Annotated in this window: 46 protein-coding genes, 3 pseudogenes and 2 riboswitches (1 of these 51 running past the window's edge); of the genes and pseudogenes, 14 read left to right on the forward strand and 35 right to left on the reverse strand. The window is 38.5% G+C overall.

The genetic code is table 11. The features are described from left to right. Positions 1-422: 422 nt before the first annotated feature. Both J7J00_RS14175 and J7J00_RS14180 read right to left on the reverse strand, forming a co-directional pair. A pseudogene (locus J7J00_RS14175) lies at positions 423-683 on the reverse strand (IS4 family transposase); the annotation flags it as partial. 102 nt (positions 684-785) lie between these two features. Beyond that, entirely contained in the window at positions 786-2,711 is a 1,926-nt protein-coding gene (locus J7J00_RS14180) for a sigma 54-interacting transcriptional regulator (protein ID WP_214791494.1), read from the reverse strand. Positions 2,712-2,970: 259 nt separating this feature from the next. Between J7J00_RS14180 and J7J00_RS14185 the strand changes: the two genes are divergently transcribed. Genes J7J00_RS14185 through J7J00_RS14200 form a run of 4 tightly spaced genes read left to right on the forward strand, consistent with a single transcriptional unit; the run spans position 2,971 to position 8,049 of the window. Further along, positions 2,971-4,161, forward strand: coding sequence for an iron-containing alcohol dehydrogenase (locus J7J00_RS14185; RefSeq protein WP_214791496.1), 1,191 nt, complete (start codon positions 2,971-2,973; stop codon positions 4,159-4,161). Between the two features lie 48 nt (positions 4,162-4,209). Next, positions 4,210-5,565 (forward strand): GntP family permease, encoded by a 1,356-nt coding sequence (locus tag J7J00_RS14190; protein WP_214791498.1) that lies wholly within the window; start codon positions 4,210-4,212, stop codon positions 5,563-5,565. Positions 5,566-5,591: 26 nt separating this feature from the next. Then, positions 5,592-6,494, forward strand: coding sequence for an NAD(P)-dependent oxidoreductase (locus J7J00_RS14195; RefSeq protein ID WP_214791500.1), 903 nt, complete (start codon positions 5,592-5,594; stop codon positions 6,492-6,494). Positions 6,495-6,525: 31 nt separating this feature from the next. Continuing rightward, the gene (locus J7J00_RS14200) at positions 6,526-8,049 is read left to right on the forward strand and encodes a CoA-acylating methylmalonate-semialdehyde dehydrogenase (RefSeq protein ID WP_214791715.1); all 1,524 of its coding nucleotides are present in this window, start codon (positions 6,526-6,528) and stop codon (positions 8,047-8,049) included. A gap of 486 nt (positions 8,050-8,535) precedes the next feature. On the opposite strand, the gene J7J00_RS14205 is transcribed toward J7J00_RS14200, so the two are convergent. The 4 genes from J7J00_RS14205 to J7J00_RS14220 form a co-directional block, all read right to left on the reverse strand. Beyond that, positions 8,536-8,778: a hypothetical protein gene (locus J7J00_RS14205; protein WP_214791502.1), complete on the reverse strand. Its 243-nt coding sequence runs from the start codon at positions 8,776-8,778 to the stop codon at positions 8,536-8,538. Between the two features lie 286 nt (positions 8,779-9,064). Next, positions 9,065-9,331: a hypothetical protein gene (locus tag J7J00_RS14210; protein ID WP_214791504.1), complete on the reverse strand. Its 267-nt coding sequence runs from the start codon at positions 9,329-9,331 to the stop codon at positions 9,065-9,067. A 946-nt stretch (positions 9,332-10,277) separates the two neighbouring features. Then, positions 10,278-11,690, reverse strand: a complete 1,413-nt coding sequence (locus tag J7J00_RS14215; RefSeq protein WP_214791506.1) for a DHA2 family efflux MFS transporter permease subunit — start codon at positions 11,688-11,690, stop codon at positions 10,278-10,280. Between the two features lie 940 nt (positions 11,691-12,630). Then, positions 12,631-13,395 carry a hypothetical protein gene (locus J7J00_RS14220; protein ID WP_214791508.1) on the reverse strand — a complete coding sequence of 255 codons (765 nt, stop codon included), beginning with the start codon at positions 13,393-13,395 and terminating at the stop codon, positions 12,631-12,633. A gap of 622 nt (positions 13,396-14,017) precedes the next feature. On the opposite strand from J7J00_RS14220, the gene J7J00_RS14225 reads away from it, so the two are divergent. After that, positions 14,018-14,704: an ArsR/SmtB family transcription factor gene (locus J7J00_RS14225; protein WP_214791509.1), complete on the forward strand. Its 687-nt coding sequence runs from the start codon at positions 14,018-14,020 to the stop codon at positions 14,702-14,704. A 92-nt stretch (positions 14,705-14,796) separates the two neighbouring features. Here the strand turns inward: J7J00_RS14225 and J7J00_RS14230 are convergent, their stop codons facing one another. The 11 genes from J7J00_RS14230 to J7J00_RS14275 form a co-directional block, all read right to left on the reverse strand. After that, positions 14,797-15,681 carry a DMT family transporter gene (locus J7J00_RS14230; RefSeq protein ID WP_214791511.1) on the reverse strand — a complete coding sequence of 295 codons (885 nt, stop codon included), beginning with the start codon at positions 15,679-15,681 and terminating at the stop codon, positions 14,797-14,799. A 217-nt stretch (positions 15,682-15,898) separates the two neighbouring features. Next, on the reverse strand, positions 15,899-16,075 hold the full coding sequence (locus J7J00_RS28070; RefSeq protein WP_309487172.1) for an aminotransferase class IV: 177 nt from the start codon (positions 16,073-16,075) through the stop codon (positions 15,899-15,901). A gap of 80 nt (positions 16,076-16,155) precedes the next feature. Then, positions 16,156-16,584 (reverse strand): aminotransferase class IV, encoded by a 429-nt coding sequence (locus tag J7J00_RS28075; RefSeq protein ID WP_286201357.1) that lies wholly within the window; start codon positions 16,582-16,584, stop codon positions 16,156-16,158. After that, a complete protein-coding gene (locus tag J7J00_RS14240; RefSeq protein WP_214791514.1) occupies positions 16,581-17,663 on the reverse strand; it encodes a DmpA family aminopeptidase in 1,083 nt (360 codons plus the stop codon). Before J7J00_RS14240 ends, J7J00_RS28075 begins: the two co-directional genes overlap by 4 nt. 28 nt (positions 17,664-17,691) lie before the next feature. Further along, positions 17,692-19,440 (reverse strand): sigma 54-interacting transcriptional regulator, encoded by a 1,749-nt coding sequence (locus tag J7J00_RS14245; protein ID WP_214791515.1) that lies wholly within the window; start codon positions 19,438-19,440, stop codon positions 17,692-17,694. A gap of 45 nt (positions 19,441-19,485) precedes the next feature. Beyond that, positions 19,486-20,454, reverse strand: a complete 969-nt coding sequence (locus tag J7J00_RS14250; RefSeq protein WP_214791517.1) for an ABC transporter ATP-binding protein — start codon at positions 20,452-20,454, stop codon at positions 19,486-19,488. 6 nt (positions 20,455-20,460) lie between these two features. After that, a complete protein-coding gene (locus J7J00_RS14255) occupies positions 20,461-21,453 on the reverse strand; it encodes an ABC transporter ATP-binding protein (protein ID WP_214791519.1) in 993 nt (330 codons plus the stop codon). Between the two features lie 18 nt (positions 21,454-21,471). Further along, positions 21,472-22,377 carry an ABC transporter permease subunit gene (locus tag J7J00_RS14260; protein ID WP_214791521.1) on the reverse strand — a complete coding sequence of 302 codons (906 nt, stop codon included), beginning with the start codon at positions 22,375-22,377 and terminating at the stop codon, positions 21,472-21,474. Positions 22,378-22,395: 18 nt separating this feature from the next. Then, entirely contained in the window at positions 22,396-23,316 is a 921-nt protein-coding gene (gsiC, locus tag J7J00_RS14265; RefSeq protein WP_214791523.1) for a glutathione ABC transporter permease GsiC, read from the reverse strand. Positions 23,317-23,388: 72 nt separating this feature from the next. Next, a complete protein-coding gene (gene gsiB, locus J7J00_RS14270) occupies positions 23,389-25,008 on the reverse strand; it encodes a glutathione ABC transporter substrate-binding protein GsiB (RefSeq protein ID WP_214791525.1) in 1,620 nt (539 codons plus the stop codon). A gap of 40 nt (positions 25,009-25,048) precedes the next feature. Then, on the reverse strand, positions 25,049-26,059 hold the full coding sequence (locus tag J7J00_RS14275; protein WP_214791527.1) for an asparaginase: 1,011 nt from the start codon (positions 26,057-26,059) through the stop codon (positions 25,049-25,051). Between the two features lie 151 nt (positions 26,060-26,210). Here J7J00_RS14275 and J7J00_RS14280 point away from each other — a divergent pair, with 151 nt between their 5' ends. Continuing rightward, a complete protein-coding gene (locus tag J7J00_RS14280; RefSeq protein WP_214791529.1) occupies positions 26,211-27,029 on the forward strand; it encodes a M55 family metallopeptidase in 819 nt (272 codons plus the stop codon). 320 nt (positions 27,030-27,349) lie between these two features. On the opposite strand, the gene J7J00_RS14285 is transcribed toward J7J00_RS14280, so the two are convergent. Then, positions 27,350-28,093 (reverse strand): SDR family NAD(P)-dependent oxidoreductase, encoded by a 744-nt coding sequence (locus J7J00_RS14285; RefSeq protein WP_214791531.1) that lies wholly within the window; start codon positions 28,091-28,093, stop codon positions 27,350-27,352. 47 nt (positions 28,094-28,140) lie between these two features. Further along, positions 28,141-28,895 (reverse strand): annotated as a pseudogene (locus J7J00_RS14290) (SDR family NAD(P)-dependent oxidoreductase). A gap of 261 nt (positions 28,896-29,156) precedes the next feature. On the opposite strand from J7J00_RS14290, the gene J7J00_RS14295 reads away from it, so the two are divergent. After that, positions 29,157-30,296, forward strand: a complete 1,140-nt coding sequence (locus J7J00_RS14295) for a LuxR C-terminal-related transcriptional regulator (RefSeq protein WP_214791533.1) — start codon at positions 29,157-29,159, stop codon at positions 30,294-30,296. Between the two features lie 156 nt (positions 30,297-30,452). Here J7J00_RS14295 and J7J00_RS14300 read toward each other — a convergent pair whose 3' ends face one another. The 4 genes from J7J00_RS14300 to J7J00_RS14315 form a co-directional block, all read right to left on the reverse strand. Next, the gene (locus J7J00_RS14300; RefSeq protein ID WP_309487173.1) at positions 30,453-31,592 is read right to left on the reverse strand and encodes a Ger(x)C family spore germination protein; all 1,140 of its coding nucleotides are present in this window, start codon (positions 31,590-31,592) and stop codon (positions 30,453-30,455) included. Then, positions 31,592-33,103: a spore germination protein gene (locus J7J00_RS14305; protein WP_214791536.1), complete on the reverse strand. Its 1,512-nt coding sequence runs from the start codon at positions 33,101-33,103 to the stop codon at positions 31,592-31,594. The genes J7J00_RS14300 and J7J00_RS14305 overlap by 1 nt, the downstream gene beginning before the upstream one ends. Continuing rightward, positions 33,075-34,178 carry an endospore germination permease gene (locus tag J7J00_RS14310; RefSeq protein WP_214791538.1) on the reverse strand — a complete coding sequence of 368 codons (1,104 nt, stop codon included), beginning with the start codon at positions 34,176-34,178 and terminating at the stop codon, positions 33,075-33,077. The genes J7J00_RS14305 and J7J00_RS14310 overlap by 29 nt, the downstream gene beginning before the upstream one ends. A 718-nt stretch (positions 34,179-34,896) precedes the next feature. After that, positions 34,897-35,646, reverse strand: coding sequence for a TerC family protein (locus J7J00_RS14315; RefSeq protein ID WP_214791540.1), 750 nt, complete (start codon positions 35,644-35,646; stop codon positions 34,897-34,899). A 448-nt stretch (positions 35,647-36,094) separates the two neighbouring features. Here J7J00_RS14315 and J7J00_RS14320 point away from each other — a divergent pair, with 448 nt between their 5' ends. Then, positions 36,095-36,274, forward strand: coding sequence for an H-type small acid-soluble spore protein (locus J7J00_RS14320; protein ID WP_214791542.1), 180 nt, complete (start codon positions 36,095-36,097; stop codon positions 36,272-36,274). A gap of 48 nt (positions 36,275-36,322) precedes the next feature. Here J7J00_RS14320 and J7J00_RS14325 read toward each other — a convergent pair whose 3' ends face one another. Continuing rightward, positions 36,323-37,093 (reverse strand): GH25 family lysozyme, encoded by a 771-nt coding sequence (locus J7J00_RS14325; RefSeq protein ID WP_214791544.1) that lies wholly within the window; start codon positions 37,091-37,093, stop codon positions 36,323-36,325. Positions 37,094-37,543: 450 nt separating this feature from the next. Here J7J00_RS14325 and abc-f point away from each other — a divergent pair, with 450 nt between their 5' ends. Both abc-f and J7J00_RS14335 read left to right on the forward strand, forming a co-directional pair. Next, entirely contained in the window at positions 37,544-39,181 is a 1,638-nt protein-coding gene (gene abc-f / locus J7J00_RS14330; RefSeq protein WP_214791546.1) for a ribosomal protection-like ABC-F family protein, read from the forward strand. A gap of 428 nt (positions 39,182-39,609) precedes the next feature. Next, positions 39,610-40,443 (forward strand): DUF2935 domain-containing protein, encoded by an 834-nt coding sequence (locus J7J00_RS14335; RefSeq protein ID WP_286201358.1) that lies wholly within the window; start codon positions 39,610-39,612, stop codon positions 40,441-40,443. Positions 40,444-40,559: 116 nt separating this feature from the next. On the opposite strand, the gene J7J00_RS14340 is transcribed toward J7J00_RS14335, so the two are convergent. After that, positions 40,560-40,910: a hypothetical protein gene (locus J7J00_RS14340; protein ID WP_214791548.1), complete on the reverse strand. Its 351-nt coding sequence runs from the start codon at positions 40,908-40,910 to the stop codon at positions 40,560-40,562. A gap of 331 nt (positions 40,911-41,241) precedes the next feature. Between J7J00_RS14340 and J7J00_RS14345 the strand changes: the two genes are divergently transcribed. Continuing rightward, positions 41,242-41,709 carry a DUF2306 domain-containing protein gene (locus J7J00_RS14345; protein ID WP_214791550.1) on the forward strand — a complete coding sequence of 156 codons (468 nt, stop codon included), beginning with the start codon at positions 41,242-41,244 and terminating at the stop codon, positions 41,707-41,709. Between the two features lie 496 nt (positions 41,710-42,205). Then, positions 42,206-42,604 (forward strand): large conductance mechanosensitive channel protein MscL, encoded by a 399-nt coding sequence (mscL, locus tag J7J00_RS14350; protein WP_214791552.1) that lies wholly within the window; start codon positions 42,206-42,208, stop codon positions 42,602-42,604. Positions 42,605-43,025: 421 nt separating this feature from the next. Here the strand turns inward: mscL and J7J00_RS14355 are convergent, their stop codons facing one another. The 7 genes and pseudogenes from J7J00_RS14355 to J7J00_RS14385 form a co-directional block, all read right to left on the reverse strand. Continuing rightward, complete coding sequence (locus J7J00_RS14355; protein ID WP_214791554.1) at positions 43,026-43,976, reverse strand: sugar phosphate isomerase/epimerase family protein; 951 nt, start codon at positions 43,974-43,976, stop codon at positions 43,026-43,028. Positions 43,977-43,994: 18 nt separating this feature from the next. After that, on the reverse strand, positions 43,995-45,293 hold the full coding sequence (locus J7J00_RS14360; protein WP_214791556.1) for an MFS transporter: 1,299 nt from the start codon (positions 45,291-45,293) through the stop codon (positions 43,995-43,997). Between the two features lie 310 nt (positions 45,294-45,603). After that, positions 45,604-45,697: riboswitch (glycine riboswitch) on the reverse strand. Beyond that, positions 45,698-45,799: riboswitch (glycine riboswitch) on the reverse strand. It abuts the riboswitch before it with no gap. Positions 45,800-45,959: 160 nt separating this feature from the next. Further along, positions 45,960-46,961, reverse strand: coding sequence for an agmatinase (gene speB / locus J7J00_RS14365; RefSeq protein WP_214791558.1), 1,002 nt, complete (start codon positions 46,959-46,961; stop codon positions 45,960-45,962). A 411-nt stretch (positions 46,962-47,372) separates the two neighbouring features. Further along, complete coding sequence (locus tag J7J00_RS14370) at positions 47,373-48,845, reverse strand: aldehyde dehydrogenase family protein (RefSeq protein WP_214791560.1); 1,473 nt, start codon at positions 48,843-48,845, stop codon at positions 47,373-47,375. A 270-nt stretch (positions 48,846-49,115) separates the two neighbouring features. Continuing rightward, a complete protein-coding gene (locus J7J00_RS14375) occupies positions 49,116-50,294 on the reverse strand; it encodes an iron-containing alcohol dehydrogenase (protein ID WP_214791562.1) in 1,179 nt (392 codons plus the stop codon). A gap of 89 nt (positions 50,295-50,383) precedes the next feature. After that, a pseudogene (locus tag J7J00_RS14380) lies at positions 50,384-51,856 on the reverse strand (aldehyde dehydrogenase family protein). A 142-nt stretch (positions 51,857-51,998) separates the two neighbouring features. After that, entirely contained in the window at positions 51,999-53,354 is a 1,356-nt protein-coding gene (locus J7J00_RS14385; protein ID WP_214791564.1) for an APC family permease, read from the reverse strand. 151 nt (positions 53,355-53,505) lie between these two features. Between J7J00_RS14385 and J7J00_RS14390 the strand changes: the two genes are divergently transcribed. Next, positions 53,506-54,309 (forward strand): MerR family transcriptional regulator, encoded by an 804-nt coding sequence (locus tag J7J00_RS14390; protein ID WP_214791566.1) that lies wholly within the window; start codon positions 53,506-53,508, stop codon positions 54,307-54,309. A 271-nt stretch (positions 54,310-54,580) separates the two neighbouring features. On the opposite strand, the gene J7J00_RS28870 is transcribed toward J7J00_RS14390, so the two are convergent. The 3 genes from J7J00_RS28870 to J7J00_RS14405 all read right to left on the reverse strand — a co-directional run bounded on the left by J7J00_RS28870 (position 54,581) and on the right by J7J00_RS14405 (position 56,228). Then, positions 54,581-54,688 (reverse strand): DUF554 family protein, encoded by a 108-nt coding sequence (locus J7J00_RS28870; RefSeq protein WP_214791568.1) that lies wholly within the window; start codon positions 54,686-54,688, stop codon positions 54,581-54,583. A gap of 91 nt (positions 54,689-54,779) precedes the next feature. Then, entirely contained in the window at positions 54,780-55,055 is a 276-nt protein-coding gene (locus J7J00_RS14400) for a DUF554 family protein (protein WP_214791570.1), read from the reverse strand. A gap of 363 nt (positions 55,056-55,418) precedes the next feature. Further along, positions 55,419-56,228 carry a nitrilase-related carbon-nitrogen hydrolase gene (locus J7J00_RS14405; protein WP_309487174.1) on the reverse strand — a complete coding sequence of 270 codons (810 nt, stop codon included), beginning with the start codon at positions 56,226-56,228 and terminating at the stop codon, positions 55,419-55,421. A gap of 219 nt (positions 56,229-56,447) precedes the next feature. Here J7J00_RS14405 and J7J00_RS14410 point away from each other — a divergent pair, with 219 nt between their 5' ends. Further along, a protein-coding gene (locus tag J7J00_RS14410; RefSeq protein WP_144528659.1) for an amino acid permease crosses the window boundary here: on the forward strand, positions 56,448-57,671 show its 5' portion. It continues 180 nt past the right edge of the window; the window shows 1,224 of its 1,404 coding nt (coding positions 1-1,224); its start codon is at positions 56,448-56,450; the stop codon falls past the right edge of the window.

Raw genomic sequence — 57,671 nt, forward strand, 5'->3', positions numbered from 1 at the left:
TCAGTTTTCAAAGAGCAATTGTTGTTGGTTTGTTTCAACTCATTCAACTTAACATAACATTGAATAGTTGTCAACTTCTGCGAAGAATTTCTTTTGTTAAAATCGCTCGTTAATTAGGCGACTTCATTATCATACTTCTATCTTTCTTTAGTGTCAACATTTAATTCGTAAAATAAGAATCTCTAATAACACTTTCCTCTTGAAACCATATTGTTAATGAATATAAAAAACCACCGTACGTGTTTCATCTATAATTAATCAACTGGGATGCACTGCGGCTGCTTTGTTCACACCAGGTATACCATCCAATAATTCTACTTCCTTATGATATGGGGACAGGAGTTGATCAATTTGTGTCCTTAAATATAAAGGTGAAAAAAAGACTCTCGGTGGAATGCGACAGCTGCAGGATTAAAGCGCTAATTGGGTCCCTTTTTGCTCATTAGTACACCCGTCGAAGCCTCTAAACGACTACTTAGTTGCGTAAGTGATGTACGAGCGACTTCTTGGCTGAGCAAAACGCAAAGAGCGATGAGTTCATCTGCTTGATACTTATTAGACCGCTGTACAAAACCAACTTGTTTGGCGATTTCTTGTAGGACTATTGGAGATAAAAAGCGTTGTAATTCTTCTGCGAAAAGTGTTAGTTCACTAGAGATGATTGGATTATAAAAAAACACCATCCTTTCTCGTAAACTTCTTACGATAAGCATAGCGTTTTTTCATTTTTGAAGGTATCCGTTTTAACTTTGCTTTATGGGCATGTGACGCTCCCCCTATCAAGTTTATCTTAGGTGATGTTTGACCATTTTTTTATATAAAGTAGTTCGGTGGATGCCGAGGATTTTAGCTGCCTTCGATTTGTTTCCGTCTACTTTCTGTAAGATGTTTAAAATAAGTTCACGTTCACGTTCTTCGTTCGCCACTTTTTCATTAACCAGCAAATTAGAGGTTGTTGAACTATTTCCTTGGTGAGGAGAACCTAATTGCTGATCTAATTCTAGCTCAGTAGTTATAAGAGGATTAATAGTATGAGTTGAGATCTGGCCTGTTTTTTCACTAGGATATTTACTATATTCATTTTTAGTCCTTATAAGATAGTCTTTAAGATGTGGTGGCAGATCTTCTAGTTGAATTCGTGCTTGATCTGAAAGAACAACTAAGCTTTCTAAAAGGTTTGCCATTTCCCGAACATTTCCAGGCCAATCATATTGAATGAAGCTTTCCAAGACTTCTCGACTTAATTTAACGGGGGGGATTTGGTATTTTTTGTAACATTCTTCTAATAATTTCGATACTAAAATAGGAATATCTGTTTTTCTATTTTTAAGGGGAGGGATGTGCAAACGAATGATATTTAGACGATAGAATAAATCTTTTCGAAAGGTCCCCTTTTCAACCAACTGTTCTAATGGCTGGTTCGTTGCGGCAATAATACGTACGTTCACATGAATTTCATTAATTCCCCCAATCCTTTCAAATTTTTGTTCCTGCAAGATGCGAAGCAGTTTAGCTTGTAGGTGAAGGGACATGTCTCCAACTTCATCCAAAAAAAGCGTTCCGTTATGAGCCAATTCTAATTTCCCTGGTTTTCCTCCCTTGCTTGCTCCTGTAAAAGCCCCATGGTTGTACCCAAAAAGCTCAGATTCAAGCAACTCATCAGGAATAGCCGCACAGTTAATGGATATTAATGGACCATTTTTTACTGGACTTAAATTATGAATAGCTTTGGTAAACAACTCTTTTCCAACACCGCTTTCACCGATAATTAAAATTGTAGCCAATGTCTTTGCTGCTCGACGAGCTATTTTTTTAACTTCACCTATAGAGCTACTTTCACCGATGATTTTATCAAATGTAATCGTTGCTTCATCTTTCTTGGGATATTCAAGTGTAATCTGTTTATGACTCGATTTATCCTTAAGGGTCTGCATCCTATCAAAGACTTTAGAGAGCTCTGAAACTCCTTCGAAAACAAGCATTCCTATTGCACCAATCACTTTATCATTTCTCCATATCGGAATTACGCTAGCAATCATTTCTTGCCCCTGCAAAATAACCGCATTATTGCGTTCAGGAATTCCCGTTTCAAGAACAACTGGCAACCGGGTATTGTCAATTACTTCAGTACAGTGCTTACCTATAACTTCTTCCTTTCTCATTTGTACGAAACGGCTGTAGGAATTATTAAAAAGTTGGATTACGCCGTTTTGATCTACTACAGTTATACCTTCATAGGCTGTATCAAAACAAAGATCGTACATTTTTACTATTTGATCTAATGATTGTACTTTTTCGCTCAATACAAAGAATTGGTTTAGCAAACTTCTCGTTGAAGGGAAACGACCAATAAGACGTCCATTTCTATCTAATACTGGAATACGAGTTCCAAACTGAAAGGAAAGTTCGTTTATAGGATCGTCAGCATAGCAAGCATCGAACTTCTTAATCATGATATTTTGAATTTCTTGTTCTAAAGGTAGGCCATTCAAAAATGCTCTCATTATTATTGAGAAAGTGACAATCCCCTTTACTATACAATCTTCGTTAACCACTGCAAGGTTATCTATTTCGTATTTCGACATGATATTAGCAGCTTTATAAATAGAGTCGTGAATTTGTAATAAATAAGACTCTTCTTCCATCCAATCTTCAACGATTCCGTCATTAAAAATATTATAGGAGACGCTTTTATTATTTAAAACATTCATCAGAATCACCTATCTTATTTTAAATTGATGCGAATTTTGAATAGTATCAATATTCAAAATAACAATAAAGGAAATTGTTGTCATTTGTCAACGAAGTTGTTCTTGTTTATCTACATAATTATCGATCGAGTGTTGCTTTTCGAAAACAGATATTTTAAAAATGGATGGGTACTTACAGGAAATTTGGCTTAATAACGAATTGGCACAACTCTTGCATTAGTTTATAACTGAAAGTCAATTTTTTATCAGGGGGTGCAGTGTGAATTTTATCGGAGAATTACGTACGCCTAATATTGTATATTATGGAAATCAAAGCCTTTCTAAACTAGGCAAAGTGGCAAATGATTTAGGTTCCAAAGCATTGTTAATCAGTGACAAGCCTATGAAGGATTTAGGTTATGTGGATAGGGTTATTAGATATCTTCAAGATGGGGGTGTTCACTCGATTACATATTTGGGAGTGGATTCAGAAACAAAAGATACTCATGTTGAAGAGGCTTTAACTCTTTTTAAAGAAAAGGAATGTGATTTAATTGTTGGTCTAGGCGGAGGAAGTTGCATTGATGCTGCTAAGGCGGTAGCTCTATTAGCTAGAAATGAAGGCGCTTTAATTGAATATATGGGTGTGGAAAATGAGATTATAAATGATCCCGTTTCAGTAATAGCTATTCCAACAACAGCTGGAACAGGATCTGAGGTGACTGATGCGTTAGTTGTGACTGATACAATTAAAGATTTAAAAATGATGATTAAACAACCTAAAATAATGCCACAGGTAGCTATTGTTGACCCAAGTCTAACGCTTTCATCACCAAAAATGTTAACAGTTGCCACAGGGATTGATGCATTATGTCATGCTTTAGAAGCTTATATCTCACGTAAGTCTCATCCTTTAACTAATACACTAGCTTTATCATCTATCAAATTAATTATAGATAACATTCAACGTGTTTATGAAGATGGAAATGATTTAGAAGCAAGAACACAGATGGCTTTAGCTTCAATTCAAGCAGGCATTGCTTTTTCTAATTCATCCGTATGCCTTGTTCGTGGGATGTCTCGGCCAATTGGTGCCTTGTATAAAGTACCACATGGGATTTCGAATGCAATGCTTTTATCAGCTGTGTTGGAATTTAGTGAAGGCAGCTGCGTTGAAAAACTAGCTCAAGTAGGTCGGACAATTATGGAAGGCATGGAGCAGCAAAGTGATGTGGTCGTGGCAAAAGAAACCGTATTATTTATTAAAAAACTATGTGTTGATTTAAATATTCCTAATCTTAAAGCGTGGGGAATTAATGAAGAAGATTTTGAACAATCTTTAGAGAAAATGGCAACTGACGCATTAGCAAGCGGAAGTCCAGGGAATCACCCCCGAGTGCCTAGCAAAGAGGAAATTATTGATCTATATCGGGTCTCCTTTACTAATGACTATTCAACTATTCAACTATGAAACTACTCAAAAAGTAATATTGTATTTGGAAAGGGGGGATTGGTTAATATGGCAATTAGTTTTTTAGGTTTAATAGTAGGTCTTGGACTACTCATGTATATGACCATTAAAGGGATAAACATCATTATTGCAGCTGTGTTGTGTTCTGTTGTTGTAAGTATCACAGGCAAGCTTAATCTAATGGAAGCGTTAACAACTGACTACATGGGAGGCTTCACTGGTTTCTTTGCTTCCTGGTTTTTAACATTTTTACTAGGGGCCATTTTTGGAAAAGTCATGGAAGATACAAAATCTGCAAATTCAATTGCAGATTGGGTTCAGCGTAGATTCGGAGCTAAGCGTGCAGTATTTGCTGTTGTAACCGCGTGTGCGCTTATGACGTATGGTGGTGTAAGCGTATTCATCGTTGCCTTTTCCGTTTATCCTATTGCAGTTTCTTTGTTTAAAAGTGCTAATTTACCTCATCGTTTTATACCTGGTGCACTTGTCTTTGGATCCATCTCTTTCACTATGACATCGCCAGGGTCACCAGAAATACAAAATTTAATTCCTACTGAACATTTTGCTACGACTCCAACTGCTGGAGGTTGGGTGGGTGTGGTTATTGCTCTATTAATTATGGTTGGAGGTGGAATTCTCTTAGGAAGGATGGTTCAAAAAGCTGTAGATAGAGGAGAAACTTTTTCTATGGACCACATTGCTGAAAGTGCATCGAATGAGGTTGCTGCAACTCGGCTGGAAACAGAGGATGACCCAAATCAAGGAGTATCTGAAAAGGGCTTGCCCAATATAATTATTTCGATCATTCCTTTGATCTCTGTAGTAGCAGTCTTAAATATTGTTGCCAAGTATATCCCGACGGACCAAGCGGTATTGGTTGCTTTATTTGCGGGAATTGTTGTGGGATGGACGCTTATGTATAAAAATGCTATTGGCACTCATTGGAAAGCCCTTACTATAGGGGCTGAAAATGCACTTAATGCCATTGCTAATACATGTGCTGTGGTAGGATTTGGTGCAGTTGCAGCAAAAGTACCAGCATTTACTGCTATTGTGGATACGCTTACTAATATGCCTGGGCTAGAATATGCGGGTCTTGCTATGGCTGTTACGACTATAGCCGCTATTACGGGTTCAGCCTCTGGCGGTTTAGGAATCGCCTTACCTATACTTGCACCTATTTATCAAGCACAAGGTTTAGATCCAGGAGCTATGCATCGAATTTCATCCATTGCTTCAGGTGGACTAGATTCTTTACCACATAACGGATACGTCGTTACTACTATCAGAGCGGTATGTAAAGAGACACATCAACGAGCATATAAGCCAGTATTTGTTCTCAGTGTGGTCGTACCTACAGCAGCTTTAGCTTTAGCAGTTATCTTATATATGATTTTTTACTAGATGATACCTGAAGGAGAGAAAGAGAGATGAGTTTAAAACATAGGATAGGATTTATCGGATTAGGAAATATGGGTTTACCTATGGCAGAGAATTTGATTAGTCACGAATATATAGTATACGGTTTTGACATTAATCCAACAGCCATTGTCAAATTTCAAGAAAATGGTGGACATGTATGTCAAAGTATTAAAGAAGTACTTCAACATGCAGATGTGATATTTATTAGTTTGCCTTCACCAGCTATTGTTGAGATGACATTTTTCGAAGAAGGTATTATTAAGTATGGTGCTGATAATTTAATGATTATTGATACAAGTACAGTAACACCAGAATTAAACCGTAAAGTTTTTACTGCTTGCCAGAAAAATAACTTAAGATACTTAGGTTCTCCAGTAAGTGGCGGTGTTATTGGTGCCGTTAATGCAACCCTAACATTTATGGTTGGAGGACCTAAAGTATACTTTGATGAAGTGCAGCCACTGCTAAATATTCTAGGAAAAAATCTGTTTCATGTTGGAGAAAATCCAGATAGTGGCACTGTGATTAAGTTAATCAATAATTTGATGATCGGCTTCTATACCCAAGCAGTTGGGGAAGCGCTAACTCTTGGTGAAAATATGGGCTTAGATCACGAGCGTATGTTTGAAATCCTAAGTGTAAGTTATGGCCAAAGCAGAATATATGAAAGAAATTATAAGGAGTATATCGCCAAAAATAACTTTGAACCTGGCTTTACAACAAATCTGTTGTTAAAAGATTTAAAAATAGCTAAGCAAATGGCTGAGGAATGTGAAATTAAGCTGCCAATTGGAGACCACTTGGTAGATTGGTATATGCAGGCGGCGAATGAAGGTTATGGAGAGAATGATATGTCTGCTGTTTACTTAATGACTAAGAAGCTAGCTGAAAAAGCAATACAAAAAAAATAATAATAAATTTGGAGGAATAAATAATATGACTATGATTAAAAGTGAATTTAATACGAAAACATTAACTCATTTTATTGGTGGAGAAATGAAACCTGGCAGAAGTGAACGCTTTGGAAAGGTATATAGTCCTTCAACGGGTGAAGTAACGGCTTTTTGTCCATATGCTTCTGTAGAGGAAGTAAATGAAACAATTGAAGTGGCACATTCGGCTTTTGCAGTTTGGAAAAATACGTCTGTGGCAAAAAGAGTAGAAGTTATTCATCGCTTTAGAAGCCTTCTAATAGAGGAAACAGAACGACTGGCAAATATAATAGGTCTTGAAAGCGGCAAAACAATTTCTGATGCAAAAGGTGAAATTAGTAGAGGAATTGAATCGGTTGATTTAGCGATAAATGCTCCACATATGTTAAAAGGTGAATACTCTGTCAATGTTGGTGGAAATATCAACTCTTTTTCAATGAAACAACCTCTAGGTGTAGTTGCAGCGATTTCTCCATTCAATTTTCCAGTAATGGTACCGCTCGCAATGACTTCTATGGCAGTTGCTTGTGGAAATGCAGTAATTTTAAAACCCTCTGAACGTGTTCCGAACTCAGCTTTATTTATCTCGGATCTATGGAAAAAAGCGGGCCTACCAGATGGAATTTGGAGTATCATTAACGGTGACAAAGAGGCAGTTGATGCATTACTTAAAAATCCAAAAGTATGTGCTATATCTTTTGTAGGTTCTACTAGGGTAGCTGAATATGTTTATCACGAAGGAAGCCGTAATAATAAGAGAGTAGCTTCTTTCGGTGGAGGAAAGAATCATATGATTATTATGCCGGATGCTGATTTAGATCAAGTTGTTACTGCCTTCTTAGGTGCAGCATTTGGTTCTGCATCCCAACGCTGTATGGCGATTTCAGCAGCTGTTCCAGTTGGTAAAGCAACAGCTGATGCATTTGTAGCAAAACTAAAAACTCGTGTACTAGAATTAAAAGTAGGGGCATATAATGACAAGAATGCAGACTTTGGAGCTGTAATAACACAAGAATCAAAGGATACTGTTATCAAGTACATTAATGAAAGTCTTGAAGAAGGCGCACAATTATATGTGGATGGCCGAAATCCCAAAATATGTGAAACGGAAAAAGGTTTTTATTTAGGACCAACGATTTTAGATCATGTTACTCCTGATATGAAAATTTATCGTGATGAGGTGTTCGGACCGGCACGTATTGTGGTACGCGTGAATAGCTTAGACGAAGCAATTGAATTAATTAATAATCACGAATATGGTAATGGTGTGACAATTTTTACAGAAAACGGACATACTTCAAGGAAGTTCTCAGAACAAATTGAAGTGGGAATGGTCGGTGTGAACGTACCGATTCCGATACCAGTCGGATACTACAACTTTGGAGGGTGGAAGCGTTCGAAATTCGGGGAAGGCCACATGTTTGGTCCAGACACCGTTCGCTTTTTCACAAAAACCAAAACGGTTTCAGAAAGATGGCCTGAATCCAAAGACAACGAAAATAAAGCGGAATTTTCATTTCCAAGTAATCAATAACTAAATAATTTCATTACATTGAGATAAGTCGAATTTTCATAGGGAAATGCAATTAACAAATGAAATATATTGAAATAAGCGCAAAACGCTTGGATGATTTTATGATTCCAAGCGTTTTTTTGCTATTGAATTTATTAATTTTATCTACAAATTTAAGAAACTCAAGATAATGGACAAAGAAAATTAGACATCTATCAAATAATAACTACTGTGCTAAGTTGTTCTCCTTATCATAGAGTGAAGTATAGAGATCAGAATAAAATTTCAAAGGTTTCATCAGCAACCGCCAATCAGGCTGGATACCTGATTGAATTAAGGAAAAAACGTGTGTTTAGCCTTCATCAACTGTTTTTAATAGAATTTCTGCTTTTACACTTTCTTTATAACGCCTTGCATAGGAACTCCTTTCTAAAAAGAGATACTGACAAAACGATGGGTTTGGATGTTCACAAACATACCTGTCATGAACTCACTTCTCTTGAATTATCATTCTCGATACTTTTCGGTTTCCTTAGCTTTAGGTTTCCTTCCCTCCGAACGTTTAACGGATATGGAAGGTAATACTTTTGCTTGTCTCGCATCGATTTTCTTTTGAATTCCCCATTGCTTTAGGTGTTTGACTGGTTCTCTTGAAGCTGCTGCTTCTTGTTTGCTTTCCATTTTTGTAGCTGGGTTACGATGCGGGGAAGGTTGATTTTCACGGTCATGTACCCCCTCTGTCCGTTGCATAGAATGCTTAGGCTGTTCTTGTTTTCTACTTTCTTGTCTAGTTGAATTCGGAGGGTTCACACCAGGCTTCCGGGTTTCCGAAACCGTACGTTCAGGACTTCGTGAAGGTTATCCACTGACTGGTCCTTTGCCTGTTTCCCCTTCCTCCTTTTCACTTTTATAATCCTTTAAATCCACAATCGCAGCTCCCGCATTTCGTGAAGCTGATCGGTTGGCCATCCCTGTATACAGCCCGTTGCTGTATTGATTGACCCTTTTCCGATTGCTTGTTGCCCTTGATTTCTCCCTACATCTGGTTTTGAGGTGTATTCTCACCAACAGCTTTTCGATATTCTGACCTTCCACTATTTGCTACGGGTGGATTGGTAAAGGTCTTTCGGCCCGAGCCTTCTTTTCTCGACTGGTATTCTTCTTGACGCTTATTATTTTGGTGGACTCTATAAACTTTGGCGACCATTCTTTTGGCTCCCTTGAATCCTGTTTCACCAGCATCCCCCATCTTATCAAGTGTATTGATTGTCGCTCTCTCCACAACTTGCTGACCTTGAACCATGCCTGCAGAAGAACCTTAAAGATTTCGGCACGATATAGGGGTAATGGGGAGTTCTCCCTTCCTGTACGGGAATAAATAGGGACTCTGGACCTTATAGCAAACCCATGCTACATCAAGAATGTATGAAATCCTTAATAAACGATAAAAACGACTAAGAGCCAAACCCCTGATAAACATAGACTTGTCTTTTTTAGCGACCTCCTAAAAAAACAATTATGTTAACTGGTTTTGTATAAAATTTACATAGAATCATAATTTCTTTTCTTCATTAGCATAACCCTTCTTGCAAAACCAGTTGTTCACTTTTATGAACCGGACTGTACCAAAGGACAGTTAAGAGATTATGGTATTCCAATTAACACAAATACAAGCCAAGCAATTCCCGGTGCAGTAGCGATAATAACTATTGAAAAGATTAATATATGTCGGAAAAAAACACGCTCTTTTACGCCTTGGACATTCGCAAGTAATAATGCCCCATTTGTAGAGAAAGGACTTAAATCAACAATGGCAGAAGCAATGCAGATTGCTGTAATTACGCCAATAGCCGATATGGTAGGATAGGAGCCGCCATCGGAAGTATAGCCGCTAAGATACCTGTAGTCGAGGCAAAGGCCAGATTACTCCACCTATATATGACGCTGCGAGTGCCGCAATCATAGGGTTACCTACTTTTTCTATTAAATGAGTTAAGTATTCAGTGGTACCGATTTTTCCCATTACTCCCACATGTCCCTAAGTTACTTCATTTATCCGTTAACATACATTCAAAATGAAACCCTGCGAATAAGCGGGTTTTTTCGAGAAAAACGTTTTAAACTGAGGGAGTTCAATAAAGTGAGGAGCCTGGGGGCAAAAAAAAGGAGATTTAGTATAAAAAGAATCACAAGTAGATGAATCTATATTGTGATTCTTTTCAAGCCTAAAAAAAATCGGATTCAAATCTTTAATTCTTCTCTCCGAACTCTTTTCCTGCTGATTTTTGATCCTTTATTTTAAAAGAAATGAGGAAGCTAATTAACGAAAGTACAGCGATGACAATAAATGAGATTTGCGCGCCATACATATCAGGATGGACTATCTTGGGACGCTGCTGAGCATTTTCGGTAGCTGATGTCATCACAGTAACAAGGATTGCTGTACCTACAGATGCGGCAATCATTTTCATCGTATTATCCATTGCTGCACCATGGGCAATTAACCGTTTAGGCAGCTGGTTTAAGGCTGCCGTTGAAACAGGCATCATAACCATGGCTAACCCGAACATCCGAATACTGTACATTACCATAATAAATGTAAAACTTGTTGAAGGACCAACATCCATAAAAGTAAAGGAGGAAGCGGTTATGATGAGTAATCCGCCAATAACCAACCACCTGGCCCCAATCCGGTCAAAAATACGTCCAATGAATGGGGACATTAACCCGGTAATAAGTGCTCCAGGGAGTATCGCTAATCCAGCTTCAAACGCAGTAAATCCTCGCATGTTTTGCATAAATAGCGGGATAAGCGTTTCGGCACCAATCAGACCCATAAAAGTAATGGCTCCAATAATAATAGCAATCGGGAATAATGAATACGTGAACACACGGAACTCCAGCATTGGATACTTCAATCGCAATTGCCTTTTTATAAACCAAACAAGTGAAATAGTTCCAATGCCTAGGGATATGCTGGTACTCTCGTCTGTCCAGCCATAATTACCAGCAGCTGTAAATCCATACAATAATCCACCGAAACCCACGGAAGATAAAACAATCGAAAGCACATCCACTTTTGGCCGTGTAACTTCTGTTACATTTTTTAAAGCGAAGAACGCAACTATGATATCAATAATAGCAATTGGAAGAATGATAAAGAATAACACCCTCCATGAGTAGGTCTCCGTAACCCAGCCGGATAAAGCGGGCCCAATAGCCGGCGCGAAGGAAATGACCAGCCCGACCAGTCCCATAGCTGCACCCCGTTTTTGAACAGGGAAAATCATTAGGAAGACTGTTTGCATTAACGGGAGCATAATTCCGGCTCCGCTCGACTGAATCATCCTTCCTAGCAGCAGCATTCCAAAATTAGGAGCTAGCCCCGCTACCAATGTACCAGTAGCAAAAATCCCCATGGCTGAAAGGAAGAGCTGTCTGGTGGTAAAGCGCTCCAGTAAAAACGCGCTCACAGGGATCATGATCCCATTAACCAGCATAAAAACCGTTGTTAGCCACTGTGCACTATTTGCCGTAATATTCATTTCTTCCATTACAGGAGGAATCGCGGTAATCATTAATGTTTGATTCAAGATCGCAATAAATGTACCCGCAAGCAAAAGGGCAACAATTGTTGTCTGTTTACTTTTTGTTGAACTCAATTATGGTCCCCCTTTACGATTTGGAAAAAACATACTTTTGTAGATTACACGAATTCACATCAGATATCCAGTTATTTGCTGTTAAAAATAAAAGCAAATAAGTCGGCATTAAATAATTACTTTCCCTACAAATAAAAGGGGATTTCCTTTGAAGAACAGGTTGCAATTGATGTGCGTTTGTCCTAGTCACAGGGTTGCTGTTGAGCCAAATACGGAAGCACCTTCAAAAGTAACTCCCCTATAAGAGCAGATCAATTAGCCGCAGTAGACATCAAAACATTCTTATCAGTGATCGCTCTTTATTGCATAAAAACTTAACTGGCTTATAACCACTAATCACCATTGCAATTACGCTGTCGAAATTTGCTTAAAGTATGTTTTCCGTGTTTTGAATTTAAACCATTTATGAATCTTTTAAGAGAGCTCCATTCAATAGAGTCCAACATTCAGCAAAAACCTCTCTTGAAATTGACGACTTTCTGCTATTATTATTTATAAAAAACGATGAATATGGCGGAAAAACATACTTTAAAGATAGTCCAGATTTAATTAAAGATCTTTCCACACCTACATCTAATTCATGTTGTTTACCTAGCTTCTTTTTTTTAGAAAGGAGGGAGAACTTGGCATCTGGATGATTTGGTCTCCCCCTTTTTTGAATAATCACTATCACTTATTATATTCCAAGGCCCAGCATGAAATTGCTAAATATCTCCATCTTATCCAATGTTATAAAACCAACATTCGGAAAAGACCAAATTATCTTCTAGTTCGGGAATATTTATAAATCCAATAGACTAAACCAATACTAGTGAATATAAATGAGTCATTAAACCCCTTGTGGATGCGATAATCCTAGAATTTCCGGTTAATTTAACTCTTCTATTTAAAAAGTTCAATATTTTCTCTTTATCCCTCCTGAAACTAAAAAGCACCCAATTTAATGGATGCTTTGATTTCCTTTCTTTCGTAATCTTATTTCAAATTTATCACTGAAAAATTCATTTGCATTAAATATAGTACTAATGTCTGAAATATCACCTACGTTCACAATTAATGCTTCATCAACTTCTTGATCTGTGAGAACTATGCGATATTCATATTGATTTTCAAAGTATTTATCTTTCCAAAAATAAATATCAGTCCCTTGATTTTTATAAGAGCTCATCCTAGCTGAGGAATTGATGTTATAATCATCATATTTGACCAAGCCCCCTCTGTAAGCATAACCTTTTTCATTGAGTGTTCTAGTAATTCTGTCAATAAATTGCGATGGGGTAACAAAAATCAAGCTATCTCCGAACTCCCTGATCATTTTATCGATTTGTTCATTAGGTAAATCAAATTTGGTATAGTAATACTTTTCATCTTCCTTAACCACTTTTAACATATCGCCGACAATTGCAAACATACAATATAATGGTCTTTTTTCATTTATATTTTTTCTGAAATTCATTTTTTTAGTTCGCCCCGACATTATTAATTCATGGGTATTTTGAGTAAAGAAATTCATTGTTAATTCCGTAAAAACATGTGCTGCTTCAAATTTGTCTCCTACACCTTTTTCTCCTGAAGCACTTTCCATATCAATATACTTTTTGAAATTATTCATATATAAATCTCCAGACAAGAAACTTTCCACAAAAGGTGTGAACTTTATAAATCCAAAAACTTGACCTTTAAATCCAACGTCTGATATTTTCATACTCTTCATTCCCTCCTATTTGACTACTAAATTCGACAAAAGGGACTATTCACCGGTATTTATTCCAAGACTATTAAGGAACGATAACTGTTAGTGAACATGTAAGAATGTATGCCTAGTTTACAAAGAATATACTTCATTAAAAAACGCTTATCCAAAGGATAGACAGTCTTTCTTCTTTACAGTCTTCCCTTTAACCTCTCCTGATTCCATAATCTCTCCCTAATAAAAAAAGCACCCAATTTAACGGATGCCCCCTTTAACATCAATAAAAAAACCTTCGAATATAGATCCTCAAAAACCTTCCGGTATTCAGGAAACACTTGAACCTATATAATTATCCGTTCAAGCTTTTCGTTGAAGTGAAATTCAAACTGGAGTGCCCACGGATTTTAAGGCTTCACGGAAAGGTCAAATCTTTTAATATCTATGATTTCTCCCTGCACTGCGATTTGGACCTTTTCATCGGCCGTTTTCAAAAACATTTAATGCGGGAATCATGAAGATACAGAATATCACTAGGGCAGCGGTACTGTATAATAGAAAAATAAGTTTATATTTTTAATGCTATTTACTTTGCGTTCAGCTTATTCAAATATCGGTAGAAAGGTTGGTAACTATTTTGAGTATAAATCCAAATATGGTGGAGATAGCCTCCCTTCTTGGGGAAAAGTCACGTGCAACAATTCTTGCAAGTTTACTGGATGGGCGTTTTCATACGGCAGGTGAATTAGCATTGATGGCTGTAATAACACCTCAAACCGCCAGCTTTCACCTTTCTAAATTAGTGGAAGGTAACCTTGTTAAAGTTGAAAAGCACGGAAGACATCGTTACTATCAGCTAGCAAATGGAGAAATTGCGCACATTTTAGAATCTTTTCTTGCCATTTCCCCACCTCCTGAAGTTCGGTCGTTAAAACAATCAAACCAAGTCAAATTGCTTAAGGAAGCCAGAACTTGCTATGATCATTTGGCAGGAAAACTAGGAGTCCAATTAACTGAATCGATGTTGAAAGCCGGATATTTGAAAATAGAAGAGAAAGAGTTTACAGTCACACCCAAAGGAGATCATTTTTTTTCTGAATTCGGCATCGATTTACTTGATTTAAGAAAAAAACGCCGTTCATTTTCCCACTCATGTTTAGACTGGAGTGAACGTCACCATCATCTTGGCGGTGCTTTAGGAAATGGGCTCCTTTCACATTTTTTTGATTTAGAATGGATAGTCCGTGTTCCATCTATTCGCGCAGTAAAAGTAACAGCTAAAGGGAAAGAAGGATTTAAAGAAGTCTTTTGTATAGAGGTATAATTTAATAATCCCTCGTGAAAAAGAAAAGAGGCTCTTTTCTTTTTCACGAGGGATTTTCTTTCCTTAGCAGCTTAAGACAATCATAATGATTACTATAAAGCTCTTTTAACAAATTTATTTTCCTTTTGGAAATTGCTATTTACAAGATAGATTCCAATGATAATAAACAGTCCGCCAATTAGGAGTGAAGTGTATATCGGTTCACCTAATAGTGCCCACCCTGATAATACTCCGAAGAAAGGTGCCAAAAATAAAAAGGCACTTGTTTTTCCTGGATCACTCTTTTGTAAAAGGGAATACCAAACAGCGAATTGCACGATCGATGACATGATACTTAACCATAATAAAATGAACAACGAGTGACCATTCATTATGAAAAATGGTTTTTCAAAAATAAAGCTGCCAAGTAAAAGCAATAAACCGCCAAAAAGCATCTGATAAGCAGATAATACCCATGTATCGGAAATCGCTCCCCATTTTTTCGCCAATAAAGTGGAAATGGCCCAGAAAACAGCAGAAAGAATACCGAAAAGAATACCAACCTTGAATTCAAGTTGAGCTCCCATCGTTATAATTACTCCAACTAATCCTAATGAAACTCCAATCCATTGATATAGTTTATAGCGTGTTTGTGAAAAGATGGTACCGAATACAACAACAAGTAACGGGTTCGTGAATGTAAGTATTGAGGATTCACTTGCTGTTATAGTGCGTAAACTCAGGAAAATGCACCCCATTACTCCGGCTGTTTGAAAAGTGCCGATAATAAGCATTTTAATCCAATCCCCTCTAGAGCTTGGATGCAGTCTTTTTAAAAAGATTACGATCATCGCCATTATGAATCCGGCAAGTGTGAAGCGTAATGCTGCTAATAATAATGGGGATGAATAAGGCAGACCAATTTTAACTACTGCAAAAGAAGAACCCATTAAAAATGTCGTTAAAAGTATCAACAGTGTAAATTTGTAAGCACTCATTTTTTTATCTCCTGACATATTTATATGACGATCTACCGATATTATAGCTGGTGATTATTTCAGCTAACATCGAAATATGGAATACAAGTGGAGATAAATTAAATAGTATCGACATATCATAGGAATCCTTATCGTTTAATTGGCATAAGTAACCTCTTTAAATCATCGTATTCATCTATTGAAATGAACTTCAATTCTTGAAGTCTTACCTCGCCCCTCAAACTAATGTCTTAACCGGCATAAACTGTTTTTCTACAAATGGAATTCTGAGATACCCTGCCAGGTTTTTCACTACGATTCTCGTAATTCCGGATAAAATATGTTTGGAGAGTGGTGTAGTGTTTTTTGAGGAATCCTTTACGATGTATACATTGGAGCTCGTTCCTTCGGTCACTTTACCATCTCAAACCAGAATCGCTTCCAAATATCCTTGTTCATACGCCCATTGCTTGGCCAAAATGGTAGGAAGTAGGTTCAGCGATTTGATGTAGCAGTTTTCCCAACGCTCATCAGGATGCAAGATGACACTTGCTCCTTTATCCCCAAGAGGAATGCTTCGAAATGGTTTGGCAGTCTTCGAAACAGATACTGGACCATCCGGGAATAGATGATTCCTGGGTGCCATGTCACTTGCACATAAAGGTCCAGATTCGTTAAACCGCTTTTTTGTATCAACTCCAGCATGGTGTCCTTGAGGGCTTCCCGATTAGGATCAATACGTAATTTGATAGCATCAGCGCTTCGATACAATCGATCCAGATGCTCATCCATCATAAATGGTTTGCTATCATAAATTCTAATAACTTCATAAACACCGTCACCAAACTGATGGCCTCTCTCATCAATAGGAACGACCGACTCATTTGGTTCAACAAATTTCCCGTTAAAATAAGCCGAAATCATTTCAAAACTCCTCCTTTAGAAGATGATCCCAACAAAAAATGATAAGGAATCGCCTCTCTAACTCTTCCCTTATTTCCTTCAGTTGTAGTCGCCTTGCAAATAGAATTCCAAATCGCCTCTTCCACAGCCTCAACGGTCATCTCAAACAGCTGGGAAATCCACTTTCCGTCCTCTCTCATAAACGAATAGGATATATTTCCTCGATCCGGTTCGTGAGGGATTCGATGTGCCGTAGAGAAAGCGATGACGATATCACCACTTCCATGGGCCGCATAAGAACCGACTCGAGAAAGTCCGAATACTGCCCGTTTAGCTAATCGGCCAAGTTGTCTCTCGTTGAGTGGCGCATCCGTTGCGAGAATGATCATGATTGATCCATCAGGCATTTTTTCCTTTTCTCCTGAATGGTGTAACCACCCGCCACCAGGGACACGCAAATCTTTCTCTTCTCCAAAATTGCTGACCACCAGCGTTCCAATGGTATATGACTGTTCTCCAAAGGAAGCAATTCTCGAACTTGTTCCTACGCCACCCTTAAATCCTAAACAGGACATCCCGGTTCCCGCCCCAACACAACCTTCCTCCACCATTCCCGAGCTGGCAGACTGAATCGCTTGACGGGCATGTTCCGGTCTAACATGTAATCCACGGATATCATTGAGATATCCGTCATTGCATTCTCCTACGATGACATTAACAGTACCTGTTGTATCACCGATTTGAGGGTTTTGGTCGAGGAGATAACGAATGGTACCTTCCAAGACCGCCGGGATAGAAAATGTATTGGTTAAAAGAATCGGGCTTTCTATTACACCTAGTTCCTGCAATTGAATCATCCCTACAGTTTTGCCAAATCCATTAATCACATATGAGCTTCCCAACACCTTTTCTTGAAATAAACTGCCCGAGTGCGGAAGGATTGCGGATACTCCGGTTTGAACTATTCGATCTTCTGCATTTTTATAGGAAAGAGTCGTATGTCCAACCCTGACTCCGGGAACATCCGTGATTGCATTATACGTTCCCGTTTCATATCTTCCAATGTTTATACCAAGGTCACGAAGCCTTACTCTAATCATCATCTACACCACCAAAACTTTTTTGCGCTTACTGACCTTTGACTAGTTTATTTTTCGTGCGTAGCGTTTGAAGGAACAACTCTCCTTTTCTTGAAATAGTCGTTCCTGAACGTCCTTGACGTACATTCAATAACTCTAATTGGTTGAGAACATCCAATCGCGACCTTAACTGCTGTTCGGAAAGAGTAATACTTTTTTCCTGAAGTCTTTTCTTTACGATAGCACGGCCATAAGATGTATGTTGCTTCTTCCCTTGATCAAACACTTCGAGAATCGACAGGCTTTCTTCCAGGAAACCGTGCTCTTCAATATTCACAATCAGCTCATTTAATTCACTCTCGGCCATTTCTTGCGGAATAGATTCCACGGCTGCTTTTTGAAGTCTACCCTTCATATAGAATGGCAATAACTTTAAAGTTATCTCTTTTTCTTCCAAACAGGCAATATATGAGAGTGCATTAAACAATTCTATTACATTCCCTGGCCAAGGATATTGTTGTAGAAGTCGTATCATATCAGGCGGAATAACCAAATCCTCCCGATGCAAATGGGACTGCAGGTACGTTTGAATGAGTGGCTCAAAATCCTTCTTGCGCTCTGACAAAGGCGGAACTTTGTAGGTTAAGGCTGCCAGATAATAAAATAAATCCTTACGAAATTTGTGTTCCTCCACTGACATTGAAAGATCGGTATCGCTGGTCGTAATGATTCTTACCTGAACAGGAATAGGAGAATGCCCATTTATCCTGAAAATTTGACCTTCCTCAAGTGCCTGCAGGAGTCTGCCTTGCAAGGAAACAGGTAATTCATCAATTTCTTCAATGCACAACGTTCCTCCATTAGCCAATTCAAACAGGCCGGGAAATATCTGTCCCTCGGATTCTGTTCCAAACAATTCCCTTTCCAGCACGTCCATTGGCCTTGCCGCACAATTGATATTGAGGTAGGGTCCCGCCTTAACCGGAGAGTCGTTGTGCATCGCCTGCGCAAGCATTCTTTTGCCAGTACCGGTTTCTCCGAATATATGCACAGGGTCACTCGTTTTAGCAAGCTTCCTTGCTATGTATAAAACATCGTTCATTGCTTGACTATGCGCGATCACGTCTTTAAAGAAATACTTGGCGGTTCCGCCTGTATACTCTGTCCATTTGCTAAAAGTAGAGTCAATCGTAAAAGTAGTATTTCCATTGGATAAAGCGACAAGGGATTTCATATAGCGATTGGCCAGTAAAAATTGCTGACAATCTAATCCCAGTGCCTCAAATATTTCAAAAACGGTTTCCAAAGCAAGAACACGATAGCCAATATCGATCACTTTCATGTCTCCTTCGGGAACGAGCTGCATTTCTCCGGGGGTAATTATGTAATCGATTTGCTCCGGAATCGGAGTATCCGGATCATATGCGTAATAGTTATGCTCAAATACAGTCTCCCGAAGCACTTGGATCGTTTCGTCCGTGTTATGCTTCGTATCATTTACGACTAAAATGTTCTTTCCTTGTGGAGCATAAAGTAGTTTTTTTATGTTTACAAAATTTAGCCCTCGTTTAGCCTCAATAGTCCTTACCCCTTTTGGCAAGAAAGGTCGAACAAGTGGGTGAATGAAGTTGGCTCCTAATAAAACGATTTCATCTTCCAAAATTGTTTCCCTCGCCAAGTTTTTAATGGAAATGGGACGAATCTTGATTAAATCCCCAGCAATCCCTATCATCTGTTTTGAGATCGTCGACAAATATTCATCCTGAATTGAAATAATCGTTACTACTTTATCAACCAAAGTATCTTTCACTCCTTACTTTAAAGAAACCAATCATCATTCCTATTATACATACAAATGACAGGCGGAAAAATGACCAGGCTCGATTTCCTTCAGTTCAGGAACAGTTGTTTTACAAATTTCCATACATGACCGGCAACGAGGGTGAAACGTACATCCTGTTGGGGGATTCGATGGACTAGGAATATCACCTTCCAGAATAATCCTTTCTTTCTTCATACGCGGATTGGCTACGGGAACTGCGGACATTAAAGCCTGAGTATAGGGATGTAATGGACTTTTATATAGAGATTCCTTCTGAGCCATTTCCACAATTTTCCCTAGATACATGACGCCTACACGATCGCTGATATGCTCCACCACACTTAAGTCATGGGAGATAAAGAGATACGTCAGCCCGAGTTCTTTTTGCAAATCCTGCATGAGATTCAATACCTGGGACTGAATGGAGACATCCAACGCAGAAACAGGTTCATCCGCCACAATGAGCTTCGGGTTTACGGAAAGAGCCCTTGCGATCCCGATTCTTTGTCGTTGACCTCCACTAAATTCATGGGCATAGCGGTTTGCGTGATAACGAGTAAGGCCGACATACTCTAATAATTCGTGAACCCGTTTCTCTCTCTCTTTTCTTGCCATCATATTATGAACAATCAAAGGTTCTGCAATGATTTCTCCGACCGTCATCCGAGGATTGAGGGAGGCGTAAGGATCCTGAAAAATCATCTGAAAGTCTTTTCTGACTTCTCGCAACTGTTTGTCGTTTAACTTACTGATATCTTTCCCGTTAAACCAAATTTCGCCTTCCGTAGGTGCCAATAGCCGCATCATCATTCGCCCTGTTGTGGACTTTCCGCATCCGCTTTCCCCAACTAATCCCAGTGTTTCTCCTTTTTGAATGGAAAGGGAAACCCCATCAACAGCCCGAACATATGATTTTTTCTGGCCGAACAATCCTTTGCTAATGGGAAAGTATTTCTTCAAACTCCTAGATTCTACTAACAGCTCTGCCATTTATTATTACGCCTCCTTTGCCAATTCGCTCTGATACAGGAAACACCGACATTGGTGCCCTTCGGCGATTTGTAGCAGATCTGGATCTTGTTCCTGGCAAATGTCCATTGCTTGAGAACAGCGTGGAGCAAATTTGCACCCTTTTGGCATATTCGTGGGAATAGGAACGTTGCCGGGAATGGATTCAAGCCGATTCGTTTTCTGACCCATCTTTGGAACGGAGTTAAGTAACCCCTTGGTATAAGGATGTTTGGGATTTTCAAAGATCTCCAATATATCGGCTTCCTCTACTACTTTTCCAGCATACATAACCACGACGCGGTCACACATTTCTGCTACAACACCTAAATCATGTGTAATCAGCATAATAGCTGTCCCTTTTTCTTCTTTCAGATTCCTCATTAGTTCCAGGATCTGAGCTTGAATTGTCACGTCAAGAGCGGTTGTCGGTTCATCTGCGATTAACAGAGTTGGGTCACAGGACATCGCCATAGCAATCATAATTCTCTGCCTCATACCGCCAGACAACTGATACGGAAACTCGTTAATAATCTCTTCTGCACGAGGGATTCCCACTAATTTCAACATCTTGATCACGTGTTCCCGGGCCTTTTTCTTGTCATACTTTAAATGAAGCTGTACAGCCTCACCAATCTGTTGTCCGATTTTATAGACCGGGTTCAATGAGGTCATGGGTTCCTGGAAGATCATTGCAATTTCGTTACCGCGTACCTCTCTTATTTCATTTTCTGACAGGGATAAAAGATCCTTTCCCTCGTATCGAATCGAACCATCTATCACTTTTCCCGGTGTATCTGTGAGCAGACGCATGATAGAAAGGGATGTTACACTTTTTCCGCAACCGGATTCGCCTACGACTCCGAGCGTCTCGCCTTTGTTTATACACAGATCAACACCATTAACTGCAGGTACAGGACCTTTGTCAGAGAAAAAGTAGGTTTTTAAATTGGATATTTCCAATAGCTTGTTGTTGTTCATATGATCGCTCCCTTTCTATTAATCTTTTAACTTCGGATCGAGGGCATCCCGCAAACCGTCACCCAGCAGATTGAAGGCAAGTACGGTAATGAAAATGGCGAATCCCGGAAAAAAGGTGACATGCGGGGCTGTATTCAAAAAGTCCCTACCGGAGCTAAGCATCGCACCCCATTCCGGTGAAGGAGGCTGGGCACCCAACCCTAGAAAGCTAAGGCTGGCAGCCGTTAAAATCGAGGTTCCGATCCGCATCGTAAAATACACAATAATGCTAGACACTGTACCTGGGAAGATATGCTTCCAAATAATACGGCGCGGGGGAGATCCAATGGATTGTGCTGCCTCGACAAACACTGTAGATTTGATTGAGAGAGTGCTACTTCGTACAATTCGTGCAAAAATGGGAATACTAAAAATTGCTACTGCAATAATGACATTCCCCAGACCTGGCCCTAAAATGGCAATAATACCAATCGCAAGCAGAATTCCGGGGAAAGCGAATAATACATCACAAAACCGCATGATGAGGCTGTCTATCCATTTTCCATAGTAACCGCTGATTAGACCAAGGATGGTTCCAGCAATGGCTCCCACTAACACGGAAGTCAATCCAACTAAGAGAGAGATTCTCGTTCCTTCGAGAATCCTGCTGAATATATCTCTACCGAAAGCATCCGTTCCCGCCAAGTGTTCCATCGAGGGGGGACTCAAAATATTATCGTAGTCCGGCTCTACCGCAGAATAGGGAGCGATAGCAGGACCGAACAGGGCGATTAGAAACAGTAAAACAATAAAACACGCAGCTATCATTGCCAATCGCTGTTTTTTAAACTTCCTACAAAACTCCAAAAACGGGGTACGTACCTTCTCTACTTCTTGTTGAGTAACATGTTCATTCGGTTGAATAACTACACCGCTATTTGCCAATTTTCATTCCCCCTTTCACTATTCGTAACGAATTTGCGGATTCATTACCCCATATAGGATATCTACTAGTAAATTAATCAAAATGAACTCCAAAGCAAAAAGTAACATTTCCGCCTGAATCATTGGGTAGTCGCGGAATGATACCGAATCAATTAGTAACCGTCCCAATCCTGGCCAACTGAATACTGTCTCAACCACGATGGATCCACCCAATAAAAATCCAAACTGCAATCCTGTCATGGTAATGACGGGAATCATTGCGTTTTTTAAAGCGTGCTTCCATACCACCACGTTTTCCTTCAATCCTTTTGCTCTTCCAGTACGAATGTAGTCTTCTTTTAAAATGTCCATCAGGGAAGAACGTGCAAAGCGGGCAATGACGGCAGCTACTCCAGCACCTAAGGTGATGGACGGTAAAACATACGCTTTCCAGGAGTCACTGCCTCCTGTTGGAAACCAGCCCAGCTTAACTGAAAATAATTGAATCAGCATTAAACCTAGCCAAAAAGATGGTATAGAAATGCCGGATACTGCACTAAACATACCTGTGTAATCCTGCCATTTATTCCGCTTTGTTGCCGAGATTACACCAATTAAGAGACCGAATACGATAGCCCAGACCATACTCCAAACAGTCAACCAAAAAGTAGGCATAAATCTTTGAGCAATCTCATCAAATACAGGTCGCTTCGTTTTCATGGATATACCCAATTCTCCTTGGAACAGATTACTTATGTAGGTGATGTACTGCGTCGTGATTGGTTTATCCAGACCAAGCTGTTGGCGCACAAGCTCCACATCCTGTGGACCTGCATCCGGGCCAGCGACAAGCCGTGCAGGGTCGCCAGGAATCATATGGACAAACATGAAAATAAAAATGGAAACGATCAACAGAATAGGAACGATGCCCAATAAACGCTTTACACTATAACGAAACATAACCCGCCTCCTTCTTATTCCTATCTTCAAGTAGGCGATCGCCAACTCAATTAGCGACCGCCCACTATTTCCCTACTTTTTAATTTCTGCCTCTTTTACACTCAGAGAACCATCAGGAAGCAGGTAAACGCCTTCCAGGTAGTTCTTTTTCCCTGCGATTGTATCTTCGACTATCAGAGATGCCCAAGGGGCATCTTCCCAAATCATTTTCTGTACGTCAGCGTAAGCTGCTTGGCGCTTTTCCGGATCTGCCGTTTGTAAAGCGGCGTTAATTAGCTGATCCGCCTTTTCATTTTGGTAATAGCTTACATTATAGGACTTCGGCGGAATTGCATCTCCAGCCAGTAACGGACGAATACCCCAATCAGCATCCCCGGTAGAAGAAGACCAGCCGCCATAGTAGAGCTCGACTCCGGCGTCTTTCGCATCCTGAACGGACCAGATTTTATCCGTAAGTGTACCCGCTTCCATTGGTACTACATCTACTTTGATGCCCACTTGTCCCAATTGTTGTTGCAGGAACTCCATAGACTTCATCGCATCTGAGTTGTTTGCTCCCCATATGGTTGTCTCAAAACCTTTTTCATAGCCTGCTTCTTTCAACAGTTGTTTAGCTTTTTCCGGGTCATATTGGTACGGTTTTTGCTTGGAATAGAATTGAAGTCCGGCCGGAATGACCGAATCCATTTCGCTTCCATATCCACGGTATACAACCTTTAAGAACGCTTCTTTATTAATCGCATAGTTAATCGCCCGACGTACCTTAACATCATTAAAGGGCTTCTTAGTCGTGTTCATGGTCATATAGCGGGCCACAATGGAAGGTTTATTTTCCACAACAATACCGTCTTTTCCATTGATGGTTTCCGCCTGTTCGGTTGGAACCGGATAAATAAAGTCAGCCTCACCAGTTTGTAACATCGCAATACGCGCTCCGTTTTCCGGAACAGGCTTAAACTTGATGTTGTCTACCTTCGGAAATCCTTTTTCCCAGTAGTCCGGATTCTTTTCAACAGTCAAATGGTCGCTTGGATCCCACTCCGTAAATTTGAACGGACCTGTTCCGACAGGGTGCATGGAGACTTCCTTCCCGTATTTCTTCAAAGCTTCAGGACTGATGATCCTCGCAGCAGGATGGGCAAAGTTATTTAGCATGGCTCCAAACGGTTCCTTTAACGTCACTCTAAAGGTGTACTCATCTACGGCTTCCGTTTTGTCAACCAGTGCAAACATGCTGTATCGTTTTAATTTATTATCCGGATTGGCGACCCGGTCGATGTTTACCTTCACGGCTTCCGCGTTAAATGGAGTACCATCGTGGAACTTGATTCCCTTCTTCAATTTGAAGGTGAATACTTTCGCATCATCGCTTGCTTCATAGCTCTCCGCCAATACAGGAATCATTTTCATATCTTTGTCGAAGCCAATTAACCCTTCATACATAGTTGCTTGGACGGAACCGGACAAAGTATCGTTTGTGTCCTGCGGGTCCATGCTTACGAGGTTATCCTTGATTGCAATTGTAAGCTTGTTTCCGTCTTTTTTCGCGAGAGGTTGTTCTTTCTGCCTTATCCCTGTTTTCGGCTTCTGACTCTCATCAGACGAACTGGACTGACTGGAACAACCTGCAAGCGCAAGGCTTACGGTCATTAATCCAGTAAGCACAGTGGCCAGGTATTTTCTTTTTATCATTTTATTTCCCCCTTGATCATTTTTATTTACAAAAAACCCCTTAGCACTTGTGTAACGTAAAGGATGGAACCAATTCACCCACATTTTCTTGGCGGGCATTCTTCAGAACAGGGCGGTAATGATGCATTAAGTTGTTTAGCTGCTTATCATTGATGAAGTCGAGTTGTCTTAGCGTCTCCAGCGCTACTGGATAGGCAGCTCGTCCATTTCCATCTTCTATTTTTATCGCGATGCCAAATCCCGTTTCCCTATCTCCTATCAGGTAGACAGCCTCCGCTCCCGCTTTGCCAAATAAACGACCTCCAGCGGCTTTCATAAAATCGGTACAGAATCGACCTGTCCCGCCTACCATCTCCGGATACTTCATCATTGCAGTGGTAATTCGGTTTACAGCCATAGCTCGTTCTTCTCCCAAATAATCAGGGCGGGCCATTCTGGCAAAGGCATAGGCAAACCGTTCCAGTGGCAGGGCATGCACTGGTACGCCGCATCCATCTGTTCCCATTTCAATCTTTTCAATCGGATAATCAGCCACCTCAGAAATTGTTTTCAAAATTCTTTGTTGTACCGGATGGCTAGGGAGATAGTAATCTTCCAGCGTTTCTCCCAGGTGTTTAGCGGTCACCAGCATTCCTGTATGCTTACCAGAGCAATTGCTATATAAAGGAGTAAGATCCTTACCCGCTGCGATCAATTTCTTATATGTATCCTGCGCGTGTGGAATATGGGTTCCACATTGTAAAGCAGTGTCTTCAATGCCTGCTCGTCCAAGAATGGACAGTACCCGATCGGTATGCTGAGCCTCCCCGCTGTGTGAAGCGCAACATAACGATATATCGGATTCACTCAGCCCATAGCGGTCTCCAGCCCCTGTTTCCACTACCGGAATCGTTTGTAAAGGCTTCACAGATGACCGAGCGTAGGTTACTCGATTTGGGTTGCCAAGCGAATATAACAATTTGCCGTCCGAACTAACGACAGCTATGTGTCCAGAATGTGAGCTTTCTACCCTTCCATCACGGTATACATCCACTAGTTTTGAAGAATACAAAACTTTGCACCTCTCCTCCAAAAATCTATTTTCAGAATCTTTAGTCAATTGTATTATACAATACAACCCATTTCAACCTATTTTTTGAAGAAGGAAAAACAGTAAAGATATAGAATTATTAATAAATAGGTTGAAATAGGAGGTAATGATTATGAAAGTTTTCATATCTGCGGACATTGAAGGAGTAGCCGGAGTCGTTCATCGTGAACATACTGCACGGGACGGACGGGAACATGATCGAGCAAGAGTTCTGATGACTGAAGAAGTAAATTCATGTATAGAAGGTGCTTTGTCGTGGGGGGCTACAGAAGTTGTCGTGAATGATTCACATGGAACGATGCGCATTCTGATCCCAGAAGCCATACACCCGGAAGCAGAATATATCACTGGTTCTCCGAAAATGCTTGCGATGATGGAAGGTATTAGTCCGGAGTTTGATGCTGCAATATTTTTGGGCTACCACTCTAGGATGGGAAACCTCGGTATTTTGAATCATACCTTTCATGGAGGAGTAATCAGGAATATCAGAATCAATCACCAGGACATGGGAGAAATCGCACTGAACGCTGGAATTGCTGGGGTTTTCGGAGTACCTGTTGTCCTTGTCACGGGTTGTCAATATGCAGCCAAAGAGGCTTTGGACTTCATTCCGGAAATTGAAACGGCTGTCGTCAAACACACCATCAACCGGCAAACGGCGAAAAACTTAAGCCCACAGAAAGCGCGGTGCCTGATTAAGGAAAAGACGATTGCATCTCTTTCATGCCTTCCAAAGATTCAATCTGTCTCTTTGCAAGGTCCTTTCCTAGTCGAAATCACCTATCTACATCCAGGTCTGGCTGATGCGGCTGAAATTCTGCCAATCGTCGAAAGAGTGAACTCGACAACCCACCGCTTTGAGACAGATGACTTCATCATTGCTTTTCGGAATATTCGCAGTCTGATTGCAATTGCGGGAGGACTAAACTAAGTAAGATGAAGTTTCCCAATCTTTCTTTCCCACTCCCAGTTCCCAGCGAAGGATTAGGAATGGAACTGGGAGTGAAGAGCCTCGGAAAGGAAATACTCCGTTCTAAGGCATGGCCGCTCTTATAAATTATTTTTCATACAAATCTGTCTATTCTAAGTAAAATATCCGTTCGAAAATATGATAAAAAAAGACAGTTCTCCTAAGCGGAAAAATCTGTCTGAAGTGAAGTAAAGATTATTCATAATTTGTTCCAAATAGTAGCCAAATAGATAAATGAAATATACACGTTTTTTTCTTAACTGTTCGTAAACTTGCCCTTATTATACTGCCGTATAACCGCCGTCTACAATAAGGCTTGTGCCTGTAACAAATGATGCATCGTCACTTGCAAGGAAGAGAACAGCTTTCGCCACTTCTTCCGCTCTGCCTAAACGGCCAATTGGATGTAATTCGATCAAACCTTGTCTGATCTCACCTTGTGCTTCCGCAATAAGTGGTGTATCAATATATCCTGGGCAAACTGCATTGACACGAATGCCATCTTTGGCATAAGTTGAACCTAACGTTTGTGTTAATAGTTTGACACCGCCTTTCGCAGCAGAATAGGCTGTTACCCCCGGTTTCCCTGCATGGCTATGGATGGAGCCTGTATTGACAATGGCGCCGCCTGTAGATTGTTTTTGCATTTGCTCTATCGCATATTTATCGGATAGGAAGACACCGGATAAATTAATATCAATTGTTTTTTGCCATTGTTCATAGCTTAACTCATGGATGTTTCCGTCTCTTGCAATCCCTGCGTTTGCGAACATGATATCCAGTTTTCCATATTTATTAACCGTCTCTTCAATCATATTCTTTACGTCATTTTCATTTGTCACGTCAGTTTTAACAAAAAGAGTATCATACCCTTTTCCATTTAACTCTTCTGACACAGCTTGTCCATGATCAGCAAAATCGGCAATGACCACCTTTGCTCCTTCTTCTGCAAATAATTGAGCCGTACTTGCTCCAATCCCGCTTGCTCCCCCCGTTACGATCGCCACTTTATTTTCTAATCTCATATTTAAACACTCCTTAGTTTTTGGTTTTAATATCCGTTAGAAGGATTTTAGCGAGCAGTCGCTCCGCCATCTATTACAAATTCAGTACCCGTAGTATAGGAAGATTCGTCCGAGGCAATGAAAAGCACTGTATTCGCTACATTATTGACGCTGCCCAGATGTCCCAACGGGAATTCTTTACCCAATTCATCTTTTGAACTGCCCGTTTGTTCAGATGCATAGTCCGCCATCCCGGTATCGATATATCCTGGATGAATCGAGTTTACACGGACCCCTTTTGAAGCATACTCGATAGCAGCATCTTTAGTCATTGTCCGGACCGCTCCCTTGCTTGCACCGTATAAAACATGACCAGGGGCTCCAATCAAGCCTGCTATGGAAGAAGCGTTTATGACTGAACCTTTATTTTGTTTCGCCATCAGTGGCATAATATGCTTCATTCCCAGGAATACGCCGGTCACGTTAATTGACATGAGACGATTCCACTCCTCCAGTTCAATCTCCGCAACCGGTTTAATGATATAAATACCCGCATTGTTGAACAGAACATCCACCTTATCAAAAGTATCGATCGTTTCCTTTGCAACCTTTTTCCAATCTTCTTCATTGCTGACATCATGACGAATGAATAGTGCCTCTCCGCCGATTGCCTGAATGTCTTTTACAGCTTGATCACCGGATTCCTGGTTTATGTCAGTGATGACGATTTTTGCGCTCCCTCACTAGCAAATAGCAAAGCTGTTTCTTTCCCGATTCCTGTACCCCCGCCTGTAATGATTGCCACTTTGTTTTCAAGTCTCATGATTTCACCAGATCCCCTTTACTTATTTTACTGATACTGAAATCCTCAACCTTAGAGGTTCTCACTATACAAGTCAATAAAGCTGACTTTAACAAATGTTCATCCTCTTAAATGGAATGCCGCTAAAAAAATCTTCATTGTCTGTATATGCCTTTATTTTACTCCTCGTAATTTGAAATACTATCCTATAATATGCTGTATAATAACAGGGTAAGTATCCCCCTTATATAGGGGTATTTTGTTTAAGGAGAAGAGACTCGTATGATCCAGCCCTCTCATGCTTATGAAGAGATATCGTTTCAGCAATTCATCTTATTCATAAAAAGCCATAACAAACAGATTGAAGAAAATATCAATATTTATTTGAATCTAGAGCCCCTTATATTAGAAAATGAACGTAAGGTGATACAAACATTACTGGAATCATTTCTACTATTTTTATCCGCTCCAAAAATCGAAGACATAAATGAAACATACGATGAGTATCTGGAAACTTGGCTTCAATCACATTTACCCATTTTAAATGTGAACCATTTCAGCATGTTCCGATTAATCTTTGAAAAGTCCATCGTTACCTTAATGGCCAACCTGAAACATGCCCATACCATCTCCATTCTAATGTTCTTATTATCCATTTTCTCTCATCTCATCCATAGCTATAACAAATGGATGTATGTCGAACCAATGCAACTTTCAAAAACCCACGAAGAAAATGCTGAACTTAAAAGGCTGCAACTATTAGACCAGTTAGATGAGCTTCTAATTAACTCATCAGGAATTAAGGATTTTGCTCATATCCTAAAAAAATGTGAAGAGTTCTTTCACTATAAAAGATGTGTTTTTTATGCTTATATTCCTTGGTCCAATCAATTTTATGGCACCATTGGATTGGAGCTGCCCAAGGTTCAAAGCATGAGAGGACAACTCAGCTTGAAGCAATCCTTTGTTTTCAATTCAAAAAAGCCTGTATTTTTAAAGAATCCCAATCATTATATTAAAAAGGAACATATATCCTTGTTTAATCTTTCATCTGTCATATTTGTGCCGATTGTTCATGACCAGCAAGTTTTTGGCTGGCTGACCTTTGATCAATTAGGAGAGGAATTCGATTATTCAAAAGATGAACTAACTTTACTTGAACAGGTAGGAAAACGGTTAGGCTTATATTTATCAAGAAAGGATGATGAGGTTTCCATTGATACAGATCTACAATTGACGGAACGGGAATCCATGGTTTTAAATTTGCTGGCGGAGGGGTTTAACAATAAAAAGATGGCCGAATTATTGCAATTAAGCGAGCATACTATAAGGGATTATATAAGCAGTTTAATGACAAAGTTTAAAGCCAAGAACCGTACACAAGTCGTAGTCTATGGATTTCGTTTTGGTCTATTAAAGTAAAATCCGTTTTCCTTTAATCGTTATGTAAGTCAAAATAAATCCTTACATAGTTAGTTGTTGAATATATCATTTACAGTGGCTGCCATATCATAATCATTGGAAACGACTTTGAAGAAAGATTCTGTCATGGCAGCCTGCAATCCACTTCTGAAGGTATCAATTCATGTACTCATATTTATAATCGCCTGTTATTTTAATAGCAATATCCACCTGAATATTACGGATGGATTCTTCATTAAGGCTAAAACCCTCTTTAGAAACTTCTTTCCATTTTTTCAAATCCTTTCTGTAGATAACTCCTTCTAAATTATAGATGTCTATATTTTTTTCAAGAGCATATTTGTACGTATCCCTAATTTCTTTCTCTAATGTCCCCTGTATTTTTTCTTTAAGGTGGGGTAAGGAGATGTTTTCTTCCATATCCGTTACGGCACCTTCTACTTCAATTGAAATATCGAATTCTACTTCATCATTTACGTAGATAGGCTTTATATTGAATTTTGGTCTCATTAGAGATATTTGAACATTTTTGTTTTTGTTGATTTTTATTCCAATTGGGGACCTTACCGTTGATTTTGTTAACCATCTCATCCCCCCAAGATGTTTATTTGCAATCTCCCCCATTAGTTGATTATTTTTAATAAAATAGGACCCTGATAGTTTTACGGTGTTCTGTGTTTTTTCTTTTGCTTTCCATACCTCATTTTTTAACGAAATCTTCGGTAGTTTTATTGTCATTCCTGTTTCATAATTTTGCGTATAAAATCTTTGGATCCTGATGGGTTCGACAAAGGATCTTAATTTATAAATATCATCCGGATTGAAAATGCTTGTTTGCACTGATGAGCCGAATAGACTATTGACAAAGAGGATCTTTTCTAAGGAATCATCGGTTCCATATAACCAAGTTGTTTCCCTTATTTGCTGAAATCTTAAAATGGGATCGTTTACGTTTACCAATCCATGTTTTAGTAAGCTTTCAGAGAAAATGATCAATTTAACATGAGCCCAATAAATATACTGGTTTGACCTTTTATAAATGTCATTCATGGCCTCGTTCATTGTTTTCCCTCGCCCTTTGGCAACCCAAACAGGTGTTGGTTTTGGTTCCAAGCCTTCTTGTTTAGCCACACCGGCAAAAGGCGTCACCTGCACATAAATGACATACTGACCATTTTGATAATCTATTCCCATTGCACTTATATATTGAATATCTTGAATATCCTTGGTATCCCAGCAGCCACTTAAAAGAGCAAGGCTCAATATAAATAGTATAATTCTAAGGATCATTTTCATTAGCGATTTCCTTTTGTATTGTCCTTAGTTTTCAGCGTTTCGGCTCGTTTCTTTCTAAAGAGATATGGCTTCACAAAGACACCGCCCCCTAGAAGATCTTTCAAGGATATTGGTGAAATAGGCGCTAAGAAGGGTAAACCATAAACCTGCAGCCTTGATAAATAAAGGACAATAGAGAAAACACCTAGAAAGAATCCGAATAAACCTAAAACAGAAGAGAGAAATAATACAAAAAACCTGGCCATGCTTACAATTCCACCTAAAGATTGGTTGATTAATGTATAGGTGGCTACCGCAGTAGTACCTGCCACCACCAACATCGTCGGGGATGTAATTCCGCCTCTAATTGCCGCATCCCCTATAATTAATCCACCCACAACAGCCAGTGATTGACCGATTGCTTTTGGGAGTGTGATCCCTGCCTCTCGAAACAGCTCAAATAAACCCAAAATCAAGAAAGCCTCTTGTTGGGGTGATATAGGCAATCCAAATCTAGATACGGTTATCGTCGCCAAAAATGAGAAGGGGAGCTGGTCTAATTGAAATGATATTAGTGCTATATAAAAACCTGGCAGAAATATTGATACCACCAGTCCGTTAATGCGAAAGAAATATTCGAAATTTGTATAGTAAGATGGAGTATGACGATCTTCCGCGGCTTTTAACAAGAGTGTAATATTACCTGGCCCAATTAAGGCAGTTGGTGACCCATCCACTAAAATGGCAAAGCGCCCATTATTTAAACAGGCTACAGCATAATCCGGTCTCCCTGTATAATCAAATAACGGGATCAGGTTGAACTTACTGTCTGATAAAAATTCTTCAAGTTCAGTAGTTCCCAACAAGATATCTGTGTTTATTGAGAAGATTTTTCTTTTTACTTTTTCAATGGTTTCTGGATTTACAACATCCTTCACATATAATAAATTGATTTTTGTCTTGCTCCTTTTGCCAATGGTAAATGCCTGATTTTCTAGTGATGCGGTTTTATATCTTTTTCTGATCAACCCTAAATTAACAGAGATATCTTCGATAAATCCATCACGTGGACCCCGGATGGAAATTTCACTACTCGTTTCTTCGGGACTTCGATTCGGGATGCTTGGTAGGGAAAACATAAATAATAAATCCAATTCTTCAAATAGCATCAGGACCATCCCGGAAAATACGTTTTCCTCCACATTTTCTTTTAAAGTGGAGGAAGGGAAAACCCTACTGACCTTAAATTCGTCTTGCGGATCCTCTATAACCTCTTCTTCCTTCAGTTTAGAATTTATGAATACACTACCTTCAAGCCGTGCTACTGATTCCCACAATTTTTTGACATCGACCAGCACCTCTGAATAAATCAAAGTGCAAATAAGGGGCGGATCTGTTTTTCCTTCAGATGTAATGGTATGCTTTTTGAATTTTACATCCGAGCTCATTCCGAATAATTCATAGAAATACTCCGTCTTTAGTTGGATCTCCGAAGCACTCCCCTTATTTGCCTTGTTCAATAGAGGCTCCATTCTTTTTCACCCTTTCTTTCAAAAAAATGACCATGTTAATAAAAAAGGTTATAACCAAAATGCTAATCACACTCAATTTAAAATAATATCGTTCCGTAAAATTCCTGTATGCTGGAATGTCGATTGGTATACAAAGCGCAATGATTAAGGAGACTGATATAGCAAGCAATACAATATTTTTTATTTTCTTTGATTTAATTTGAAACAGTTCACCCATTAGGAATATCGATAACGATACACGGATAAATGCACCTGAAAGCCACTGGTATATTGATAAAAAATCCAGCCGGTTCAAATACTTACCCATGGTTAGTAACCGCCATTGAGCGTATGCAGGATTGCTGATTTTTGCAGCCTGTACCGGACCAAACTCTGTAATGGAGCCTATTATGGGTCCCATACTGATAAACAAAAGAAATAAACTTAAAAAAAGTAAACTCCTGAACTTTATTTCTGTCTTTACAAACTGTTGAATCAAAACGAGTAGAAATATCTCTGTAAAACCTCCACCTAGTATTACGACCCCGTCCCAAACAGGTGTAATCCCATTTTCAAAAATAGGGAAAAGCAAGGAGTAATCCTTATACTGTATATTTGCCGTCATTATCATAAATCCAAGTGCCACAACAAGGGGCAAAATCAATCCCCCGGCAATGGCTATTGTTTTGATTCCAGCCTCGGCAGCAATAAAACATAGGATGATGAAAGGTATAAATAATATATATTCTGGCGTTTGAATCATATAAGTACTGTTTACCCAGGAAAATGTGCTAAATAAAGTGACAAACAAGTTTAATAAAATATAGAAGAAAAGAAGGATTTTTATGGACCAGGCGGCGAGCGGGTGACTGTGAGTATGAAGCCAGCCAATGATATGCTGTTGTTTTGTTTTATTTATGATCCAATAAACCATGGGAAGCCATAATAGAAAAAGCATCCCGGTGACTAAAGTACTGATCCATGAATCTCTTCCGGATGCCCCAAGCAGTGAAGGCAAAACGATAACATGGTTCATCAACCCAATAGATAGAGTCAGCACCATTGTCGCTTGAAAAGTAGATATACTTTTTATCATGTGACACATCCCCTCGCTTTTAATATGAGGAGGCATTTTTGTTTTTATTCATACGGTGCATCATTTCTTTAATGGACAGATAGGTATTTGAACGTCCCCTCCCGTCAATAAGCTCCGCTAAATCAACTGCCATTTATGGCTTTGCCTATAAATAATTTAGAGAGACATTTTTTGTTTGCAAATCAGAAAAGTTTTGTACGGTTTCATCGAACGCCCAACAGGCACCAGCTGTTTTAATTAGCTGGTGCCTGTTGGCATTTATCCCTTATACTGTATCCTCCCAGTTTGAATGATACTTAAGATGTTAGCTTTGTAGGTTCTTCATTGATTCTTACATTTCGGCAGTACTGCCTATGGTCTTTTTGAACGTTGCCCATAAATCTTCTAATATCCTCATCGTCGCAGTGGATAAATATATCAAGGTTATTTATTTCATACATGATTTACAAACAGGATTTGTTAAACATTAATAAAAGAGACCACTTATTGTGGTCTCCTCAGTTTGTAAGCAAAAGGGTTCTAGCTAAAAGTTAATACAATGTTGATTGGAACAGATGTGCCAGACTTTTGCATAGAAAAGCGAGTCCAAAGTAGACCCCGCAGCCGAGGAGGCAAAAAGACCGAAATTGGAAGTCAAGTCGGTCTTAAAATCCTATTTAGCATAAAGTTTACAAAAATCAACACTATGGTATTTCAACTCTTTTTTATTCTGATAACATTAGTCATCTTGCTTATCATTTTTCACTGTTTTTCCAGATAAAAACCATCCGCCTATAGCAATAAGAAGCATGACTGACCAAAAGATAATATTCCAAATTGGTCCTTCAACAAAATCGTGAGGGATAATGTGCACGGCTGGATGCGCAAGGGTATGCATTAATAACTTAACCCCTACCCAACCAACGATTAACATGGCTGCCGTTTCGAGGCTAGGTCGCTCCGTCAGTATTTTAACAAAGTATCCTGCAGCATACCGGATGACAATTAAACCTGCAATTGCTCCTAATAAAATAACAATGAATTTTGCCCCATCCATACCTCCTATATCACCCATTGGTGTATCTGGCAAGGCAATGACAAGGGCGACTGCAGCCAAAATGGAATCGATAGCAAAAGCAATATCAGCCAATGCAATTTGCGCAACGGTCATACGGTAGCTTTTCCCTTTTCCCTCTTTTTCCCCGTGGTCCTTTTTTAGTAAATGCTTTAATGAGATGAAAATCAAATATGCAGCCCCAATTGCTTGAACTTGCCAAACATGGAAAAGGTACGAAATAATGAAGATTGCACCAATCCTGAATATAAAAGCTAAAAGCAACCCAATATTAATCGCTTTTTTTTGCTGTTCTTTTGGTAAATGCTTTGACATAATGGCTAAAACCAATGCATTATCGGCAGATAATAAGCCTTCTAAAAAAATTAGAATAATTAACACCCAGCCATATTCCAATAATAACGATAATTCCATGATACCCCCCTAAAAGCATGTATAAGAATGCGTATGGACTTCAAACCAAACAACACTTTCTCCTCCAATATTGTCCCATCTTAATTACTTCCTTATTCAACCCTTCCCCCCCATTACCTCCATTTGAGTAGGTGGCGACTCCCCTATTGAAAGCAAGGCATCCGTTAGCTCTATAATATATTCTTTTTTGCTTAGTCTTAGCCCATTGAGATAAACCGGGATTCCAGTATGCGTTTTTTCAAATTCATCACCTCAAGATTCATTTTACAATCCTATCCACAAACATCATTAAAAAGCATGCACTTCAAATATTCACGACGGATAACAAGAAAGGTTAAACATCATCGTGCCTTAAATGATTTAGTTGCAACATTAATCCCTGAATAAACGAATAAAATTAAGCCTTTCCCCAAATAATAGGTAGACTAATCAGCAGGGAGGGATATATGTGGATGTTAAGCGTGTAAAACAGATACTTTCTTCTTCATCCGACATTGAGGTGAGATATAATGGCACCTCAGTATGGATTGATAATTTAAATGAAGATGGAAGAACGGCTACAGTACATTTAAGAGGACCATTAGAGGAAAGATCAGAAGTGGCAATTGACGAACTTAAAGAACTATAAGGAATATATTAAAAAATAAGCTCCTCTCGTAATGAGAAGAGCCTTTACTTATTTCAATCTTAATTTTTGACCGATATAAATTTTGTCGGGGTCTTTAATTCCGTTAAGACTAACAAGAGATTTTACTGTTGTATTATGTTTTTTTGCAATGAAGCTAAGTGTGTCGCCTTTTGTTACAGTATAAGTTGTGGTTGTTTCGATTTTCAATGCACGGGAGTTGTGCGTCTTAAAAGTATTTATTGTATTTGTAAAATCCCTATAGGCTATATTCAAATCCACCTTTGTACTGATGCCCCTTATTTTACCCGAATCAGAATGCTGCCAAATATCTGCGCCACGTCCCAACGTGCTGTTGTATCTGGCAATCCACAAAGCGTAATTCGTCAACCTTGATTCATCTAAAGTGTTTTCGAGAAAGTATTTACCAGTATACAGCATAGCCGTGTATCCAGCTTCTTCAATAGCTTCTAAAAAAGCTAATGCTGCATCGGTCAGCGTTTTTTTCTTTGCCTTTTTTTTATTTTCCTCAAGATCAAGAACAACAGGGTAATTTAAAGCAAAAGAGCTGATTGAATCTAAAAAATAAGCTGCCTCAGCCTTTGCTTCTGCAACAGTTGAAAACTTTGCATAATGATAGGCCCCGACTTTCAATCCCGCTGCCAATGCTTGTGGTGCATTTTCTTTGAAATAGGATAACTTAGAATAACTCGTTCCCTCTGTTGCTTTAATGAACACGAACTTCACGTCTGCCTTTGCAACTTCCCCCCAATTAATGGAACCTTGCCAATGTGAAACATCGATTCCCTTTATATATTCCATATTAATGTCCTCCTTAAGGAAACAACCCTATGGCGGTAAATGTTTTATGATTTTAGCTAAGCCCTTATAAACACATCATATCGGCAAAATGCAGTCCTTTTGCCACCATATAATAAGGTATTTGATGGAGTTAAAGCAATAATAAACCTTTGGGAATGAAAGGAAAGAATTATGCTGATTCCTTTTGTTTTCAAAGATGAATTTATGCTATACTGATTTTATTAATATCAGAAGGGATGATGGGTGGCCGATGATTAACTAATCTTATTTTTAAAATTTGAAATCGCATATTTCAAATCAAACGAAATAGGATTAGTCTGCCCATTTTCTATAAATTACAGAGCTATACTCAAAATAGCTCTTATTTGATAATGCACAGGTACGGCTAATCCTTCCATATGAATTGGGAGGATTTTTTTTATCCTCCCATTAAGGAGAGGGATGAATTATATGAAAGAATTATTAAAATTAACCAATATTAGCTATGAAGTAATGGACGTAAACATTTTTAAAAATGTAAATGCAAGTGTTCAACAAGGGGAAATCATCGGTATCATTGGCAAAAATGGTGCCGGTAAATCTACGTTGTTGCAATTAATTAACAATGGTTTAGAGCCTGTATGCGGACAAATCCAATGGCTGCAGCAAGACTTGAAAGTTTTTATGGTTGAACAAGAAGTCGTGTCGCATCCTTCCGAAGATAAGACCCCTTCCGAAGTTAAATTACTTGATAAAATGCATGTACCAAGCCATGAATTCCAACAATTAAGTGGGGGAGAAAAACTGAAAGCCCGACTTGCAAAAGGACTTTCTAAAGATGCAGACCTTTTACTATTAGATGAACCGACGAACCATCTTGATGAAGACAGTATAGAATTCCTTAAGGGACAAATAAAAAATTATAGAGGTACCATCATTTTTGTTTCGCACGATCGTTATTTTTTGGATGCTGTTGCAACGAAAATTTGGTCGATTGAAGATAAAAAGCTAATTGAACACAGAGGGAATTATTCTAGTTATATGGAGGTTCGCAATCAGAAAAGACTTACACAACAACGTGAATATGAAAAACAGCAAAAAATGGTGGAACGGATTGAGGGACAAATGAATGAAATCACTTCTTGGTCGAAAAAAGCCCATTCCCAATCGACGAAAAAAGAAGGAGTAAAGGAATACTATCGCGTAAAAGCAAAACGAATGGATGCACAGGTAAAATCTAAACAAAAGCGACTTGAAAAAGAGCTTGAAAAAGCAAAAGCTGAACCTGTTGAATCCGAATATACTGTACGCTTTTCAATTAAAGCAAAAAACAAGACAGGAAAACGTTTTTTGGAAGTTAAGAATTTAACTAAGTCTTTTAACGAGCGAACACTATTTAAAAACGTTAATTTCACGATACAGCATGGTGAGAAGGTTTCCATAATAGGTCCCAATGGCAGCGGAAAGACGACATTATTAAAAATAATTCTTGGACGTGAAAATTTTGCGGGCATTGTTTGGATTTCACCATCTGCAAAAATTGGCTATTTGACGCAGGAGGTGTTTGATTTACCACTTGAACTAACACCCTCCCAGCTATTTCATAAAGAAACTTTCGAGTCGAGAGGGAACGTTCAAACTTTAATGAAGCATTTAGGCTTTACGGCATCTCAATGGACAGAGCCCATTAAGAACATGAGTATGGGTGAGCGAGTGAAATGTAAGTTAATGGTATATATCCTAGAAGAAAAAGATGTTCTTATTTTGGATGAGCCGACAAATCACCTGGACTTAGCTTCACGGGAACAACTTGAAGATACCTTAGCACAGTATACTGGAACGCTAATCGTCGTTTCGCATGATCGATATTTTCTCGAAAAAATCACAAGCAGCAAACTCATCATTTCTAATAATCACATACAAAAGCAATTGTATGAATCATCCTCAAAAAGAGATGATCTGGAAGAACTACGATTAACACTTGAAACAGAAAGACAAGAAGTTTTAGGAAAGCTTAGCTTTATGACTCCAAACGATAAAGCGTACACAGAACTCGACCAGAAGTTTAATGAGCTTACGAAAAAAATAAATGAACTTAGTGACAAATGACTAATAAATTGTAGCCTAATGTAACTGCTGGATTAAAATACAAGAACCCTTAGATAAAGTCTAAGGGTTTTTTATTCAGAATGGCTGCCGAAATTTTTTTTAGAAAGTCCATGGTTTTCGATTCCCCCTTTGAATCTCCATTGTTACATGCTTTTGGTGCCATCCTATGTTCAATATCCATTTTCCCTTCTCGCTAAAATGCAATAATCACATATACCCGCTTGTTTTTCTTTAAGAACATGGATGAATCATGGTATTCCCCTTCAAGAGAATAAAAACTCATCAAAAAAAAACAATCAAGTACCAATTGGTTTGAGGTGCTAAAAGGATATTAGTAATTTTATTTATATTCAAATTGAGCAGAATACTAATGTCCCTTTGTTAATAAGATTTAATGATGGTTTTGTTTTAAAAAGGGGGCTTTAGTTATGAGTGAGGACACACAGGACGATATGAGGAATAAATCAGGAATGTTTGTTGCACGCTCTTTAGATGAGATTCGTTTTTGGTCAAGAATAATGAAGGAACACTCGTTATTTCTAAGACTAGGTTTTAGATGTGAAGATACGCAGCTAATTGAGGAGGCTAATCAGTTTTATCATTTATTTGAACGGATAGAACAGCAATCCCATACATTAACAAATCAAGCTGATCCAGAACAGATCAGGAGATTCAACTCGGAAGTGCAACAAGCTGCTACAGGAATATTTATATTCAAAAGGAAGGTATTAGGATTGATACTCACCTGTAAATTGCCTGGTGCAAACAATTTCCCACTTTTAGTCGACCATACAAGCAGGGAAGCCAATTATTTCAGAAAACGATTAAAAGAATTAAATGAGGGTAAATTGAAACCACTTGCAGATGCCATTATCAAAGAAAATGTTTTCTTTTTAAGGATCATGGCGGATCATGCAAAATTCATCGGGCATCTCCTTGATCCATCGGAAAGAAAGCTGGTGGATATGGCGCGTAACTTTAGCAATGATTTTGATCAATTAGTCTTTCAAGCTGTGGACTTAGAGTCCATGAAACCGCAATCTCAAACCGCTCCTCTTTTGGATCAATTTCTAGATCAGAATCGAGTTTCCGTCGTATCACTTCGAGACTTTAAGAAAACCGCCAGAGATTTAATCGAAGAATGCAAAATCAAGAGCATTATCCATCCTCTATTGGCAGATCACGTTTTCCGTGAAGCTGAACGTTTCCTTGAAATCATCGATATGTTTGAAACCCACCTTACAGGTGAAACGTACAATTAATTGAGTATGAAGGATATAGAAAAATAATGTTTTGATAAAATTGCTATTATGGATTAATAAATTCAAATAAAAATTGGCCCCTCTCTATTAAGAGAAGGGCTTTTATATGTAAAAAGTTAAGACGGTGAGTTTACCAATGTTCTAAGTTTCTCTTTATCAGAAACATGAATCCATGGTAAATCCAGATTATCATCGTCAATACCAGGTTGGATAACGCGGCTATATAAAAGGTCACAAATACAATCATTTAATAACTGGATATCCTGATCTGATATTTTACGATTATATCCTACATTAGCGGCCCCTGTTTGTTTATTCATCCCCCCTATCAAGCCTCTTTGTTTTAATGAACTTCTGATCACTTCTCTAATAGCCTCAAGACTAGTCAACGGAAATACATCAAGGTGCTTAACAATCATTCTAAAAATATCATCTTTAGATAAGTCCTGTTCAATATGTTGTCGCAATTATTCCACCCCCATTCTTCAAAACATTCTTCAAATGAAACGAAAAATCCTCCTTTATCCTTAAAAAGGACTATCCACGCTGCCTTTTTGAGTGAGCACTGCACTTGCAACTCATAAAAAAACCAGATTGACTGACTGCTTTCCGCAACGTATACAGCGCCTGAACTCTTTTTGCAATGGATGTTCCATTGTATGGGAACTCATCTTCCATAACTAAATTGATTTTGTTCTTTGCAAATTAACATTCATATTTTTGGTAAATATTTGTATTATAATAAAATAAATATTTAATCTGTTACGTTATGATAATGATTATTTAACGAAGGGAAAGATGCTTATCTTTAAGATCATTCTGTTCATTCATATTTTCGCTGGAGCAATATGTCTTATTAGTGGAATAGGTGCTATGTCTTCAAGGAAAAAAAGAGGTATGCATACAATTTGTGGTGAAATTTATCACGGTGCATATGTTGTACTCTTTGTCACATCCCTGACAATGGCAATATTGAATTGGGAAAGCAGCGCCTATTTATTTTTCATTGGGATATTTTCATATTCTTTCGCATTTATAGGCTATCTTGCTGGTAAGATGAAATGGAAAAACTGGATCGCATCTCATATTAGCGGGATGCTCGGTTCCTATATCGCTATTTGTACTGCAATTCTTGTAGTGAATGTACCCAATATAACTATCTTGAATGAATGGAACCCATTAATTTTTTGGTTTCTTCCAAGCATTATAGGTTCACCTCTGATAATTTTGGTTGGACAGAAGTATAAAAAATCCAATTCAATCTAAATGCAGTCCAAAAAGCTCCTACAAATTTATTTAACAAATCCCAACACAAAAAAAGCCCCTCGATTAAGAGAGGGGCTTTTAACAATGGAGGAGTACCACTTAGGGGGTAGTACAATAATATAATTATCGCCAATCAAAAACATTTATATTCACCCCTTCCTCAAGTTGGTGAAAACGGATTTACCTGCCTTCTAGACATTGAAATTTGACGCCTTAGTCGTTCCCGCTCTGCCTTCAATTACTTTTTTGCTTTGTTCTATGACCATTCTTAAATCCTTCTACAATAAGACCTGCTATTATAAAAGCTCTTTAATGTTTTTTGAATGGAAAATAGCGTTCTATCTCCTTTGATCGGAGTGCATTATATTAACGGATTCAAATGATTAAACGGATGAATGGTCCTATCTTTGGAATTATGGATGCCTCTTACACTATTCAATTTTCACCATGGTTCTGATATGCTTTTATCAATTGAAAAAAGAAAGGTGTAGTTACGATGATAAAGGAATTCAGGGAGTTTATTACCAAAGGAAACGTTCTAGATCTTGCAATAGCTGTAGTAATGGGTGCTGCTTTTGGGAAGATCGTTTCATCACTAGTCAATAATATTATCACACCGCTAATAGGAGTTTTATTAGGAGGGGTCAATTTTTCTTCGTTATCTATCACAGTTGGAAACGCAGTTGTTCAATATGGTGAATTTGTCCAAGCTGTGATTGATTTCTTGATCATTTCATTTGCGATTTTCATGTTTATGAAGGTAGCGAATTCTCTTATTAGAAAAAAACAAGCGAACGAGGAAGAGGTATTGGAAGCGGTACCGGCATCCGAGCAATATTTAAAGGATATCCGTGATCTTTTACAAAAAAATTCACGGCAGGATGAAACATCATAAGTATATACTGAATCAGTAAAAATGTAGAAATAGTCAAAAATCACTTGAGAATAAGATAAAGCCCCTCTCTTAATTGAGAGGGGCTGGTTTAAAACGTTAGTTATTAATCTGCGTATCCGTTACTTCAACAAGACATGCGACACTTATTAAAGAACCTTGTGTTGGATTCGTAAAGCAAAGTGACAGCAATGATGGCGATCAAAAGAGTCTCTCTATCAACCCAATAGAAAGTATCAGCTGGAACTGCTGCAATAATTTTAAACATATCACCTTTATATGAACAAATTTATACAACAATCAGTTATTTCGAAAAACCAACCTTGGATCATGGGATAATATAAGGCTTCCTCATCACTTTGTAAAAATGATCAAGAGTAAAGCAATGAAGCTTTACTCTTGCCCCCTGCTTTCTACATATTATTTATCGGCAATATTTGTCGCGTAAAGCAAGGGTATACTTAACCGATTGTTCTGTACCTTTTTCTTGATCTTCAATCATTTGTTCTAAAAGTTCTTTTGGAGGGTAATAGTAATCCAATGGTTTAATGACACTTAAATCATAAGGAGGTTGTTCAACTTTGAAAGCTCCTTCTCCAACCTCAAAGACTCCGCCTGCACCAAGCTCTCTCTTAAAATTGATGGCATATGGAAAACACATTTCAACGTTGATTCTAGTTAGGGTAGATTTCTCAACCAGTATTTTAAAACATTCTTCTGTATCAATATTGCCTGTGCCTACTGGTACACCACATACCCTATAATCCTCACCATCATGAATGATAATATGATCTTTAAAATGGGTTGTGAATGCATATGGTGCTAATTTTCGTACAGCTTCAACCGGATCTTCCCATGCCATCATTCCGTTGCCCACATCACAATGAGCCCTAACCCAAGGGCTGTTGACTTCATTAATAATTTGAATAACCTCATCTGTTAACTCTTCCTCGTGATTTTCCACAGCTAGTTTTATCCTGTATTTCTCTAATAATGGTACAATTTGTTTGATATCACCTGGTGCTTTTTTCAACCTTTCCGGATCATACTCTCCTAAGCATGTATACGTGCGAATCACATCCGCTCCGATTCTATGTGCTGCCTCAATGACCTCTTTTAGATGTTCCGGATCGCTTCCATTTGTATCTATTTCAGCGAAAAATCCATACTTTTGAATTTCTTTTCTTACGCTCTCTAAATATTCCGGTTCAAATGATTCTAAAGTGCCCCATCCTGGCAACCCTGGCCATGGAACAATATTGATCATGACTCCGTCTAATCCCAATTCAGCTGTTTTTCTGATAAAACCGAAAATATCCATTCGACCTGTAATAAACTGCAAGTGATAGCTTTCTGTTTCTAATCCAATTTTCATTTTTTTACCCACCTTTAATTAATTATTTAATTCTTTTGTTTCTAAATTTTGTTGATTTTCTTTTTTCTTGTTTACGATTTTAACTAAATAACTACTAATAATAAAACCTATGACCGCAAATGCAATCATTGTTAAAAAGACATGTCTGTAGCCTTCCATTCCTGGAGATCGATCTAACATGCTTCCATATAGAATAAAGGCAAACATAGAAGGGGCATATCCTACTAAGCAGGCTATAGAAACTGCTGCACCACTTATTTCCCGCGGGATTCCTACTTCTTCAATAGGAGCAAAGAATACAGCTCTTTGAGTAAAGATAATCGCACCGTAGGCAAGTGTAAAGGTTACACCAACATATACATTAAGAGTTTGATGAGGTAAGAGAATAAATATAATCATTCCGATAATCGATGCTGCAAAAGCCACCCTCAAATATTTAGATGGAGATTTAAACTTTTTATCAGCAAGATATCCGCCTATCGGTCCGCCTAACATTTTCAAACCATATTGGTTAATAATCCCATATACTCCAACTAAAGCGACAGGTATTCCATAGATATCTTTTAAAAATGGTATAAAGTACGTCAATCCAATGTAAACTGAATATACTGAAAAAATTGTGAATGCAACAACCCATATTTCTGGCATTTTTATTGCTTTTATAGCACCTTCAAATGCAACTTTATTTTTGTTTATTTTATTGCCTTGCTCATCCAGAGCTTTAACTTCATCATCTTCAAGGAGAAAATATAAAATAACAGCAATTACAATCATTGTTATAGAGAAGAAGATTATCGCACCTTTTAAACCTGTTGCGCCTTCTCCTAGCCATTTAAAGATTCCAAGGGCAGCAAACGCTATAACGGTATCTACAATTCCTCTTCCTGCTTCTAAATATCCAAACATTCTCCCCTGTTCATCTGAATCTCCTAGTAATCTTACAGATTTGATTAACACTGGCCAAAAAGCGATTTCTGCAAATAAAGCGAAAAGTCCCCAAATGACTAAAATTTCATAATAACTCGGAAATGTTGTCAGGTAAAATCCAGTTAATCCAATACCGATTAAAGAAGTCGGCATTAGTTTTTTCTTTGAAAACCGGTCAGCTACATACATAGATATTATGTACCCAAAGGTTTGGATAAAAGCGTAAACAGTCAATGTAAAACCGATTTGTGTGTGTGTTAGATGAAAATAATCCATCATTGGGACATAAAAAGCATCTTTTAACCAAGGGAGTTTAAAAACCGTTCCTCCTCCAAGTATAAGTACAGCAAGGGTAAACCACTTTTTCGTATTGCTATTTCGATTCTCCAATTTAAACCCCTCCTTAATTGATTATCAAAAAATATAATGTAAGAGCTTTCATTAATAGTTAAAAAAACTTTTTCATCCCTTAAACAACTTGAATCTGCTGGTTAATTGCTTGATACCGACACCCCACAGTTGCCGGCAATATTGGCATGAATGCGATGAATTCCGTTCGTTTTCATTTGCTACAAAAATGGTTTGATATTATTCTGCAAGCTCATTCTTATTTCTTCCTCTTTTTAGATAACTGCTGCCACTCCATAACATGTCCCCCTGTTTATGCACGCATAAAGGACAGAAAAGGGTAATGGCAACATTCCCTTCTCTGTCCTTTTACCTGAGAGTTTAACTCTATACTGAAAAGAGTCTTCCCCTTTGGTGGCGTTTTATAAACGCGCTCTCCAGAGTTGCGTCCCATTGTGGTTCTTTTACCTGAGAGATTTGTTCCAAGGTTTTTTTTGGAACTCGCTCCTTCGGTGGCAGTCTATATTGCACTCTCCCACAATCGTCATCCGCTATATATATTTGAACACTCTATATCTTTACTATTGAAAATTATTTCTATAATTTTCATTTATCGAATTTCCTCTTTATTTATACATATTCAGGAACCTAAGAAAAGAAAAACGGAAAAATCATTTTATATCAGCAAACGCTTTCAAATTTAACAGACTAATGCTTCTTTATAAAGTTCTCCTCTTGATGATCGCTGATTATAGCCTGGCTTTTCTCTTTTTCTTTCAAAACATAACTAAGCAAGTCTAATGAGAGACGCGCTGCTACTTGTCCAGTTATTCCCGCATGATCGTAAGGAGTAGCTACTTCTACCATATCAAAACCGATTACTTCTCCTCTTTTTGCAATTCCATGGAGTAATTCGTTGACTTCATCATAAAGCAGGCCTCCAGGAGAAGGTGTGCCTGTCGCAGGGGCAATCGATGGGTCGAGGCCATCAATGTCCATGGTAATATAATATTTTTCACCTGCTGGAATAAGTTCCAGAACCTGTTCAAATCCCATCTTTCTCATTTGGCGGGGAGACAAGATGACGCTTCCGTATTCTCTGGCAGCATCGACATCTTCTTTTTTACTGCTGCTGATTCCACGAACACCCAATTGGAAAATCTTTTGAACATGATTCATTTCTGATAAGCGGCGGATGCAGCTTCCATGTCCAACCCGCATTCCAGAACGGTGATCTGCCCAGTCTAAATGCGCATCAATCTGGATCACATGAAATGGCCCGAGTTCACCCAAGCCCTTTCCTACAGGAATTGTAATGGAATGATCTCCACCTAATACAACCGGCATTGCACCTTTTGAAACTATTTTTCGAATGGCTTCTTCCGTATTATCATGGGATTGCATCATATCACCATGTACCATGTCCACATCGCCGCAATCAACGACTTTCCATTTCGGGCCAAGATACATGATATCATTTTCAATATCATAGGCACCATCTAACCCGAAACTATATAATGTAGAGCCTTCACGAATTCCCCTTGGACCCATTCTTGCGCCTGACTTCCATTGTGTTCCCATATCATTTGGAACTCCAATGACAGCAACATCTGCGTCTAACTGGTCTAAATCAGGACATACGGGATATTTCCCGAAAGTACAGATTCCTGTAAATGGTAAATTAAGATGTTGTTTTTTATTATTCGACATGAACTTTTCCTCCCACTTGTATTACGTTCTTCGAAAATAATATATATGTAAGCTTCATGCCATCCTATAAAACCAGGTAAAACATAATTGTGTTGTCAATAATGACTACCAGGAACCAACATATTTTCTGATATTCGATACTCCTTAGTAAACGACACAGAGAAGGACTACAGGGAATATAATTCATATACAGTAAAATATTATTCTTGTCTTATTTAGGTTTTACATAAGGCAAATCTTGATGAACTGGCATTTTACACGTAAAATAAACACTTAGGAATCTGTTAAAGCCATCTACAGAAATAATATTTGAATTTTTTTAAAAAAAATGCTTCCTCTATTATTAGACATACATTTTTTCGATGTGTGCATTACTCACTCTCTTTTACTCGTTTATCTCTACTTCAATTTCTAATGATCAAACCACTTGGTTGGCTCCACTTCTAGATTGATGTTGATTTGTTTTACCTCACTGAACTCATCTAAACCAAAAGTTCCTAATCCACGGCCAATTCCACTCTGCTTATAGCCTCCCCACGGCGCTTCATTGTAGGCTAGATTATAGGCATTAATCCATGTAATTCCGGCTCTTATTTTCTTAATCACTCTTAAAGCCTTTGCACCATCTTGTGAAAATACACCAGCTGCAAGGCCATATGGCGTATCATTGGCAAGCTGAATGGCGTCCGCTTCGTCCTTAAACTTTTGAACAGTAAGAACTGGCCCGAATATTTCTTCCTGAACAATTCTCATGTCCGGTTTGGTATCGACAAATATCGTCGGCTCAACAAAATAACCATTTTCAAGCCCATTTCCTGTGATACGCTTGCCGCCGCAGGCTAATTTTGCCCCTTCTTCTATGCCAAGTTGAATATATTTAAGTACCTCATTCATATGTTCTTCACTAACAAGGGCGCCCATTTCTGTAGACGGTTTATCACCAGGACCGACTCGGATCCTTTTTGCTTTCTCTATCAGTCTATTGATAAACTGGTCGTGAATGCTTTCTTCAAGCAGCAAACGCGACCCTGCATTACAAACTTGACCGGCGTTTACAAAAATCCCATATAAAGCATAATCGACTGCTGTCTCAAAGTCTGCATCGGCGAAAACGATGTTGGGTGACTTGCCGCCTAATTCGAGTGCAATGTTTTTAATATTTCCAGCTGCTGTTTTCATGATGCTTCTGCCCGTTGATGTGCTCCCAGTGAATGAAACCATATCGACTTTATCGCTTTCCGCTATTTCATTTCCTACGGTTCCTCCACCGCCCATCACGAGATTGGCAACACCATCTGGTATGCCAACTTCTTTGATAATCTCAAACAATTTTGTAGTGGTAACCGGAGTTACCCCTGCTGGTTTAAATACAAGCGTATTTCCTGCTGCAAGGGCAGGGGCGATTTTCCAAGCTCCCGTCAGCAAAGGAAAATTCCACGGAGCTATCAGTCCGCATACCCCTACCGGCTCTCGAACAACCATGGCCTGTACTGGAGCGGAAACGGGATATGTTTGGCCATCCGGTTTTGTGACTAAACCACCATAGTAGCGAAAACAATCTGCTGCGTCAGCAATGTCAAACTCTGACTCTTTAAGAGGTTTTCCGGTATTTGCTGTTTCAAGTTGGCTAAGCTCGGAGGCGTTTTCATCAATCTTTTCCGCTATTTTAAATAAGTAGGAAGCCCGCTCCGAAGTCGGTAAGCCCGACCAAATCCCAGAATCAAATGCTAGTCGTGCTGCATCAATGGCCATCTTGGCATCTTCTGCATTTCCGCTGGGCGCCTCTGCAATGATCTTGCCGTTTGCGGGGTTTACAACATTACTCTTTTGTTTACTTAAAGAATCCATCCACTCACCGTTTATAAACATTTTCAACTTATGCAATTTGGAAAACCTCCAGTTCGTTATTCTTCCCTTTAGCAATCTCATATCCATAAATAGCTAATAATGATCTGTAACAGGTTTGGTCATACGCAAGCTTTCTGTAAACCATGGTGGCCACCGAATTAAAACTTCTATCAAGCTGGCCACCAATTCAAAAAATTTTGTTCCACAGTCATTTAGTATTGAGTCAATTTAGATATTTTCTTATAATTGAATATTTTGAAACTTTCTCCTATATTTCCAGGAACCACTTTTACATGATTATCAATCTTAAATTAATGTTGTGTTTTTCACTTCATAAGTGTTTTTAAATAATTCCAAATAATCTGCGCGTGTCAATTCCCGTGAATTAGTCTGTGTACACAAATGAACCGCTGCCCCTTCAGCCAGGAAAGGGAAATCTTCAGAACTGACATTACTCAGATCTCGAAAGTTAGGAATGCCAATTTTTCTTGCAAGCTCTTTTAACAATACAACACCTTCATGGGCCGTTTCTTCTATTGTTTTACCTCCTCTATAAGCTCCAAGCTTTGTAGCTACAATGGCATGCTTCTCGGGGTTTGATGGAATATTAAACTCAAACACATGTGGAAGAAATATGGAATTTGCAACTCCATGCGGAGTATCATAAAGACCTCCAAGTGGTTCAGCCATAGCATGTACCGCTCCAAGATCCGAGTTATCAAATGCTATACCAGCAATTAAACTGGCTACAAGCATATTTTTCCGTGCCTCTAAGTTATTGCCATTTTCCACAGCTAAAGGAAGATACTTAGCAATTAATTCAATTGCATAAAGGCTGAGAGCATCTGAAATTGGTTCGGCAACATTGCAAGTATAAGCTTCTATAGCATGTGTAAGTGCATCCATTCCTGTAGCAGCAGTTATAGATTTCGGAAGAGTTAGAGTTAATTCAGGATCCAAAATTGCCAATTTTGGAGCCAATTTAATATCAAGTATAGCCTCTTTTTGTTTTGTAACTGTATCTGTAATAACAGAGCCTGTTGTAACCTCACTACCAGTACCTGAAGTTGTGGGGATACATATGAGTGGAGTTATTTCTCGCTCTAGTAAATTTACACCGTAACGATTTTTAAGTTCTCCTCCGTGTGTTAAAAGTGTACCGATTGCTTTTGCTGAATCCATTGAACTGCCGCCCCCAAGACCAATCAATAGATCTATTTTCTCGTCTTTAAATTGTTGATAGGCTCTTTGGCAATCCACATCTTTTGGATTAGGAGTGATATCATCAAAGACAATATAATTGACCCCTTCTTGATCTAACGAATTTGTAACCTTTTGTAAAATCCCAGTTTGTGCCAGTCCTTTATCTGTAATAAGAAGAGCCTTTTTTCCACCTAGCTCTTTTGCTCTTTTCCCAATATTTTTAACTTTTCCGTTCCCGAACTCTATAGATGTAGGTAGATTGAAATTAAAATCCCATAGCATAATTAATTTCCCCTTTCAATTTTTTAAATAGTGTAAATATCGCACAATGATTCACTCTCTTTTACTCGTTTATCTCTACTTCTCAATTTTTAATGATCAAACCACTTGGTTGGCTTCACTTCTAGATTGATGTTGATTTGTTTTACCTCACTGAACTCATCTAAACCAAAAGTTCCTAATCCACGGCCAATTCCACTCTGCTTATAGCCTCCCCACGGGGCTTCATTGTAAGCTAGATTATAGGCATTAATCCATGTAATTCCGGCTCTTATTTTCTTAATCACTCTTAAAGCCTTTGCACCATCTTGTGAAAATACACCAGCTGCAAGGCCATATGGCGTATCATTGGCAAGCTGGATGGCTTCCGCTTCGTCCTTAAACTTTTGAACGGTAAGAACTGGCCCGAATATTTCTTCCTGAACAATTCTCATGTCCGGTTTGGTATCGACAAATATCGTCGGCTCAACAAAATAACCATTTTCAAGCCCATTTCCTGTGATACGCTTGCCGCCACAGGCTAATTTTGCCCCTTCTTCTATGCCAAGTTGAATATATTTAAGTACCTTATTCATATGTTCTTCACTGACAAGGGCGCCCATATCTGTAGACGGTTTATCACCTGGTCCGACTCGGATCTTTTTTGCTTTCTCTATCAGTCTATTGATAAACTGATCGTGAATGCTCTCTTCAAGAAGCAAACGTGATCCTGCATTACAAATTTGACCGGCGTTTACAAAAATTCCATATAAAGCATAATCCACTGCTGTCTCAAAGTCTGCGTCGGCGAAAACGATGTTGGGTGACTTGCCGCCAAGTTCGAGTGCAATGTTCTTAATATTTCCTGCAGCTGTTTTCATGATGCTTCTGCCCGTTGATGTGCTCCCAGTGAATGAAACCATATCGACTTTATCGCTTTCCGCTATCTCATTTCCTACGGTTCCCCCAACGCCCATCACGAGATTGGCAACGCCATCCGGTATGCCAACCACTTTAATAATCTCAAATAATTTAACAGTGGTATTCGGCGTTACCTCGGATGGTTTAAACACCAATGTATTTCCTGCCGCAAGGGCAGGGGCAATTTTCCAAGCTCCTGTCAGCAAAGGGAAATTCCACGGAGCTATCAGCCCGCATACGCCGACCGGTTCCCGGACAACCATCGCCTGTACAGGATCGGAAACGGGATACGTTTGGCCATCTGGTTTTGTGACTAACCCGGCGTAATACCGAAAACAATCAGCTGCGTCAGCAATGTCAAACTCTGACTCTTTAAGAGGTTTTCCGGTATTTGCTGTTTCAAGTTGGCTAAGCTCGGAGGCGTTTTCTTCAATCTTTTCCGCTATTTTAAATAAGTAGGAAGCCCGCTCCGAAGCCGGTAAGTCCGATCAAATCCCAGAATCAAATGCTAGTCGTGCTGCATCAATGGCCATCTTGGCATCCTCTGTATTTCCGCTGGGCGCCTCTGCAATGATCTCACCGTTTGCGGGGTTTACAACATTACTCTTCTGTTTACTTAAAGAATCCATCCACTCACCATTTATAAACATTTTCAACTTATGCAATTTGATAAAACCCCCAGTTCATTATTCTTACTTTAGAGATCTTACATCCAGAAATAGATAGCGCTTTCATATTTCTGTGTTTTCAATGTATTCACACCTCCTTATGTTACTTATACTTACACCTTTTTATCGGAATAACAGATTACATTTCCTCTACCTTTTGAGGGATTATCTCTTCTTCAAAATGAAACTCAGGAAGGGGATTGTGAAAAAATTTTGTCATATAAAGAAGATATGCTAAGCCACAAACCACCCAGATGCCTCCAAGGATCAATGCCTCCATTTCTAGATGTGACCATAACCACATAGTAAATGCTGCGCCCATGAGCGGTAAAAATAAATAACTTATGCAGTCTTTAAAAGAACGTTTCTGATTTCTTATAAAATAATGGGCGATAACAGAAAGATTAACTGATGTAAAAGCAATGAGCCCTCCAAAATTAATAAACTTGATTACTTGCTCCAGAGTTAACACGACACCTAGTAAAGAAATTATACCTATCACGATAATACCGTGTGACGGTGTTTTATATTTGGGATGGATATAACCAAATTGTTTAGGCAATACAGAATCCCGGCCCATTGCATACAACACACGTGATGCGCTTGTAATTGAAGCAACTCCTGAAGAAAAGTTACCAATAATTACTGCAGTTATAAATAATGATTTGAATAGGTTTCCTCCAACTAGTATAGCGATTTCCATGGCTGCTGAATCAGTGTTTTCAAATGAAAAACCCGGATAGACCAATTGTGCTAAGTAGGAAGAGCCAATGTACAAAACTCCTATAAACAGCAACATTATGATAATAGCTCTTGGGATAGTTTTTTCAGGATTGATTGTTTCCTCTGACAAGGTAGTAAGTGAGTCAAAACCAAGAAAACTAAAACAAAGAATTGAAGATCCTGCTAAGATTACTGAAAAGGGAACCTCTGAATTGAAGAATGGTTTACTCGAGAAAAGAGTGCCTGTTCCTACTCCATCTAATAAATTTTTGACGGTTAATATCCAGAAAAAACAAACGAATATGATTTGAGCAATAACGAAAATTTTACTTGCGGATGCTGATGTCTTTACCCCTAGTATGCTCGGTACAACTATGATAGTAGTCAAAAGAATAATCCACACAAAATGTGGAATCCCTGGAAACACTGCACTTAAAAAGACAGTGGACATCAAACACGTCACCATAGGTGTTAACATATAATCAAGCATAATTGTCCAACCAACAACAAACCCAACTTTAGGATTAATAGATTTTTGGGTAAATGTATAAGCTGAACCTGAGATAGGGTATGCCTTTGCCATCTTTCCATAGCTGAGCGCTGTAAAAAATATTGCTAGAAATGCAATACTATAAGCACCCGTAATTACACCATGTGATGTTACGGTGGCGATTCCATAGGTATTAAAAAATACCATGGGGTTATTCCAAGCAATCCCTAAAAAAACAACCTGTGACAAAGTAAGTGTTCTAGCAAGTTTTTTCCGTTTCATAATCAGCTCCCCCACATTTTTAAAGATTACTCAGAAGATTTCAATAATTGTGTATTTTGATTATAAAGGTTGTTGTAACACAAAGGTCAACACCTGTATTATATTTTTTAAGGGGGCGATTTAACTGAAAGAAAAATTAACTATTGGTGAGATGGCTAAGTTGCGAGGGATGACTACAGAGACCTTGCGCCATTATGATCGGATTAATTTATTCAAGCCGAAATATACCGATTCACATTCGGGATATCGCTACTATTCTATTTTCCAGTACGAGGTTTTAGGAACCATTAAAGAGTTACGGCAACTTGGAATGAGTACGGACGAGATAAAGGATTATTTCAATGAACGTAATGTCAGTAAGTCTTTAGACATTCTTAAAATTAAGCACGCAGATCTTGTTTCAAAGCTTAATGAATTAACCGACTTGGAAGAAAATATCCGGAAGAAAATTGTATATTTGGATCATATATCAAGAGAAAAAGAACTACAAATGGTCATGTTGCACAAAATAGAACGCAGGAAATTAATTACATTGAATGAAAAAATCAATAATAATATAGAGCTCTGTTATGGAGTTATAAGGCTTGAAAATATGCTTGCTGAAAAGTCACCGATTCTGGCCAGTAACAGACTAGGAATTCTCATCCAGGAAGCAGATCTTAAATCTAAACGTTTTGAAGAACCATCAGTCATTTTTGTTGTGGCAAAAAGTAAAGAAAAAATACCAAAAGAGTACCAAAAAATCATTCCTGCTGGGTTGTTTGCTTGTATCCGTTATAATGGAGAATTATTATGGAACCGAAGCGAAAGCTTAAGTAAAATAATTGATTATCTTGATGAAGGTGGTTATCAAATTATCGGCGATGCCCTGCAAATTATGCATGTTGATATTACTATCACAGATAAACCAAACGAGATTACCTTTGAAATTCAAGTTCCCATTCAAAAGGTCTGACCTATTTGCGCAGGACAAATGTTTATGTTTATGGTTTAGACGAAAGATATAGTAGAATTTTTGATATGGAATTGGAACTTGCTATGAAATATACCCGGACAACGACACATATAAAAAAGTGTCCCTTATCCGGGTTTTTTATGTTTCAATTGATGTAATGAGTATGAACGGAGGTTTAAATTCCGGACTATTAGAAATAGATTGCTCGGATTCCAAGCCGGAATTTATAATAAACCCACCTTTCAGATGATCCCCTGACCAAGGTGGGTTTTTATATTAATAATAATATTGAAAAAGTACCTAAAGTACTGGCTAAAACCATGCTAGTAAAACCAGCAATCATTGACTTTGTTAGTAAAACTGAATGATCCTGTCGCAACCCGCCATCTCAATCTCCAATAATCCCCATTTATTCAACTACAAAAATAAGTGTCGCGGAAACGAATCATTGTGCTATGTTTCTATTCTGTTTATTTCCTAATTTCCTTTCGAGAATGGTACCAAGTCCGGTGAAGTTGATCTTCTAGTCTCATCCGTTCCCCGATTATAGCGCACACTACTAAACTAACAATTACAATAAAAAAGTCGTTACTCTTCAAAGCCATTTCAAGACCAAGAACTATAACAGCCACACCAATATCAACCTTCACTGTTTGTTTCATATGACCTGGAATTCTTCTTAACAAAAGCCCAATTAGTGTTCCGAGCACTATACCTATTGCATTAGCTAAACTGCCGAGTAACATCAAAATATTCACACCATGAACCAAACAATCTATAACCTTCTTAGAAGGAATTTAACATACAATTAATTCATCCCCATCTCCCAATGAAAAGGAAGCACTTTTTTATCTTTTCCTGTAAAAATTACAGTGGAGAAGAAATAATAATATAGTCATATTTAATTAACTTTGGCTCAATAATTCGTCAATTCCACTACCATTGGCGCTTTGCTTTTTCCACTTATTTAACTAAAGTGAAGCTTCTTCTTTGCACAATAAATAGGTACTTCCCCCCTGCCTCGCCTACACGAAAAATGGATTTTAATAAACTTTTATAAGATTCTAGTTATATACCCATATAATTCGTTTAATGAATTTTGAAAAAAACTATTTTTTCAATTCAAATAAACAAGCATTTGGCCACAATTTCTTGTCTAAATCATCCAGATAAGGAACTTCTTTTCGCACCTCGGATATAATCGAAAAATCCACATCATGAATTAGAATACTCTGCTCTGTTCTTGAAGCTTCACATAGGACCTCACCGGTCGGAGCAACAAGTTTACTCTTTCCACAACTTCCCTCATTAACCGTGTTTACGCCAAGAATATAAACCGTATTATCGAGTGCACGTGCCGGAAGTTGAATATCCCATCTTGTTTCAGCTCCGTAACTCCATACTGAAGGAACAATAATAAGTTCTGCACCTTGAAGAGCTAGAATTCGGCTAGGTTCAGGAAATTCAATATCTGCACAAATAAGAACACCTATTTTTCCTTTCGATGTTTCTATTGCAGTATAGACTTTCTCACCAGGAGTAAATATTTCCTTCTCTCTTCCCCATACAAATGATTTCCGATAAGTGGCAATGACTTCCCCTGTTGACTCAATTACAGCTAAGGATATGTAAAGGTTTCCATTTTCCCCCTCAACAAAAGGTACGATGAGTATTACTTTTAACTCTTTAGCGAGCTTTTGAAATAAAGAAACAGTCTCTCCATTCGAAACCTCTTGCAACGATTGGAATTGCTCCTTCGATAAATAGTAACCACTCACCCAAAGTTCAGGTAATACGATTAATTCAGCTCCCTGTTTAGCCGCCTCTTCAACCATTTCTATACAATTTTTAATATTTTTATCCCTTTCTCCAGGGATAGCTTGTAATTGAACTGCAGCAACCTTAATCAACAAAAGCACATCCTTTTCTGCAAATGAAAATTATCAGATTTTTTTGAAACCTGTGTTTCATTTAATAATATTTTATTTAATTTAATTAAGCAACGATTATTTCTTTTGGTATTTAATTTTGAATTTTTTATTTCAAAAAAAATCTAAAAATTGTGTAAACTATAATCAATCCAGTTTCGGTTAGGGTAATTGTAAACTTTTACACAACATTTTTCAGGGAGGTCTTACATGAAAAAACAACAGAATGATTTAGAACAATCACTCAGTTCTCGTCACATGTCAATGATTGCTATCGGAGGCGTCATTGGTGCAGGTCTTTTTGTAGGTAGTGGCGCTGCCATACATAAGGTCGGGCCTGGCATCTTGGTTTCTTATGTAATTGCCGGTGTTTTAGTGTTCTTGATTATGAAGAGCCTTGGTGAAATGGCCACTTCCAATCCATCAAGTGGTTCATTTTCAGAGTATGCCCGGGACGCAATTGGCCCTTGGGCAGGTACAACAGTTGGGTGGCTTTATTGGTTTCAATGGGTTGTCGTTATTGCCATTGAAGCCATTGCAGGTGCAGCCATCATCAATATGTGGTACCCAGGTATTCCTTTATGGTTCCTTGCTTTGGCCTTGACAATCGCTTTGACTTTAACAAATATCTATTCAGTGAAATCCTTTGGAGAATTTGAATATTGGTTTGCCATGATTAAAGTAGCGAGCATCATCGCCTTTTTGATTTTAGGCGTATCTTATATATTCGGATTTTCAGGAGAATCGACGGTTGGAATATCTAACCTTGTACAAAACGGAGGATTTTTCCCTAATGGTGTAAGTTCCGTCTTTGTGGGAGTCATCACTGTATTTTTCTCTTTTGCCGGTACAGAAGTAGCAACCATTGCAGCAGCTGAATCAAAGGATCCTGTTAAGTCTGTCTCTAAAGCTATTAATAGTACAATTTGGCGTGTCTTGATCTTTTATGTAGGCTCAATAGCCGTAGTTGTGACATTACTTCCTTGGAATTCTGCCAATGTATTACAGAGCCCATTTGTTGCGGTTTTAGAAAACCTAGGCATTCCTTTTGCAGCTCACCTCATGAATTTCATCGTACTAACTGCTGTTTTATCATGTCTAAATGCTGGATTATATACAACATCCCGAATGCTTTTCTCTTTAGCTAAAAAAGGGGATGCCCCTCAATATTTTAGTAAGTTGAATAATAATGGCGTACCTGCCAGAGCTGTTTTTGCAGCTACCATATTTTCTTATATTGCTGTAGTGATGAGTTATGTTTCGCCTGAATTAGTTTTTCTGTTTCTCGTTAATTCATCAGGAGCGATTATATTACTAGTTTATTTGGTTATTTCCATTTCTCAGTTGAGGATGAGAAATAGATTAGAAAGAGAGAATCCTGATGCTCTGAAAGTGAAGATGTGGTTGTTCCCATATTTGACATATGCGACGATC

This window comes from Bacillus sp. ISL-4, assembly GCF_018613275.1.
Lineage (GTDB): Bacteria > Bacillota > Bacilli > Bacillales > DSM-1321 > Peribacillus > Peribacillus simplex_E.

What these genes read in the sequence shown, in the direction of transcription:
- J7J00_RS14230 (WP_214791511.1), bottom strand. Translation starts at nt 15,681, where the DNA reads ATGAGTGCTTACAAATTTACACTGTTGATACTTTTAACGACATTTTTA.
- J7J00_RS14300 (WP_309487173.1), bottom strand. Translation starts at nt 31,592, where the DNA reads ATGAAAATGATCCTTAGAATTATACTATTTATATTGAGCCTTGCTCTT.
- J7J00_RS14255 (WP_214791519.1), bottom strand. Translation starts at nt 21,453, where the DNA reads ATGAACAACAACAAGCTATTGGAAATATCCAATTTAAAAACCTACTTT.
- J7J00_RS14190 (WP_214791498.1), top strand. Translation starts at nt 4,210, where the DNA reads ATGGCAATTAGTTTTTTAGGTTTAATAGTAGGTCTTGGACTACTCATG.
- speB (WP_214791558.1), bottom strand. Translation starts at nt 46,961, where the DNA reads ATGTCGAATAATAAAAAACAACATCTTAATTTACCATTTACAGGAATC.
- J7J00_RS14210 (WP_214791504.1), bottom strand. Translation starts at nt 9,331, where the DNA reads ATGGTTCAAGGTCAGCAAGTTGTGGAGAGAGCGACAATCAATACACTT.
- J7J00_RS14390 (WP_214791566.1), top strand. Translation starts at nt 53,506, where the DNA reads ATGGCTAAGTTGCGAGGGATGACTACAGAGACCTTGCGCCATTATGAT.
- J7J00_RS14315 (WP_214791540.1), bottom strand. Translation starts at nt 35,646, where the DNA reads ATGGAATTATCGTTATTATTGGAATATGGCTGGGTGTTAATTATTCTA.
- J7J00_RS14355 (WP_214791554.1), bottom strand. Translation starts at nt 43,976, where the DNA reads ATGAAAATTGGATTAGAAACAGAAAGCTATCACTTGCAGTTTATTACA.
- gsiB (WP_214791525.1), bottom strand. Translation starts at nt 25,008, where the DNA reads ATGATAAAAAGAAAATACCTGGCCACTGTGCTTACTGGATTAATGACC.
- J7J00_RS14305 (WP_214791536.1), bottom strand. Translation starts at nt 33,103, where the DNA reads ATGGAGCCTCTATTGAACAAGGCAAATAAGGGGAGTGCTTCGGAGATC.
- mscL (WP_214791552.1), top strand. Translation starts at nt 42,206, where the DNA reads ATGATAAAGGAATTCAGGGAGTTTATTACCAAAGGAAACGTTCTAGAT.
- J7J00_RS14240 (WP_214791514.1), bottom strand. Translation starts at nt 17,663, where the DNA reads ATGATTAGAGTAAGGCTTCGTGACCTTGGTATAAACATTGGAAGATAT.
- J7J00_RS14280 (WP_214791529.1), top strand. Translation starts at nt 26,211, where the DNA reads ATGAAAGTTTTCATATCTGCGGACATTGAAGGAGTAGCCGGAGTCGTT.
- J7J00_RS14375 (WP_214791562.1), bottom strand. Translation starts at nt 50,294, where the DNA reads ATGCTATGGGATTTTAATTTCAATCTACCTACATCTATAGAGTTCGGG.
- J7J00_RS14195 (WP_214791500.1), top strand. Translation starts at nt 5,592, where the DNA reads ATGAGTTTAAAACATAGGATAGGATTTATCGGATTAGGAAATATGGGT.
- abc-f (WP_214791546.1), top strand. Translation starts at nt 37,544, where the DNA reads ATGAAAGAATTATTAAAATTAACCAATATTAGCTATGAAGTAATGGAC.
- J7J00_RS14220 (WP_214791508.1), bottom strand. Translation starts at nt 13,395, where the DNA reads ATGAAAATATCAGACGTTGGATTTAAAGGTCAAGTTTTTGGATTTATA.
- J7J00_RS14325 (WP_214791544.1), bottom strand. Translation starts at nt 37,093, where the DNA reads ATGGAATATATAAAGGGAATCGATGTTTCACATTGGCAAGGTTCCATT.
- J7J00_RS14335 (WP_286201358.1), top strand. Translation starts at nt 39,610, where the DNA reads ATGAGTGAGGACACACAGGACGATATGAGGAATAAATCAGGAATGTTT.
- J7J00_RS14200 (WP_214791715.1), top strand. Translation starts at nt 6,526, where the DNA reads ATGATTAAAAGTGAATTTAATACGAAAACATTAACTCATTTTATTGGT.
- J7J00_RS14345 (WP_214791550.1), top strand. Translation starts at nt 41,242, where the DNA reads ATGCTTATCTTTAAGATCATTCTGTTCATTCATATTTTCGCTGGAGCA.
- J7J00_RS28075 (WP_286201357.1), bottom strand. Translation starts at nt 16,584, where the DNA reads ATGATTTCGGCTTATTTTAACGGGAAATTTGTTGAACCAAATGAGTCG.
- J7J00_RS14310 (WP_214791538.1), bottom strand. Translation starts at nt 34,178, where the DNA reads ATGATAAAAAGTATATCTACTTTTCAAGCGACAATGGTGCTGACTCTA.
- J7J00_RS14400 (WP_214791570.1), bottom strand. Translation starts at nt 55,055, where the DNA reads ATGTTACTCGGCAGTTTAGCTAATGCAATAGGTATAGTGCTCGGAACA.
- J7J00_RS14285 (WP_214791531.1), bottom strand. Translation starts at nt 28,093, where the DNA reads ATGAGATTAGAAAATAAAGTGGCGATCGTAACGGGGGGAGCAAGCGGG.
- gsiC (WP_214791523.1), bottom strand. Translation starts at nt 23,316, where the DNA reads ATGTTTCGTTATAGTGTAAAGCGTTTATTGGGCATCGTTCCTATTCTG.
- J7J00_RS14205 (WP_214791502.1), bottom strand. Translation starts at nt 8,778, where the DNA reads ATGCAACGGACAGAGGGGGTACATGACCGTGAAAATCAACCTTCCCCG.
- J7J00_RS14385 (WP_214791564.1), bottom strand. Translation starts at nt 53,354, where the DNA reads ATGAAACGGAAAAAACTTGCTAGAACACTTACTTTGTCACAGGTTGTT.
- J7J00_RS14295 (WP_214791533.1), top strand. Translation starts at nt 29,157, where the DNA reads ATGATCCAGCCCTCTCATGCTTATGAAGAGATATCGTTTCAGCAATTC.
- J7J00_RS14180 (WP_214791494.1), bottom strand. Translation starts at nt 2,711, where the DNA reads ATGAATGTTTTAAATAATAAAAGCGTCTCCTATAATATTTTTAATGAC.
- J7J00_RS14250 (WP_214791517.1), bottom strand. Translation starts at nt 20,454, where the DNA reads ATGGCAGAGCTGTTAGTAGAATCTAGGAGTTTGAAGAAATACTTTCCC.